Source organism: Leptospira interrogans (assembly GCF_900156205.1).
Classification (GTDB): domain Bacteria; phylum Spirochaetota; class Leptospiria; order Leptospirales; family Leptospiraceae; genus Leptospira; species Leptospira interrogans.
On the sequence record NZ_FTNA01000005.1, the window covers coordinates 57,672 to 115,342 of the forward strand.

The 57,671-nt window shown below is 35.1% G+C and carries 46 protein-coding genes, 1 tRNA gene and 1 pseudogene (2 of these 48 cut by a window edge); 12 read left to right on the forward strand and 36 right to left on the reverse strand.

The annotated features are described in order from the left end of the window. Positions 1 to 1,162: the 5' portion of a replication-associated recombination protein A gene (locus BW942_RS05845; protein ID WP_001281336.1), read on the reverse strand. It extends 110 nt beyond the left edge of the window; 1,162 of the gene's 1,272 nt are visible here — the first part of the coding sequence; the start codon lies at positions 1,160 to 1,162; the stop codon falls past the left edge of the window. Next, entirely contained in the window at positions 1,159 to 1,386 is a 228-nt protein-coding gene (locus BW942_RS05850) for a hypothetical protein (RefSeq protein ID WP_000449692.1), read from the reverse strand. Before BW942_RS05850 ends, BW942_RS05845 begins: the two co-directional genes overlap by 4 nt. Before the next feature lie 203 nt (positions 1,387 to 1,589). Between BW942_RS05850 and BW942_RS05855 the strand changes: the two genes are divergently transcribed. After that, a complete protein-coding gene (locus BW942_RS05855; protein ID WP_000700001.1) occupies positions 1,590 to 1,958 on the forward strand; it encodes a leucine-rich repeat domain-containing protein in 369 nt (122 codons plus the stop codon). 122 nt (positions 1,959 to 2,080) lie between these two features. On the opposite strand, the gene BW942_RS05860 is transcribed toward BW942_RS05855, so the two are convergent. From BW942_RS05860 to BW942_RS05875, 4 genes and pseudogenes are all read right to left on the reverse strand, one after another. Next, positions 2,081 to 2,701 carry a YqaA family protein gene (locus tag BW942_RS05860; RefSeq protein WP_000200976.1) on the reverse strand — a complete coding sequence of 207 codons (621 nt, stop codon included), beginning with the start codon at positions 2,699 to 2,701 and terminating at the stop codon, positions 2,081 to 2,083. Continuing rightward, positions 2,670 to 4,452 (reverse strand): annotated as a pseudogene (gene mutL / locus BW942_RS05865) (DNA mismatch repair endonuclease MutL). Before mutL ends, BW942_RS05860 begins: the two are co-directional and overlap by 32 nt. Before the next feature lie 212 nt (positions 4,453 to 4,664). Further along, entirely contained in the window at positions 4,665 to 5,657 is a 993-nt protein-coding gene (locus BW942_RS05870) for a substrate-binding periplasmic protein (protein WP_001104074.1), read from the reverse strand. A gap of 508 nt (positions 5,658 to 6,165) precedes the next feature. Continuing rightward, positions 6,166 to 8,148 carry an acetoacetate--CoA ligase gene (locus tag BW942_RS05875; protein ID WP_000372281.1) on the reverse strand — a complete coding sequence of 661 codons (1,983 nt, stop codon included), beginning with the start codon at positions 8,146 to 8,148 and terminating at the stop codon, positions 6,166 to 6,168. 132 nt (positions 8,149 to 8,280) lie between these two features. Here BW942_RS05875 and BW942_RS05880 point away from each other — a divergent pair, with 132 nt between their 5' ends. Beyond that, on the forward strand, positions 8,281 to 8,685 hold the full coding sequence (locus BW942_RS05880) for a hypothetical protein (RefSeq protein ID WP_001083857.1): 405 nt from the start codon (positions 8,281 to 8,283) through the stop codon (positions 8,683 to 8,685). Positions 8,686 to 9,753: 1,068 nt separating this feature from the next. Here BW942_RS05880 and BW942_RS05885 read toward each other — a convergent pair. The 6 genes from BW942_RS05885 to BW942_RS05910 all read right to left on the reverse strand — a co-directional run bounded on the left by BW942_RS05885 (position 9,754) and on the right by BW942_RS05910 (position 18,899). After that, positions 9,754 to 10,173, reverse strand: a complete 420-nt coding sequence (locus BW942_RS05885) for a hypothetical protein (RefSeq protein WP_001211327.1) — start codon at positions 10,171 to 10,173, stop codon at positions 9,754 to 9,756. After that, a complete protein-coding gene (locus BW942_RS05890) occupies positions 10,170 to 10,586 on the reverse strand; it encodes a hypothetical protein (RefSeq protein WP_001255223.1) in 417 nt (138 codons plus the stop codon). Before BW942_RS05890 ends, BW942_RS05885 begins: the two co-directional genes overlap by 4 nt. Positions 10,587 to 10,756: 170 nt before the next feature. Further along, positions 10,757 to 11,401: a pyridoxamine 5'-phosphate oxidase gene (gene pdxH, locus BW942_RS05895; protein ID WP_000371278.1), complete on the reverse strand. Its 645-nt coding sequence runs from the start codon at positions 11,399 to 11,401 to the stop codon at positions 10,757 to 10,759. Positions 11,402 to 11,821: 420 nt separating this feature from the next. Continuing rightward, on the reverse strand, positions 11,822 to 17,101 hold the full coding sequence (locus BW942_RS05900; protein ID WP_000027848.1) for a trifunctional serine/threonine-protein kinase/ATP-binding protein/SpoIIE family protein phosphatase: 5,280 nt from the start codon (positions 17,099 to 17,101) through the stop codon (positions 11,822 to 11,824). A gap of 9 nt (positions 17,102 to 17,110) precedes the next feature. After that, positions 17,111 to 17,776: a transmembrane-type terpene cyclase gene (locus BW942_RS05905; RefSeq protein WP_000506007.1), complete on the reverse strand. Its 666-nt coding sequence runs from the start codon at positions 17,774 to 17,776 to the stop codon at positions 17,111 to 17,113. A 4-nt stretch (positions 17,777 to 17,780) separates the two neighbouring features. Continuing rightward, positions 17,781 to 18,899 (reverse strand): oxygenase MpaB family protein, encoded by a 1,119-nt coding sequence (locus BW942_RS05910; protein ID WP_001178919.1) that lies wholly within the window; start codon positions 18,897 to 18,899, stop codon positions 17,781 to 17,783. Between the two features lie 97 nt (positions 18,900 to 18,996). On the opposite strand from BW942_RS05910, the gene BW942_RS05915 reads away from it, so the two are divergent. Next, a complete protein-coding gene (locus BW942_RS05915) occupies positions 18,997 to 20,403 on the forward strand; it encodes an OmpP1/FadL family transporter (RefSeq protein ID WP_001172917.1) in 1,407 nt (468 codons plus the stop codon). Positions 20,404 to 20,644: 241 nt separating this feature from the next. Here the strand turns inward: BW942_RS05915 and BW942_RS21405 are convergent, their stop codons facing one another. Then, a complete protein-coding gene (locus BW942_RS21405; RefSeq protein ID WP_002090428.1) occupies positions 20,645 to 20,833 on the reverse strand; it encodes a hypothetical protein in 189 nt (62 codons plus the stop codon). Between the two features lie 1,206 nt (positions 20,834 to 22,039). Between BW942_RS21405 and BW942_RS05920 the strand changes: the two genes are divergently transcribed. After that, positions 22,040 to 23,248: an Lcl C-terminal domain-containing protein gene (locus BW942_RS05920; RefSeq protein ID WP_001101406.1), complete on the forward strand. Its 1,209-nt coding sequence runs from the start codon at positions 22,040 to 22,042 to the stop codon at positions 23,246 to 23,248. 530 nt (positions 23,249 to 23,778) lie between these two features. Here the strand turns inward: BW942_RS05920 and BW942_RS05925 are convergent. The 4 genes from BW942_RS05925 to BW942_RS05940 are packed head-to-tail and all read right to left on the reverse strand — an operon-like array spanning position 23,779 to position 27,558. After that, positions 23,779 to 24,849: a sulfate/molybdate ABC transporter ATP-binding protein gene (locus tag BW942_RS05925; protein WP_082279635.1), complete on the reverse strand. Its 1,071-nt coding sequence runs from the start codon at positions 24,847 to 24,849 to the stop codon at positions 23,779 to 23,781. A 1-nt stretch (position 24,850) separates the two neighbouring features. Next, positions 24,851 to 25,690, reverse strand: coding sequence for a sulfate ABC transporter permease subunit CysW (cysW, locus tag BW942_RS05930; protein ID WP_000808274.1), 840 nt, complete (start codon positions 25,688 to 25,690; stop codon positions 24,851 to 24,853). Further along, complete coding sequence (cysT, locus tag BW942_RS05935) at positions 25,687 to 26,532, reverse strand: sulfate ABC transporter permease subunit CysT (protein WP_000817966.1); 846 nt, start codon at positions 26,530 to 26,532, stop codon at positions 25,687 to 25,689. Before cysT ends, cysW begins: the two co-directional genes overlap by 4 nt. Positions 26,533 to 26,550: 18 nt before the next feature. After that, a complete protein-coding gene (locus BW942_RS05940; RefSeq protein WP_000842617.1) occupies positions 26,551 to 27,558 on the reverse strand; it encodes a sulfate ABC transporter substrate-binding protein in 1,008 nt (335 codons plus the stop codon). A 1,427-nt stretch (positions 27,559 to 28,985) separates the two neighbouring features. Between BW942_RS05940 and BW942_RS05950 the strand changes: the two genes are divergently transcribed. Next, positions 28,986 to 29,330, forward strand: coding sequence for a hypothetical protein (locus tag BW942_RS05950; RefSeq protein WP_000220512.1), 345 nt, complete (start codon positions 28,986 to 28,988; stop codon positions 29,328 to 29,330). A gap of 210 nt (positions 29,331 to 29,540) precedes the next feature. Here the strand turns inward: BW942_RS05950 and BW942_RS05955 are convergent, their stop codons facing one another. From BW942_RS05955 to BW942_RS06045, 16 genes are all read right to left on the reverse strand, one after another. Next, positions 29,541 to 30,134, reverse strand: coding sequence for an imm11 family protein (locus BW942_RS05955; RefSeq protein ID WP_000291894.1), 594 nt, complete (start codon positions 30,132 to 30,134; stop codon positions 29,541 to 29,543). Between the two features lie 316 nt (positions 30,135 to 30,450). Beyond that, positions 30,451 to 30,768: a hypothetical protein gene (locus BW942_RS05960; RefSeq protein WP_000244248.1), complete on the reverse strand. Its 318-nt coding sequence runs from the start codon at positions 30,766 to 30,768 to the stop codon at positions 30,451 to 30,453. A gap of 1,025 nt (positions 30,769 to 31,793) precedes the next feature. Beyond that, positions 31,794 to 32,999 carry a bifunctional 3,4-dihydroxy-2-butanone-4-phosphate synthase/GTP cyclohydrolase II gene (locus BW942_RS05970; protein ID WP_000615785.1) on the reverse strand — a complete coding sequence of 402 codons (1,206 nt, stop codon included), beginning with the start codon at positions 32,997 to 32,999 and terminating at the stop codon, positions 31,794 to 31,796. Positions 33,000 to 34,642: 1,643 nt separating this feature from the next. Then, the gene (locus BW942_RS05985) at positions 34,643 to 35,245 is read right to left on the reverse strand and encodes a riboflavin synthase (protein WP_000494006.1); all 603 of its coding nucleotides are present in this window, start codon (positions 35,243 to 35,245) and stop codon (positions 34,643 to 34,645) included. Beyond that, positions 35,230 to 36,630, reverse strand: a complete 1,401-nt coding sequence (locus BW942_RS05990; RefSeq protein ID WP_000202680.1) for a bifunctional diaminohydroxyphosphoribosylaminopyrimidine deaminase/5-amino-6-(5-phosphoribosylamino)uracil reductase RibD — start codon at positions 36,628 to 36,630, stop codon at positions 35,230 to 35,232. Before BW942_RS05990 ends, BW942_RS05985 begins: the two co-directional genes overlap by 16 nt. Then, complete coding sequence (gene secF, locus BW942_RS05995) at positions 36,630 to 37,568, reverse strand: protein translocase subunit SecF (RefSeq protein WP_000459252.1); 939 nt, start codon at positions 37,566 to 37,568, stop codon at positions 36,630 to 36,632. Before secF ends, BW942_RS05990 begins: the two co-directional genes overlap by 1 nt. 4 nt (positions 37,569 to 37,572) lie before the next feature. Then, entirely contained in the window at positions 37,573 to 39,501 is a 1,929-nt protein-coding gene (secD, locus tag BW942_RS06000) for a protein translocase subunit SecD (RefSeq protein ID WP_000833715.1), read from the reverse strand. Positions 39,502 to 39,511: 10 nt separating this feature from the next. Further along, positions 39,512 to 40,258 carry an SRP-less Sec system protein gene (locus BW942_RS06005; RefSeq protein ID WP_000723997.1) on the reverse strand — a complete coding sequence of 249 codons (747 nt, stop codon included), beginning with the start codon at positions 40,256 to 40,258 and terminating at the stop codon, positions 39,512 to 39,514. After that, the gene (gene yajC / locus BW942_RS06010; RefSeq protein WP_000141830.1) at positions 40,255 to 40,581 is read right to left on the reverse strand and encodes a preprotein translocase subunit YajC; all 327 of its coding nucleotides are present in this window, start codon (positions 40,579 to 40,581) and stop codon (positions 40,255 to 40,257) included. Before yajC ends, BW942_RS06005 begins: the two co-directional genes overlap by 4 nt. A gap of 55 nt (positions 40,582 to 40,636) precedes the next feature. After that, the gene (gene trpD, locus BW942_RS06015) at positions 40,637 to 41,647 is read right to left on the reverse strand and encodes an anthranilate phosphoribosyltransferase (RefSeq protein ID WP_000433680.1); all 1,011 of its coding nucleotides are present in this window, start codon (positions 41,645 to 41,647) and stop codon (positions 40,637 to 40,639) included. Then, positions 41,622 to 42,368: a CDP-diacylglycerol--glycerol-3-phosphate 3-phosphatidyltransferase gene (gene pgsA / locus BW942_RS06020; RefSeq protein ID WP_001045091.1), complete on the reverse strand. Its 747-nt coding sequence runs from the start codon at positions 42,366 to 42,368 to the stop codon at positions 41,622 to 41,624. Before pgsA ends, trpD begins: the two co-directional genes overlap by 26 nt. Further along, positions 42,365 to 43,678, reverse strand: coding sequence for a 30S ribosomal protein S12 methylthiotransferase RimO (gene rimO, locus BW942_RS06025; protein ID WP_000358325.1), 1,314 nt, complete (start codon positions 43,676 to 43,678; stop codon positions 42,365 to 42,367). Before rimO ends, pgsA begins: the two co-directional genes overlap by 4 nt. 8 nt (positions 43,679 to 43,686) lie before the next feature. After that, positions 43,687 to 44,802, reverse strand: coding sequence for a helix-turn-helix domain-containing protein (locus tag BW942_RS06030; protein ID WP_001072290.1), 1,116 nt, complete (start codon positions 44,800 to 44,802; stop codon positions 43,687 to 43,689). 21 nt (positions 44,803 to 44,823) lie between these two features. Next, on the reverse strand, positions 44,824 to 45,597 hold the full coding sequence (locus tag BW942_RS06035; protein WP_000196651.1) for a LolA family protein: 774 nt from the start codon (positions 45,595 to 45,597) through the stop codon (positions 44,824 to 44,826). Between the two features lie 458 nt (positions 45,598 to 46,055). Next, positions 46,056 to 47,225 carry a DUF1577 domain-containing protein gene (locus BW942_RS06040; RefSeq protein ID WP_000014283.1) on the reverse strand — a complete coding sequence of 390 codons (1,170 nt, stop codon included), beginning with the start codon at positions 47,223 to 47,225 and terminating at the stop codon, positions 46,056 to 46,058. Between the two features lie 1,208 nt (positions 47,226 to 48,433). Further along, positions 48,434 to 48,865 carry an AAA family ATPase gene (locus BW942_RS06045; RefSeq protein WP_001001361.1) on the reverse strand — a complete coding sequence of 144 codons (432 nt, stop codon included), beginning with the start codon at positions 48,863 to 48,865 and terminating at the stop codon, positions 48,434 to 48,436. A gap of 99 nt (positions 48,866 to 48,964) precedes the next feature. Here BW942_RS06045 and BW942_RS06050 point away from each other — a divergent pair, with 99 nt between their 5' ends. Beyond that, entirely contained in the window at positions 48,965 to 49,207 is a 243-nt protein-coding gene (locus BW942_RS06050) for a hypothetical protein (protein WP_000876121.1), read from the forward strand. 14 nt (positions 49,208 to 49,221) lie between these two features. On the opposite strand, the gene BW942_RS06055 is transcribed toward BW942_RS06050, so the two are convergent. Continuing rightward, a tRNA-Phe gene (locus BW942_RS06055) sits at positions 49,222 to 49,294 on the reverse strand. A gap of 91 nt (positions 49,295 to 49,385) precedes the next feature. On the opposite strand from BW942_RS06055, the gene BW942_RS06060 reads away from it, so the two are divergent. Further along, positions 49,386 to 50,051, forward strand: a complete 666-nt coding sequence (locus tag BW942_RS06060) for a protein-L-isoaspartate O-methyltransferase family protein (RefSeq protein WP_000493050.1) — start codon at positions 49,386 to 49,388, stop codon at positions 50,049 to 50,051. A 27-nt stretch (positions 50,052 to 50,078) separates the two neighbouring features. Here BW942_RS06060 and BW942_RS06065 read toward each other — a convergent pair whose 3' ends face one another. After that, positions 50,079 to 50,285, reverse strand: coding sequence for a hypothetical protein (locus tag BW942_RS06065; RefSeq protein ID WP_000971361.1), 207 nt, complete (start codon positions 50,283 to 50,285; stop codon positions 50,079 to 50,081). Between BW942_RS06065 and BW942_RS06070 the strand changes: the two genes are divergently transcribed. From BW942_RS06070 to BW942_RS06080, 3 genes are all read left to right on the forward strand, one after another. Further along, positions 50,221 to 51,921, forward strand: a complete 1,701-nt coding sequence (locus BW942_RS06070; protein WP_000365024.1) for an acyl-CoA dehydrogenase family protein — start codon at positions 50,221 to 50,223, stop codon at positions 51,919 to 51,921. The genes BW942_RS06065 and BW942_RS06070 overlap by 65 nt on opposite strands. Positions 51,922 to 52,061: 140 nt before the next feature. Then, entirely contained in the window at positions 52,062 to 52,781 is a 720-nt protein-coding gene (locus BW942_RS06075) for a DNA alkylation repair protein (protein WP_000377368.1), read from the forward strand. Then, positions 52,759 to 53,661 carry an SPL family radical SAM protein gene (locus tag BW942_RS06080; protein ID WP_000079210.1) on the forward strand — a complete coding sequence of 301 codons (903 nt, stop codon included), beginning with the start codon at positions 52,759 to 52,761 and terminating at the stop codon, positions 53,659 to 53,661. Before BW942_RS06075 ends, BW942_RS06080 begins: the two co-directional genes overlap by 23 nt. A 1,326-nt stretch (positions 53,662 to 54,987) precedes the next feature. Here BW942_RS06080 and BW942_RS06085 read toward each other — a convergent pair. Then, the gene (locus BW942_RS06085; RefSeq protein WP_000421034.1) at positions 54,988 to 56,007 is read right to left on the reverse strand and encodes a 4-phosphoerythronate dehydrogenase; all 1,020 of its coding nucleotides are present in this window, start codon (positions 56,005 to 56,007) and stop codon (positions 54,988 to 54,990) included. A gap of 86 nt (positions 56,008 to 56,093) precedes the next feature. On the opposite strand from BW942_RS06085, the gene BW942_RS06090 reads away from it, so the two are divergent. Further along, positions 56,094 to 57,128, forward strand: coding sequence for a lipase secretion chaperone (locus BW942_RS06090; protein ID WP_000854852.1), 1,035 nt, complete (start codon positions 56,094 to 56,096; stop codon positions 57,126 to 57,128). 6 nt (positions 57,129 to 57,134) lie between these two features. Continuing rightward, a protein-coding gene (locus BW942_RS06100) for an apolipoprotein N-acyltransferase (protein WP_000499626.1) crosses the window boundary here: on the forward strand, positions 57,135 to 57,671 show its 5' end (the start). 1,194 nt of this gene lie beyond the right edge of the window; 537 of the gene's 1,731 nt are visible here — the first part of the coding sequence; its start codon is at positions 57,135 to 57,137; the stop codon falls past the right edge of the window.

Consider the following 57,671-nt stretch of genomic DNA (forward strand, 5'->3'; position numbering starts at 1 on the left):
CAAATTCATCCGGGAAATAATTTTGTTCCTTAAATCCCCCAAAATCGTGAGGATAAATATAATCTTTCGAAGCACCTTCTTTTTTATGCAGAAAGGTAGGAGCGTTTCGAAGTCGGTTCGGAATTTTGATTCCAGTTCCGTACTTTCGAACAAAAGCCAAGGCTGCACCAATTCCCTTATAACTCGCATTCGATTTTGGACAAGAGGCTAAAAATGTAGTCACGTGAGCAAGAATCAACCTTCCCTCCGGCATCCCAATTGCATCTAACGCGTGTAAGCCGGAAACAGCAAGGGGTAATCCATTTACGGAAGCGTTTCCTACGTCCTCACTCGCGAGAATGATCAACCTTCGCATAATAAAAAGTGGATCCTCCCCTCCTTCGAGCAAAACTGCTAAATAATACAATGCCGCATCAGGATCACTTCCTCGCACCGATTTGATAAACGCAGAGATCACGTCGTAATGAGATTCTCCACTTTTATCATATTCGATTACACGACTTTCTAAATATTCTTCCACATCCGATTTAGAGATAGTATGATTTTCAGGAAAACTAAAACTCAAACCTTCTAAGTTAGAAAGTAATTTTCTTCCGTCTCCTCCCGAAAAACGAATTAGAGTTTCCTTTGCATCTTGATTTAGATTTATAGAATATTCTATATTTTGAATTCCTCTTTCTAAAAGAGAAGACTGTTCCTCTAAACTCAAAGGTTCTATTTTAAGAATCTGACATCTGGACAATAGAGGTCTTGTGATTCGAAACGCTGGATTTTCGGTTGTAGCGCCGATCAATATCAAATGCCCGGTTTCCACTCCTTTTAAAAGACTATCTTGTTGAGACGCACTAAAACGATGAATTTCATCCAAAAACAGTAGGATGGTTCCTTCGCGTTCTGCCCTTTCCAATAATTTTTTGATCTCTGCCACTCCAGTAGAAACTGCATTGTATTCGACAAATGGAAGGTTCCATTTTCTGCATAGAATTCCGGCTAACGTTGATTTTCCAGTTCCAGGTGGCCCGTATAAGATAATAGAAACCGGAAATCGATAATTGGCGAGTTGTTTTGTCGCTTTAGACTGTCCGATTACTTCTTCAAAACTGGAAGGTCGTATTTTATGGGCGAGGGGTGGGATCGGTTTTTTGGTAAAAAGATCGCTCACAAAAGTTCCAATTCATTTTTGATCTTACGAAAACAAGTTCGTATAGTCGCGTTACATACGTCACAAGCGCTATGACAACAGACTAAAGATTGTTCTCTAATATTTCCCTGCAGTATGTTTTCAATCAATGCCTGAATACGAATCGGAAGATCAAACAAATCCAGGTTTTCTCTTATGATTTCCTCTTTCGTTTTTGGAAATAGATTGGGTTGATTAGTTTCCAATTGAGATCTGCCTTTGAGTACAGAATATTCTTTTCTTTTGTTTCCGAAAACTCAAATTTTTTAATCTCGAATTCAAATTCAAACTTTTGATTTTTGTAAAGGACCGTTACTTTAGAAAAAGTACACTATAACAAAATAGAAAAGACGATTGAACAATACGCGGATGACAAAAAAGAAAAGATTTTTTTAATGACTCAAAAATTATGAAAATCATGAATTTACAAAAAATAGGAACCTTAATCTTTCTTTGTTTTTTGAGCCAACTCAAAGCCGAAGAGAAAGGTCACTATCAAAATCTAACCAAGGCTCTTAAAAATCCAACGGATGTCCAAACTTTAGATTTAAGTAATAATAAGCTAATAACTCTTCCAAAAGAAATTGGACAATTGAAAGAGTTAGAATGGCTAAGTTTAAGCAAGAATCAACTCAAAACTCTTCCTAAAGAAATCGAAACTTTGAAAAAGTTAGAAGAATTATTTTTAGATGATATACCCGTTTTAAAGTCTCAAGAAAAAAAGATTCAGAAATTACTTCCCAAGGCGCAAATTGACTTTATCGAAATAAAAAAGTAATGACCTAACGAATTACATCTGCTATTTTATGAATGTGTTTTATTATTAAAGACCTGATCGTGAAGTTTTGGACAAACTCTGCGTGTTTTTTTAAATTTAGAATATTATGTTATGAAAATATTTTACATTCCTCCGCTTACCCATCCAAATTGAATTAGATAATAAAATACGATAAAACGCGGAATTCTAAATAGACACCCTTTAAAAAACAAAGAATATTTCATTTTCATCGCCCCAGCCGCAAGTGATACCCAAGAATATGGAAGCGGGGTCAAAGCAGCCAAAACAACCGCCCAAAATCCGTATCGATGCAGATAGTGTTCCAACTTCTGCTCATGTCTTTTTACAAAGGTAGAAATTCTTTCCATCTTCGGCAAAAGAATCCTTCCCGTTAAATAAGAAACACTCCCTCCGATTAAACTTCCAATCGAAGCCGATACGATTACAAGTACTGAATTGAGTTTTCCGGCCACTGCAAACATTAAAAATACGTCTGGTGGTATAAATACGTGCAGAGAATCTGCAAGCATAATTCCCACTCCTACCCCAAACACTCCCGTAATTTCTATAAACTTCTGGGATACAACAAGCACAGGTTCCGGAAATACTCTTGCAAGAAAAACTACTCCTAATACGAGAATCACAATTCCGACTAACGTTTGTCGAAATAATTTTCTTACAACTCTATCCGGTTCTTTTCCGGTAACTTCTTCATTTTCTGTGGAACATTCTTTCGAGGTCATCTCTGCTCAACTTTACTAGGGTAGGCCTTCCGTGTGGACAACGGGATGGATTTTCGCAATAACTCAGTCTATTTAAAATTTCCGCCAAGATAGGATCGGAAAGTTGATCCCCTTTTTTAATCGCGGATCTACAAGCCACACATTTGGCCATAAGGTCGTATAATTCCGGTTCGCTGGTTTCTTTTCCTTCGGTTCTATTTAAAAAGTCAAGTACAATTTCTTTTTCTTGTCCTGGCTCCATATAAGCAGGAATTTCTCTTAAAACTATACTGTCTTCTCCTAAAGGATCTAAGAATATTCCAACTTCCTCATATTCTTTTTTTCGATTTAAAATGTCTTCTTGTTCCTGTTTAGATACGTCGATCCGAATTGGAGTCAATAATGGTTGAATTCCGTAATTTCTTTTTTCTAGTTTTCTTAAAACTTCTTCGTATCGTATTCTTTCGTGTGCGGTATGTTGATCTATAATATAAAATCCGTCCTCGGCTTCTGCAAGTATAAACGTTTCAAACAATACTCCGAAATGTTTTTTAGGTACAAAGGAAGAATGTTTTACCCTCTCATCCGTCAGTTCAGATAAAGAAACTCCTGGCCCCATTCGATCCAATTCAAATCCCTCCTGTTTGGAAACTCCGGAAAAGAGTTCACGACCTAACAAAGGATTTTTTCCAGAAGAACGAGCTTGGTAAAAAGAAGTAGTAGAATGAGTTTCAGGAGCCGGTTTTAAGAGTCGTTTTTTCAACTCTAAAAAACTGACCGGAGTGCTAGATCTAAGTTCCTTTTGAATCAGTGCGAGAAAAAATCCGTTAAATCCATCCTCATCTAAAAAACGAATTTCTCTTTTTGCGGGATGTACGTTTACATCTACTCTGGACGGATCAATTTCAAAAAATAAAAAACAATAGGGATGTCCGTTTGGAGGTAATAATTCATCATAAGCTTTTTTTAATAGAACAGAACTATATTTGATCTCAATCGGCCTTCCATTGATAAATATAAATTGTCCGGTTCGATTAGACTTGTAGAAGTCAGGATCACTAATATAACCCGTGGCTTGGATTCCTCCCCGTTCTAGACTTACTTCTAATAGATGATCTCTAAAATTCTCACCGAATAAATCTATAATTCTTTCTTTTTTATTTTCTCTAGTTGGAAGAACAAATACTTCTTTTCCATCTTGAAAAAGTCGAAAACGAACGTCCTCTCTTGCAAGCGCTTGGGTGGTAACTCGGTCTCTGATCTTTTTATCTTCGGAGCGAATGGATTTTAAAAATTTTCTTCGAACGGGAGTATTAAAGAATAATTCTTCTACAAGTATTTTAGTTCCGATAAATCCAGGGATTTCTTCTTTTTCGGAGATCTTTCCAGCAACAGAACGAGTCTTCCAGGCTGTTTTCTGTTCCTTTGTGCCGCTCTCTAACGTTAGTCGAGATACCGAAGCGATCGAAGCTAAGGCTTCTCCTCTAAATCCATAACTCAATACACTTTCTAGGTCTTTATTAATCTTGAATCTTACTCGTAGCATGTCTTTTTAGAGCGGGCTCTAAATCTTCTGGTTCAATTCCGGTTCCGTTATCTGTAATTCTTAAAAGCGAAAGTCCTCCGTCCTTGGACTCTACATCCACCTGAGTGGCACTCGCATCCATAGAATTTTCCATTAGTTCTTTGACTACAGAATGAGCAGATTCTATGACTTCTCCGGCCGCAATTTGATTGATTAGTTCCGGGCTCAGTTCTTGAATTTTTCCCATGGATGTTTCCAATGTCGGAACTATTCTCAAACCTGTCAAGAACGGGATCTATCAATTCTATTAAAATAAAATTGTTTCAACTTGATCAATCAGTAACAGGTTCAAAACAAAACTTTAAAAAAGTTTTTTAGATTCGGAAATAATTGTATTTTTTAGTTTTTATTTAAAGAAGGCTCTATAAAATGAATTTTTTACTTAATAGTAATGAATACTTATGGTGCAAGAACCCATTCCGATTTATTAAAATACTTATCTTCCATTTCCCTAAGAATTCCAGTCCGACTCAACTCTTGTAAAAAGAATTCAAAATTTCTAATAAACAAAATGTCCCCCTGAGGAAAAGCCGCACTAATATCTTCTCTTTGCACCGGTTCCAAAAGTGGCCTAAAATTAGAAGCGATCGATTTGTCCTTAAGGATAAGACTTTTGATATAAAATGAATCTGCGACTAAACAATTTGCGGTTCCGTTTTTGACTGCTTCCCAAGCGGAAGATGTGTCTACATAGGTAAAAATTCGATTGTTTTTGAACTTCTTTAAAAGATACTCGTGACGATTGGAAAAAGATCGAACTGCAAATGTAACTCCACTCAAATCAGACAAATCGAGAATACTTCTGAAACTTTGAGTCGTAATAATGTTCCCTTCCGGAGGTGGTGGTAAAGCGGATTTTCGAATCAAAGCAGCCGGAGTTGCTACTAAATAAGCCCCACTAAATTTTAGTTTTTTAGATCTTTCTAAATTACTAGAAATTCCGGATAATGCAATATCCGCTTCTTTATTTTTAATTGCTTCTGCAAACTCGTTGAACTCCGGATAAGAAACAAACTTATACTTTACTCCTAAAAAATCTGCGTAGGCTTTTCCTAATTCGTAATCAAACCCCGGATACCCTTCTTTTGAATTTGGGATATAAAACGGTTCATAAGAAGGATCTCCTGCAACTTTAAGTTCTCCTTTTTCCAAAATTTCTTTGAGTCTAGAAGAATTATAATATTTGAATGTATTTTCTTCTGCTTGTAAGCAAAAATATCCGTATAAAATGCAAAACGAGCCTATCAAAACAAGTCTTTTCCAAATTCCATTTTTCAGATTGATTTGAAAACGGTTTAAAACGTAGAATGGTGAATAAAACTTACTAGATAAATTCTTTTCTAAAGTATATTGTATATTTTTTTTAATGAGAAACAAATGTTTCCAATTCATTTCGGCTCCTCCTGTTTATTCGTTTTCTTTTTTTACTCAAGAATTATAAAATAAAATACTCAGTATTTTGCGTTGAAACAGTGTTTTGCAATAAAAAATTATGGTATTCAATTTAATAGAGATCACTGGGATTTTTTTTAAATTCAACTAAAATAGACATTTTATATTCACACAATAGATTCTATTTCCAATATTATATTTGAAAAGTATTTTTGGATTTTGATTTTTCAATCTTAGATGATTACGTCGTTTTAAAACGACAACGATACTATAAATAGAGTTGTTGAAAAATTAATTCTCCATTTGTGTCCGTTGCATTGAAATGGATCATTGAAACAGTTTTGCTAATATCTATTATAGAATTTTTCAACAACTCTATTTTACTAAAAAAGACCAATCGTTAAGAATCTATCCCAGTTTTGGGACAGAGAATTCTAAGTTCTTTCTCTAAAAAACTCAAAAATAAATACAATTTCATGTGTCTTCATATAAAATACATAACTTATTTCTAATCCTCTTTTAATTCCAAAATATTTTTATAATATTCTAAACTTTCCGGGTTACTCAAGGCTTCTTTGTTTGTGACCGGTTCCCCTTGTATTGTTTTTTTGACAGCGATCTCTACTTTTTTCATATTGATCGTATAAGGAATGTCTGCGACCTCAAGTATTTTAGAAGGGACGTGTTTCGGAGAAATTTTTTCTTTAATTTCTCTTTTTAAAGTTTGAACGAGAGAATCTTCCAATTTTTTTCCAGGAATCATTTTCAAAAATAATACGATTCTTACGTCCTCTTTCCAATCTTGACCGATGATGACAGAGTCCGCGATTTCTGTAAAAGTTTCAATCAGACCGTAAATATCCGAGGTTCCGATTCTTACACCTCCCGGATTGAGAGTTGCATCAGATCTTCCATAAACCACAAGCCCGCCGGACTTTTTTAATTCCGCAAAATCTCCGTGACACCAAACCGATGGATACGATTCAAAATAAGCAGACTTATATTTTTTTCCTTCTGGATCTTTCCAAAAATAAAGAGGCATAGAAGGAAAAGGTTGTTTGCATACGAGTTCCCCTTTTTGTTCTATTACGGATTTTGCAGATTCGTTCCAGATCTCTACGTCCATTCCAAGACCTCTGCATTGAATTTCTCCTTCATAAACTGGCAAGATCGGATTCCCCAAGGCAAAACATCCGTTTAAATCCGTTCCTCCCGAAATAGAGGAAAGTTGAAGATCCTTTTTCCAATGTTGATATACGTATCTAAAACCGGACGTAGTAAGAGGAGAACCCGTAGACAACACGGTTCTTATAGTGGAAAGATCAAAATCCTTGGGTTGAAATTTAGATTTTTCTAATGTAAGAATATACTTGGCACCTACTCCAAACACGTTGATTTTTTCTTCGGAAGCGATCTGAAACAAAATTTCCTGTGTGGGAAAAAAAGGATTTCCATCAAACAACACTAAGGTGGCCCCAATCGACAAGGAACTTACGAGCCAATTCCACATCATCCAACCACACGTAGTATAATAAAAAATTCTTTCTCCTGGTTTTAAATCGCAGTGAAGCGCCAATTCTTTCCAATGATTGAGAAATACTCCAACTCCTTGAACCATACATTTAGGAAGACCAGTCGTTCCAGAAGAATACATGATATAAACCGGATGATCAAAATTTGTCTGATAAAAATTAGGGGAGGCTCCTTCATTTTCAAAAAGAACAGTTTCAAAAAGATGAATATTTTTTTGAGGATAGTTTTCAGGCAGAACCGTTTTTGTACGATTCTTAAAATGTAAAATTCCATTTTTATAATCAGATACGATGACCGCTTCAATAGACGGTATAGATTTAAGAATCTGAGTCAAATTTTCGGCAAGAGATAAGTCCTTACCTTTGAAAGAATATAAATTCGTAGTAAATAAAATCTTAGGTTCAATTTGACCAAATCGATCTAAAACACCTTTTACTCCAAAATCGGGAGAACAAGAACTCCAAATCGCCCCGATAGAAGTAGTAGCCAACATTGCAATTACAGTTTCAGGCACGTTAGGCATCAGACCTACTACCCTATCTCCTGGAACCACTCCTCTTTTTTTCAGATCCGTTGCAACCGCACCTACGTAAGAATATAATTCCGCATAACTTACTTCTCTTTTAGAGCCGTCCTCACCTCTATAAATTAACGCAGGAAAAGAATCGGTTCTACGAAGTAGATTTTCCGCAAAATTCAGTTTCGCTCCTGGAAAAAATTTGGAATCTGTAAAATTCGATCCACTTTGATACACAAGATCATATTTTTGACTATGGACAACTTCTGAAAATTCCCAGATACTTTCCCAAAATGATCCGATCTCATTTACCGACCAAACTCTGAGTTCTTCAAACGTAGAAAGAGAAAGATTCTTTTTTTCTTTGAGAAATTTTATATATCGAACCAGATTAGAAGACTCAATTCGATCGGAGGAAGGTGTCCATAACTTTTGATCCATGTAAAACTCGATTTCGTTTTTTAGCTCTCTATATCATTTTTTTAGAAAGCTAGGGTCAACATGAATTTTGATTGAGGAACGAACCGCTCCGTTTATGTTTTGAAAAAACAGATCTGAACAAGAGAAATTCAATTGAACTCATTCGAACATATCCATTTTGCCGAAGTCATTTTAATTGTATCTGGAATTATTTATACACTACACGGATTGATCCATCAATTGATCGTAGGAGCCGCCGTAGGTTTTTTTCAATATCCGGAAGAAAGACAATCCAGATTGATCCTAATGATGTGGATCACTACAGGAGCGTTTATGAGTTTTTTAGGATTTCTTCCAGCAATTCTAATTTTATTTTTTGGACCACAACCACCAGTCATTGCAACTTTAATAGCGGAAACGATCGCGGTTGGATTTTTATCACTTCATATATTTCTTTCTGGATATAAAACCCATACACAACCCATCAAGATCGGATTCTTTTTAAGTTTAGGTTATACGATCATCTTGGCCGCTTATCTTTTGAATTTTTGGATCTAGATAAACTTTTAAATTTTGGCGCTCCTGCGCCCAGTAAAACAAAAAATAAAAAAGGCGCAGGCCGGGCTTGTTACGCGCTTCGGCTAACGCCTACGGTCGCCTTTTGCGACTGCTTCGCACGCTCCACATCCCTAGCGCTTGTGACAGATAAAATTTGATCTGATATACAATTAAAATGAGTTATTTCAAAAAACTGTAACCACTAAAAAAATCTATCTACAAATTTGAATAATACATAGATACATTCAAAAAAATTAATTTAATGTTAGCTTGATGTAAGAAACCCATGATTCTGAAAAAAATTGGAATGGGAACTCTACAGATTGATTTTTTCAATGTAAGAACTACCACTCATTTCCATTTAGAATTTAGACAATTCTCTCTCGCCTGAGTTTGAGAAATCACATAGATTATCCAAAACAATTTTAGAACGTGGAAGTATTACAAAAATCAAATTCTAAAAAAGATAAACGATTTCTGTGGGAACTACTATAAAATTTAAGTTTGTCTGTAAAACAATGTGGGAACTACCACAAATCACGATTTTACGAACCAATTCTAAAATTGTGGGAACTCATACTTTTAGAAAAGTTTTTCTTAAGCCGAACTCACGTTAAAATTGGATTTAAATTTTGATGATGGACGTAAAACTGCAAAAATCTATTGTACGATGATTCTTTTTATATTAGAGTTGTTGAAAAATTCCATAGCAACAATTAACAAAACGCCTCAATCGACCGTTTTCATAAAATAGAAATCAATGGAAAATTAATTTTTCAACAATTCTATTTTATAGTAGTTCCCACAATTTTTAAAGATTAACTGTAAATTCACGATTTGTGAGAGTTCCCACACTTATTTTTACGAAAAAAAATTGACGATAATTAATTAGAGTTGTTGAAAAATTCCCTAGTTCCGATTAACAAAACTGCTTTAATTGCCCGTTTCCATAAAATAGAAACAGATGGAGAATTAATTTTTCAACAATTCTATTTTATAGAAATCAGCAGAACAAATCGATAAAACTATTTTGTTAATCGTAGATATGGATTTTTCCAACAAATCGAATCATCTATTATTGTAAAAAAATCCTCTCAGTTGATTTTTACAATAATCTTCTGCGGCCTTAGAAGTATAAGTATCGTTATAAAACGTCAATCGTAAATTATCTAGATAACAATCTCCAACTGAATTTTGATCAGAACAGACGTCATTTAAACGGATTTCAGCATTAGACATTTTGCATAAAATTGAAAACGAATCGGAATGAAAACTTTCGTAACATACAGAATCCGTAATACTATGACAGGACGTTTTATCAGAGTTAGTTGTTAAAAATAAGAGAGAACTAATCAACGTTTCTCCCCGAGTTGGTTCACAGGAACAAGCATCTAAACCAAAAGAACACGGAAGGATTGTATATGCTATCAGAGTTGTGCTCAAAAAAACGATCATACAAGAAAAAAATAATCTCGATTTGAATCTCATAAAAATACTCCTCCACTACTTTCACAATTTGTTTTTGCAGTTGAATAGTTCCAATTTTGAGGAACCGTTGCGTAATAAAATTTTATCTGAATGGACTTTGTAGATTGAGATTCAAAAGAACACTGACCTACTTTATTTGTTTGAACACAAGATTGATCTATTTCGAAAATACCTCCCATATTTTTACAAAAAACTGCAATTGTACCTTCGTATTGAATTTTTGAAAACTCAAGACAATAACTTTTAGATGAAGATACACATCTTCCATTAAAAGTAGGTGGATTTAAAAGATATGTTGCAAATAAAACTGCAATCCCATCTTCACTATCATTATCCGGGCAATTGCAGGGTCTCAAACAATGGAATAAAAATAACGTTGAAAATAGAAACGGTAAATATTTTACACGTCGCATAACAAAATAGATCTCCAAATTTTTTATATATTACTCAAAGGGATATAAAAAGTATCTGACATTCTAAATTCAAACAGTATTTTACAATAAAATTTCACGGTATTTAATTTTATAGCTACGAGTAGTTAGGGAAAATCAAACAAAAGGAATATTCTAAAATTTAAATATAGTCATGGAGCAATTCTAAATTTTTCCCAAGAGGAAGACGTATCTCTTTCAAACACGATTCTATCGTGTAAACGGCTGGAACGACCTTGCCAAAATTCGATTCGACAAGGGTAAACCGCATAACCTCCCCAATGATTCGGAAGATCCACTTCTTTATTTTGATATTGATTGGTAAATTTCTGAAAACGTCCTTCTAAAAATTTACGATCAGGAATTTTTTGACTTTGCGGTGAGGCTAACGCACCGATCTGAGACTCTCTAGGCCTTGAATGAAAATATTCTTTAGAAACTTCCCTAGAAACTTTAGTTACGTTTCCTTCGATACGAACCTGACGTTCTAATTCAGGCCAAAAGAAAACGAGACAAACGTTTGGGTTCGTTTCTAATTCTGTTCCTTTTCTACTTTCGTAATTGGTATAAAACAAAAACGATTCCTTCAAAATTCCTTTTAATAGAACGATTCTAGCGTCTGGTTTTCCATCTTGAGTGACAGTTGCAAGTGTCATCGCATTGACTTCCAACACTTCCGACTGAACGGCTTCCTCAAACCATTTTTGAAAAAATAAAACCGGATCGCTTCCGGCGTCTTCTATCTCTAAAGAAGATAGTGTATAACTCTTTCTAATTTCTGAAATTTTAGGATCCATAGAAATTGATTTTAAAAAATAAACGTCATTTTGTAAGTAAAAGAAAATTTCTCAAACAAAGTCTCTGAAAGTAGTTCCCACAGAATTCATTATTTTCAAATCTTATTCTTTTACCAGATGTAAAAGTTCCCACAAAACCATCATATCGTATGATTATCGTTTTTTAGCACTCTTTTGTTATTCTAATTTCTGTATGAGTTCCCACATTTTTGTGAAACGAAAGCGTCTCGTTTCTTGAACTAATGCATCACTTCCTGAATGCCGATCCTTAGAGAGATTCGCTGAGTTTTCTGGGGCGCTCTAAAAACTCAGCAAAACGCTTGCCTGAACTCAAATCTCGCTGCCGACAGATCGCAAAATAGTCGTTCGAAGTAACTCAGCGTCTCGCTTCTATGGTCGCTCGACAGATCTTGGGTAAACTTAAAACACTTCAATTGCGATCAAAGTAAAATCATCTTGAATCGGTGCCCCTTGTAAAAACAAATTTAAATCTTTTTGCATTTTAGAAATTTGCTCTTCAGGATTCAATAAACTAGAAGAATGAATAGAATCCAAAAATCGCTCCTCTCCAAATTCGTTTTTATTTGAGTTAAATTGTTCGTAAACCCCATCCGTAAAAAGAAAAATTCTATCTTCCGGTTTTAATTCCACGTTTTCAGAATAATATATAAAATCTTTTTTCAGACCTAAAATCGCGCCGGTTTTATGTAAAAAGTCCGCCTTACCATTCCTCCAAAGGACTTGAGGAGGATGTCCCGCAGAAGAATATTCCAGAGTATAATCGTTTACATTAATATCCGCAACGACACAAGTAAGATACAAAGTTTTGAACTTTTCTAAAATTACTACATTCAATTCTTTTAATATATTAGAAGGATTTTTTTCGGTCTTTTTTAGGTGTTCATACTCACTTTTGATCGCCATAGTAATCAGGGCAGCCTGGACTCCATGTCCAGTAGCATCCGCTACAAAAAATCTATAAACACCCGGACGAATTTCAAATAGATCGTAAAAATCACCTCCTACCTCGTCCATAGGTTGATAAGAAACCGCATAAAGAATTCCTGGAAGATTTGGATGATCCGGAAGAATACTACGCTGAATTTTTTTGGAATATAAAAGATCTTTTCGTATGATTTTAAGAGATTGCATTAACTCCTGAGTACGAAGTTCCACCTTTCTTTCCAATTCCGCGTTCAAACTAGTAATATCCTCATATAGTTTAGCGTTTTCTAATGAAATCGCAGCTTGAGAAGAAAGAATTTCTAAAATTTCTAATCTATGCTCGTCAAATACGTCGTAGGTGAGGCGGTTTTCGAGATAAAGTACACTCAAAATTTTTCCCTGTTTTGTAATTGGAAAACAAAGAAGAGATTTTGGTTGTTTTTCGATTACATACGGATTTAAAGAATGGAGAGAATCCTTGGAAGAAGTATTGTTCAATAATATTTTTTGCCCAGATCGATAACAATAATATACAATCTCTACCGGTAACAATTCGGATGCAGAATCTAAAATCAAGGATTTTGGTAGAATATTTTCATCTTCGATATCTTGTCCGGTTTCCACATAAAATCCGCTTTTTCTAGGAAGAATCAAAAATCCTCTCGTAGCCCCTGCATTCTCCATAATTGTTCGCATTAATTTTTTTAATAATTCGTCTTGTTCTATACTCTCCGAAATGGATTGAGAAGATTTTAATACACTTCTTAAATCTAAATTTTCTGCGGACTTAAGGATCGTATCTAAAAGAGCTTCTTCTCTCGTATGTAAAAAAATTCCTGCGTCTTCATCGGGTTGTCTGATCGTTTGGATACGATTCGCTTTTGCAGAAGCTCCCCAAGTTCGATACTGTTTTTCTGCAATTTTTAAAAGATAATTGGAGTATTGTTTTCTTCCCCTTCCAAACTCCCACATTCCCGCGTGTTCATAAACGATCGCTTTTCTCAAATTGTTATCATTTTTTTGAAGAGAAAACAAGGCCAATTCGAAAAAAATCTCAGCCTTTGTAAAGTTCTTCTTATATTTATTATATTCTGCTTTTAGAATATACCAATACGATTTAAAATTATCCGGAAAGGTTTCAGACCAGGTTTTAAATAAAGAAATAGACCGTTTGATAAAATATAAATCCGAAAAACTTATTTTTTTTCCCACTTCGTTCAAACGGATCAAGTGAAGAGATTTGAAAAATCTGTATTCGGAATAAATAAAAATCGTTCTAGATCTTTCCAAATCATTTGCAAATTGCGAAAAAATTTTTAAACCTTCTTCCCATTCTCCACGTAGATAAGTTTCCTTTCCTCTCAAAACGGCATACCAAGTATTTGCGGTTCCATTTGCATTCGGAATCAATATTTCCCGCTCAAAAGTTTCCACGGACATTTCCCGATCCTTGTAAATTACGTTTGGCCGGAAAGGATTTCCCAGACTTCGGATTAAAAAATCAGAACTGGCTGCGATCACGTAAACGGTTTCGTAACCTAATTGTTCCGCTCTTTTTACATCTTTAATAAGAATTTCATAATATGATTCTGCATTATCCGAAGAATAAAACTGATAAATAGAATGTGCAATCAAAGAAAACGCTGCCCAAAGATAATCTCCATACTGAATACACTTTTCATACGCTTCTTCCGAAAATAATGCTAATTTGGAAAAAGGTACTCTATAAAAATCGAGCAGCATATTCTTTCCAAATAAATATCTTCCTTTCACTCGATCCGCATTAAAAATCTGAATGACGTATTCTCCTAAATCCCAATATCTAAGTGCAGTATGTAAATTTCCAGTCATCGCAAAAAGAAGAGAACCAAAACCAGCATAACCAAAAAAACTGACTGGAGAATTTCCTTCCTTAAGAGTAATATTCATCAGTTTCAAAAAAAGGAATACAAATAGCTTACTATCCGAATGTTTTCCATAGTTCAACATGTTCGTAAGTATGTTGATGGTTTCTATCTTATAAGGGTCCTGATTTTTTTTCGCCTCCTTTAAACGCTCCGGACTTCTTCCTCTTTGATAATAAATCATCTTTAAAAATTCCAGAGTCAGAATCCAAATTCCAGGCTTTTCGGGAAATTGTACGTTTAAAGATTTAAGCGCTTTTAATCCGACTTTATATGCACCGTCCAAATCGTTTTTCGCATTCATCACTTCCAATTGCATCAAATAAACGTCAGCAATTTCAATTCGATCGTGAAGTTTAGAAAGTAAAACCTGAACCGTATCCTCTGCTTCGAAAGTTTTAGAAAGAAAATAAGCGGACTCTGCAAACGATTTGTAGATTTGAATACATTGATCTTTTCTTTCCGTCCAAGATTCTTCCGTAATTTTTTTCTTAAGAAGAGAGAAAAGGTTATAAGCCGTGTTAAACGCAGCAGAAAGTTTTGCTAAATTTCCGGCCAGAACAAGATAACGATTGAAAACTTCTAAGTCTTCTTTAGAGTTTATAATCTTTTGAGATTTAACAAGATGATTTGCAATTTCTTGAATCCTCTCCTGTTTGGAAGAAACTAGATCCGATTCTACCAAAAACCAAGCTAAATTTTTATGAATTTCAGCCCTTTGCTCCGAAAAGATTGATTCCACGATCACTTGATTGATTTTATCGTGAGAAAAACGGAACATGATTCCTTCAAAAAGTTTATTCTTGTCTAATCCTTCTGCATTCTCTTTTTTTAATATTTGTAAAACAGGATAAAGACTTACCTGAGATTCTTGATAAATCACAATTCCTTGTTTGATACATTCTCTAATTCCAGTTTCTATAATCTCTGGAGAATTTTGAAAATATCTATATAAAATCCCAAGATCAAAAAGGTTTCCTACACAGGCGGCTACCTTTAAAAGTTTTTGTGTATTTTCCGGAAGTCTAGTGATCTCCTCCGTAAGAAGATCCAATACGTTTTCGGTTACCGTTTTCTTAATAATCTGATCCCAATCTAAACTCCAAATCCCTGAACTCTTTTGGTATTGTATATAGGATTCTGTATAAAGATTGTTGAAAAACTGATTGAGAAAAAAAGGATTTCCGTTTGTTTTTTGATAAAGAATTTCTGTAAGTTTTTTAGTATCTTCCTCTTGCAGATCCAAACTGTCGGTCACATAATTTCGGATCATCATAGGGTCTAATGGATTTAGAGAAATTTCCTGAAGTAGTATTTCCGAATTTAAAATTCTCTCCCTAAAAGAGTTTAGAAAATCAGAATGTTCTTCTTCGTTTCTACAAATAAAAACGAACAACATACCTTCCCATTCGGTTTGTCTAGATATAAACTCAATCAGAGAAAGAGACGCCGAATCGGCCCACTGAACATCGTCTAATATAAGTAAGGCGGGATTATGCCGGTTGAAACAGGAGGATAAAAATCTTAAAATGACTACAAATAAAAATTGATCGTCTTTTTGACTCTGATAATCGGACGAAACAGAATGAACTTCGAGTAAATTAACTATTTCCGGTATAAATTGGGTCAAAAGATGAATGTTGTCCCCTAGTTTCTCCCGAATTTCTCTTCGAAAAGATCGTATTTCGTATTCAGATTGAGTTAGTAGATGATTGCATAACTCGACTAAAATTTGTCTAAGAGCGAAATAAGGAATTTCTTTTTTATCTTCTTCAAACTTACCTTTAAAACTTCGTAATGTGTTTAATTCTTTGGAAAGAATCGTATCTTGAATCAAAGAAGTTTTTCCAGTTCCGGATTTTCCCTTAATAAGTATGGCGGCCTTAACTCCAGAATAAACCGCAGAAATTGCCTCTTCTATAATTTCTTTTTCTTTTTCCCTTCCATATAATTTTTCCGAAATTCTAAACTTATCTTTTTTTTCCGTAAAACCAGGAATAAATTCTAAAACACTTTTTCGGGAACGAATCGAATCGTTTAACATCCTAAGATCATGTAATAAGGTTTCGAGAGAAAAATATCTTTCCTCAGGCATCTTGGAAAGAAGTTTCATTACCAAACTCGAAATCGGAATTGGTATTTCTTTTCTTTTTTCGGAAATCGCAACCGGAACTCTGGCGACATGGGCATGGATAATCTCCAAAGGATCATCCGATTCAAAAGGAGGTTTTCCGGTTAAAAATTGATAAAATAAAATTCCAATCGAATAACCATCCGAACGAAAATCAACGGAACGATTGAGCCTACCTGTCCTTTCTGGAGAACAATAAGCGAGTAACGTAGGAGAAATTTGTAGGGGAGCTAAATTTCCTTTTTCTCCTAAAAGTAAAGAAGAAGAACCAAGCCAAGCAAGAACAGAAGTTTTAGTATCCGTATCATAAAAAAAGGAGCTAGGACCAATTTGATTATGAAGAACTCCTTGCGAATGTAGATGAACCAGATTTCCGGTAATAGAGATGGCTACTTGAAGAAATTCTTCGATCGATAGCTGACCTACCTTAGAAATATAATTCGACAGAAGAGAACTTTCTAAATTTTCATAGATGAGACAGTACCGATCTTGAATCTTTATCAAACGTTCCGGTTTCAGAATATGATCGTCTGAAATCAGTTTACCGATTTCATATTCATTCAAAAAATAAAATGAATCCTCGTCTCGAGTTCTTTCCTTTTGTATCCTAAGAATTTTAGTTTCAGATTCACCTTTTAAAATCCCTCTGTAAATCGTAGAAACGTGATCCTCCAATAGGATTTCCTTTTTATGAAAAGAAGTCTCGGTTCTAATTGACATTTTTATAAATTACTTTCTGGTTTTTGCAAATAGATAAACGTAATAAGCGTCGGCTATAAAAACCAATATTCCAAGACACAAAACGAAATACTCTTTGGGAAAATAGAGAAACAAAAATACGGTAAAGAATACGGTTCCCCAAAATTTACACCACGCAATCGGATAAGAAAATAATCGATTGTCGTTCATAGATAAAAACAAAACCGGATACATAGCGGAAATGAATAAATTGAGTATATAAGCAGAATTGGAACCAGTAAAAAGGTCGTATCGATTGACGTAATAAGTATAAATCAGAGCCCCCCAAGACAATAACAATACTAAAAGTAAAATTCTATATTCTAATGTACTAATTGATATTTTGAATTGTTTTTGTCCGTATCTAAATACATTGTAAAAAATTACTACGTCCAAAAGAAACGCAAGTTTATAACCCCAATTTAAAACAATTCCCATGTCTTCTTGGATGACAAATCCCCAAAGAAATTCCCAGACGATGTTTCCACAGGCGATAAACACGGGCATTTCCACAAATTGTTTACGGTTTGAATCCACGATTAACGCAAAGTAGACGTATGCCCAAAAAACTACTCCAATCAGTAAAAATACGTTTTCAAGAAGTGTGAATTTTCCCAAATAATAAGGGTCCGTTAAAATTCTTTCCAAAAATCCCATAAATTTATACTCCCCAGTTTCCTTTTAAAGAAGGTGGAATTTCAAACTTAGCCTTCTTACCTTTGTAATAGAAATTATCCATTCCTAAGATCAGTTTGGATGAAAAATGCGCGGCAAGTTTCTGGAAATGATCATTCTCGCTTAACGTCTCATCAAAACCAGTGATAACCTTTTCTAGAATTTCTCCTAGAATTTCTTTTTCTTCCCAAGGAAGTTCTAAAATTTCACAATTTTCTTTACCTAAATATTTCTGAAGAAAATACAAAGGTACTCCGTCCAACAAATTTCCTGGAACCATATATTCCATAAAATCTAACAGAGATTTTGCGAGAATCTTTCCCGCCTCGGATTTCCTTCTTTGATCTTGAAAAATGGAAAGCCCGAGAGCATAAGCATCCTCATACGTATCAGGTGATAATTCAGGAAGTACTCCTAGGATATGACCTGTAACTTTCCAAAGATGTATGTAAGAATCTTTTTCCTCTTCGTCTAACGTAATTCCGGAGAAAGCCAATCCTTCTAAAATCAGACTGGAAAAGGATTGTAAGGTCCCAGCCATGTCCTGTTGATTGATTGGTTTGCCCCACTCTTCTTTCCATTGATTCGATTCAAATATAAAATGACGAATCGAAGCGTGCATCAGCCTTACCTTTTGTGCGGCTCTGATTCCTTCTCCTCCCTGAGAAAGACCTCCCTCTTTCAAAACAGAAACTACAAATTGTGTAGTTTCCATCAGTCTTCTAAATACTTTTTGTGTAGAGCCGTTTTCTTCCACCAGCCTTCCTGTATATACAAGTACCTCTGCTCCGTTGCCACAGGTATAAGCCATAGGAAGAGATTTACAACATAGAATCATGAGTATTTGCGGTCCATATGTAGCGAATACACGTTCCGCAATTTGAATTTTTTTAAGATCAGCCCACTCAGGAAGAACACTAGTTTTTTCAAAGTATTCCTTAAAGTAAGAAGGAAGTTCCGTTGGTATAGGTCCGAAATTCTGTGTTAGAATATTGAATAAAGCTAAACTTCTCAATTTATCTTTTTTATCAGATTGAAAATAGTCCTGTATCACCTGATCCGCATAAACGTCTGTTATGGATCTATATTTTATAAAATTCTGCATTCAATTTTCCTCATTGGAGTCACAAACTTTATGAAACCTCCGAAATGTGAAAAGAAAAATAACTTTTCAGAAATTCAAATCTTATAAAGTGTTACACATGCAAAAAACGAAAATCGCATTTCGATTCTATTTTAAAATTTTATTTTTTATCTGTATCGGGTCTATATCCGTAAATTCGTTGTTCGGCGTGGGAGTATTTCAACCTTCTCATAACGCTCGATATGCGGGTATGGCAGGGGTCAATCTTGCCATCGGAGGTTCTCCAATGGATATTGCAACCAATCCCGCAAATTTAGTTCTCAATTCCAAAGGTGGGCTTGAGTTTGGAATCGGGCTACCATACATTCGTTCTCAATATAAGGATCGTCTCTCAGATACCAATCCAGAAACCGAGTATCATAATTCTCAAAATTATAATATTCTTGCGCCCTTACCCTACTTCGGTTTGACACTCCCGCTTACAGATCGATTGAGCTATGGAGTTGGAATTTATGTTCCGGGAGGAGGAAGTGGCCAGGTAAATGGAATACTCAGATTAACTCCCAACGCTCAATCCCTGAGAGATTGGTCGGGGGTGGACATTCCAGGACCAATTGGAGATTCAAAAAAAATTAAAGAAGATTTATCCACTACATTTTATGTAGTAAAAGCTACCAACGCTTTAGCGTATCGATTTGGAAATCTTTCCGTCGGTATGGGAATCGAAATGATTTATTCCAAACAAATCGCCAATCAAAAATTTTATGATATTACCCATACCTTGGAAATCCCGGGTCAGGGTTTTGATTATAGAAGTAAAAACGCGTATTCTATGGGAGGAATATTCGGATTTTCTTATGCGTTTACAGAACTATTTAGGATCGCATATTCTTACCAAACTAGAAGTATCCTTCCTTTGGACGGTGGAATGCAAATAGGAATTGGAGACGTCAATAACTACAGAAGAACCGGAGTTTCTGCCACTTTTAATCTTCCCGAAAAACACGGATTAGGTTTTTCTTTTGGAAACGAATCTCTAAAAATCGGTTTGGATTTTTTATATTACAATTACAACTCTTATGATCAAACTTTTAAACAGAGATTAGAAGATCCTTGGTTTCCAACTTTTTTAGGTAAAACCAATACAATCACTCAAAACATAGCGTATCACGACGCTTGGGCGGGAGCAATAGGAATCGAATACAAATTAGATTCTTTTGTTTATAGAGGTGGTTATCGTTATAATACAGGAGTAGTACGTTCAGAAGGAATCAGCGCTTTACAAGCAGGGATTATGGTCCAACAACTGGCAACCCTAGGATTGAGTTTTCTTTCCGGGAAATGGAGTTTTGATCTTGCAATCAATTATTTATTCGCTAAAAAAGTCACCGCGGATCCAGGAAACAACTGGGCGGTATTACATTCCGCGTTTGGTCCAAATGACATTCGAATATTAAATTACTCTCAATCTCTACAATCAGACGTACCTGTAATTTTATTTGGCGCTTCTTATAAATTTGATTGAGTAAAAAATTTTACCCTGGTTTCAAAAAATCGACTTTTCTGATTTTTATAATTTAGAGTTGTTAAAAAATTAATCCTCTTTCGTTTTTTTCATGAAAACGAATAGGGAAAACCGTTTGTAGATATGTTTTTTTTCAACAACTCTAATTTAGTATCATAAGTTTTGATAGAAAACTTTGTTCAGTGTAAGATTAACTGCTGTTCTTTTATATAATCTAAGATCAACACAAATATTAAGAATTCTAAACACAGACCTGCAGAGAGCGACCATAGAAACGATGTATTGAGTTTAAGGAAGTGTTTGCTGAGTTATTTCGAAGCCCATAAAAACGAGACGCTGAATTACTTCTAGCACCTAAAACGTGACCAGCGTTTTGCTGAGTTTGAACGCGACCCGTAAACTCAAGCAAAGCCTCTCTAAGGATCGGCATTTAGGAAGTAAAATCGAGTTTCACAAAAATGTGGGAACTACTACAAAAATTTAATAACATTAGATCTGCTAGAAAGTTTGCAAATTACCAAATACGACCTGCAGAGCGACCATAGAAGCGATGCATTGAGTTTCACAAAAATGTAGGAACTATTATATTTTAACGTGAGTTCGGTATACGAATGCGAAAGCGATTGTAGCGAAAATTCCGAAGGAATTGCAGCATTATGTTGCGACAGCAAGGAGCAACATTGAGTTCAAGCGCGGTCGCGAGCCATTGTATACCATAAAATTTGCGAGCGATTCGCCCAAATATTCTTACGTCGAACTCACGTTATTTTATTAAAAATTTCTTAAGAATTACGTGAATTCGCCGTAATGATTCGTTTTATAAAAACCTGATTTTTCCATAAAAAATAAATGTTTAAAAATTTGTAATGTGACTCAATCTGTGGGAACTCTCACAAATCGTGAATTTACAGTTAAACTTTGAAAATTGTGGGAACTACTATAAGATACAAAAAGAATCGTCGTCCAATCAAATTTTTGTACAAAACCGTTGTTTTACGCCCATCATTAAAATTTAAATCCCACTTTAGCATGAGTTTGGTTTAAGAAAAACTTTTCTAAAAGTATGAGTTCCTACAATTTTAGAATTTGATTGTAAAATCGTGATTTGCAGTAGTTCTCACATTGATCTATAAAGCTCAGATTTTAACTTTTTTCAGAATCATGAGTTTCTACCCCGAACTCACATTAAAAATCATTGTGTAAAATTCTTTTGAGGTATTGGGACAAACTCTAAGTTATTTTTTATTTTTGGAATATTTAAAAAATATAATTTGCCCCAAAGTTATCCTATAAATACAAGGCCAAGATGATTTTTACAGAATAGAATATCTAGACAAACTGGCTCCTATGGTTTTAAATTCAATTCCTGGATGTATAGTTTTGTTTGAGTGAATTACCATAAAACAAACTCATAATATCATATGATAAATATATACAAATCATTAAAAATCGGTTTAGAGATTTTACGGAGCAAAACGATTATTACAAAACCAGTCGTTTTGAATCTGAATACAAATTTATCATTTAATCCGTCCTATTCGATAAAATGAGTTGTTTTATAAAAATTCACAAGTTAGAATTGCGACTTCTAGATTTTATATAGTTTAGGTCCGATTTACTTTTAAATAAAATTTTTATGAATGTAAAGTCCGCATTTTTATTCTTTTCCATAGTAGCTACTAGCTGTATAGTAAGTCCTCCGGACAAACCAGAACCTCCATTTGCAATCCTTCGGTATTTTTTAAGTCCCAGTACAAATGAAAGTGAAGAACCTCAGGTAACTATTTCCAACAATACACCAATTCCTGTCGTCACACCACCACCTAACTTTAATTTAAGCGCTGTTAGTGATACGGGACAAACTCAATGCTGGACATCTGGCGGAGTAGCAACTGCGTGTTTAAACAGCGGCCAAGACGGAGAATTTATAAACACTCCAAATTCTCGTTCTTTTACAGGTCCCACACAACATCCACAATATGGGACGGATTATACAACCTTAGATAATATACGAGGACTCGTCTGGAAAAGTTGTCCTGAAGGTCAAAACGGACCTACTTGTGCTTTAGGAGCCGCAACAGCGATGGATTGGGATACGGCGACTAACGTTGGAGGACCCGGCAGTTGTTCCGACCTAAATAACCAAAACGGAGGAAACGGTTATGCAGGCAGAACCAATTGGAGGATTCCAGAATTCAAAGAATTTATGAGTCTTTATCGTTATTCTACAAATCCAGCTCATCCCGAAAACGTACAATTTCCAAATGCAGATATGACCAATCTCTATATGACGAATACTACTTATCCACTCAACGTTGCGGAGATTTGGGCTGTTGATTTTTTAACGTTAGGACTTCCGATTCAGCCATTTGTAAAAGTAGGTGCGAACGTATTTTTACGCTGTGTTTCTGGAAATCCGTTACCCGTCTTTTCGTTCTTAGACAACGGAAACGGAACCGTCACAGATCAAAATACAAAACTACTCTGGTCAAAATGTGCATTAGGAAAATCGAATGTAAATTGCACAGCGGGAGTTTTATTTTCGGGAAACAGACAGTCAGCATTCAATGGGTGTAATAACTTAAATGTCGCAGTATTTGCAGGAAGAAACAACTGGAGACTACCTAACGCAAATGAACTCTTAAGTATTATAGATCATTCCGGCGCGGGAAATCCTACTATTCCAGCCGCTTTTCCAAACTTTCCCCCAAACACCACATTCTGGACTTCTACAACCAACGAAACAACTCTAACCGAAAGTTTAGTGATTAATTTTAATGGAGGCGTTTTATCGAGTTTAACAAAAACTTTGGCAGCAAGTGGAATCTGCGTTACAAATCTTTAATATAGATAGATCTTCATAGAACCAGAAATTCATTTAGAGGAGTTCTCTTTACTGATAATTTCTATAAAATTGATTACCATAAATTTTTATTACAAAACCCTGTTTCATCGCAAAATACTATACACTGATTGTATAGATCTGAGTAACAAAAAACAATCATCTAAAAAAGTAATTCCCACAGAAACCGTCGCTTAGATAAATTTACAGGTTTTAAACGAACTTGATTCTAACGTGAGTTTGACGTAAGGAATCCATAATTTTTTTCTAAAAAAGTTGTGACTTCGACTCCAAAATGTAGAAACTACCGCAAATCACGATTTTACGAACAAATTCTAAAATTGTAGGAACTCATACTTTTAGAGACTCTTTCTCGCTTTCTTATGTCGAACTCACGTTAAATAAAGTATCATCCCAAAAGAAAGATTAAAAAATAATATTCTATTTTTATAAAATTAAAAAAATACGCACATCACAAAAATAAAAAACTATTTTATAAATGTTCCCCAGAACAGCTTAAACCAATGGATCAATTAAATTGTATAATCCTCAACATAAACCTTTATTTTTTTGAAACGGATATGAACGGTTTCACCAGGAAGTAGATTGAGAGATTGAAACTCGGAAGAATTGAGCTGTGACTCCAAAATAGTTCCGGTATCTAAACGTTTAAGATCAATCTTTACGTTTCTACCAGTTGAATGTATATATTGAATTTCTGCTGGGATCGTCTGTGCTTCAATCGGTTCTCTTAAAATTTCTACGTCATAAGGACGAACGTAACCAACGGCGGAAGCGTTTTCAATTTCGGAATGTTCGGGAGTATCTACTTTAATTTCACCAAGTTGGGTTTGTCCACCTTGAACTCTTCCATGAAACAAATTTACGTCGCCCAAAAAATGAAACACAAACGAATTTTTAGGATGATTATAAACCTCGTCTGGAGTTCCGACCTGCTCTATTTTACCAGATCTAAGAATGACCACCTTGTCCGAAACCTCAAGTGCTTCCTCTTGATCGTGAGTCACAAAAACGCTCGTAATATGAATCTCATCGTGAAGACGTCTAAGCCAGTTTCTCAATTCCTTTCTAACCTTCGCGTCCAAGGCACCAAAAGGTTCGTCTAACAGTAAAAAACGAGGCTCAATAGCAAGAGCCCTAGCGAGGGCAATCCGTTGTCTTTGACCTCCGGAAAGTTCGGAAGGATAGCGATTATAAAAATTCTCAAGTTGAACAAGTTTTAAAAGACTCATAACCTTGTCTCGAATCGTATCCTTACTCGGTCTTTCGGATCTTTTTCCAACTTCAAGACCAAATGCGATATTTTCAAAAATCGTCATGTGTCTAAATAACGCATAATGTTGAAATACGAAACCCACACCTCTATCTTTGGCGTTTTTTTTACCTACTTCTCTACCCTCAAAAATCACCTGGCCTTTGTCCGCGTCCTCGAGACCGGCGATGATTCTAAGTAAGGTAGTTTTACCGGAACCGGAAGGACCTAAAAGAGCGACTAACTCTCCAGAAGGAACATCTAAAGAAAGATCGTCGATGGCAGTAAAATTTCCAAAACGTTTTACAAGATTCTTAACTTCAATTCCCACGTTATACCTCCTCTTGGAGAAATTCCTCTTTTTTTACGATTTTGATTTTTCTTTCCAAGATCTGTTTTGCGACGAGAGTGATTAAGGATAAAAATACAAGAAGAGAAGCCGCCGAGAAAGCTGCCACAGAATTATATTCATTATAAAGTACTTCAATTTGTAACGGCAACGTATTCGTTTGGCCTCGGATATGTCCGGAAAGAACAGAGACTGCACCAAATTCTCCCATAGCTCTCGCGTTACAAAGTATAATTCCGTATAACAGTCCGTATTTGATACCTGGTGCAACAATTTTCAAAAACACTTTGATCGGAGAAGCGCCTAAAAGAAGTCCCGCTTCTTCCTCTTCCATCCCGGTAGCGTCCAATACAGGAATCAGTTCTCTTGCCACAAAAGGAAGAGTAATAAAAACCGTAGCGATCACAAGCCCTGGAGTGTTGAATACAATTTTGAAGTCTAATTTTTCTAACCAAGGACCAAACCACCCCTGTCTTCCAAAAAGAAGAATAAAAATCAAACCGGAGATCACAGGTGAAACCGAAAATGGAGAATCTATGATCGTGAGTATCCAGCTTTTGCCCGGAAATTCAAAACGAGTCAATGAGAAAGCAGCAAAAATTCCGAAAATAGTATTCAAAGGAACGGCGATTCCGATTACTAAAAGAGTCAATTTGAAAGCGGAAACGGTATCGGGTTCCCGAATCCCTTCCCAGTAAGCACCAAAACCTTTGGAGAATGCTTCTTGAAAGACGGTATAAATAGGAAGAATCAAAATCAAAACGGTGAGAAAAAAAACGACACCGATAAGAAAACTTCTAACGATTAACGATTCTTGTTTCATTCGCTTTTCCTAGCAGCGATGTTCTGAATAACATTAATACATAATAATATACTAAATGAAATTACAAGCATAATAAACGCAATTCCGGTCGCTTCTTCGTATTCGTATTGTTCCAATTTTGTGACGATCAACAACGGAAGAATTTCCGTTTTACCGGGAAGGTTCCCAGATATAAACACTACAGAACCGTATTCTCCAATTCCTCTTGCAAATGCCATTGCGGCTCCAGTAACCAGAGGAGAGATAAGTTCTGGAAAAATTACTCTTCTAAATATCTGCCAGCGGTTTGCTCCTAAACAATAGGCAGATTCTTCCAATTCTTTAGGAAACTCTTCTAAAACCGGTTGAACGGTTCTGACTACAAACGGGAAACCTATAAACACGAGAGCAATAACGATTCCAATTGGAGTATATGCAATTTTGATTCCAAATGGTTCGAAAAATTTTCCAATGATTCCGTTTGGAGTATAAATTGTAGTAAGAGCAATTCCGGCAACTGCAGTCGGCAAAGTAAACGGAAGATCTACTAGAGAATCAAGTAAAGACTTTCCAGGAAAATTATAACGTACTAATACCCAAGCAAATAAAAAACCAATAAACAAATTGAGAATTGCCGCAGTCGCCCCAGCTCCAAAACTTAAATAGAGAGCAGCTAAAATCCTTTCGTGGGTAAGTAACTTCCAAAAACCTTCCCAGCCAATTCCAGTACTTTTTAGAAAAAGAGCACCTAACGGAATGATAACGATTAAACTTAGATAAGTTACTGTTACGCCTAATGTAATCCCAAAGGCAGTTTTTCCGTAAGGTTTTGTCCTAAAAGTGGCCACGTTTTCTCTTTTCAAATCTAAGAATTTTTTTATTCATTGTTTTGAAGTAATCTGATCAAAAATGGCTCCGTCAGAAAAATGTTTTTCCTGAGCATTTTTCCAAGAACCAGCTACGTCTCTAATCGTAAATAGTTTCAAATTTTTGAATGTATTTTTATATTTGGACGCCACTTTTTTATCCGTCGGACGGTAGTAGTTTTTTGCAATCGTTTCTTGACCCTCCGGAGAATATAAAAACTTCAGATAATTCTCGGCAACTTTTAAAGTATTATGTTTTTCAGCGTTTTTAGTGACAACCGCAACAGAAGGCTCAGCCAAAATACTTACGGATGGAAATACAATTTCCACGTTCTGATTTTTCGCTGTTTCTTGAAGAGCCAAATGCGCCTCGTTTTCCCAGGAAATCAAAACGTCTCCAATTCCTCTTTGAACGAAAGTAGTCAAAGAACCTCTCGCGCCCGAATCTAATACAAGAACATTTGAATATAAGCTTTTCATAAATATCTTTGCCTTTTCTTCGGATTTGTATTTTTCTTTTGCATAACCCCAGGCCGCTAAATAATTCCAGCGCGCTCCTCCTCCAGTTTTAGGATTCGGGGTAATTACTCCTATTCCTGGTTTTACAAGATCGTCCCAATCCTTAATTCCTTTTGGATTGCCTTTTCGAACTAAAAATACAATCGTAGAGGTGTAAGGAGAACTTTGATATGGAAGTAACTTTTCCCAATCGGTAGAAAGAAGTTTCGTTTTTTCAGCGATCGTCTCGATGTCGTGTGCAAGCGCCAAAGTGACTACATCCGCTTCCAATCCATCGATGACTGCTCTTGCTTGTTTACCGGAGCCTCCGTGGGATTGATGAATGACTAAATCTTCTCCAGTTTGTTTTTTCCAGTGCGTTATAAATAATTTATTGATTTGCGAATACAATTCTCGAGTTGGATCGTAGGAAACATTCAAAAGTTTGGTTTCGGAAAACAAAGAAAATGAAACTACAAAACATAGAATCGATGAAAATATTTCTAAAGATTTGGATGATTTCATTTGGTTCTTCCTGTAGAAAACTTACAACAAAACGAAAAAAAAATCTAATTTATTAGATAATTTGATCCAATATCTTAGGTTATTGTCTAAAAGTAAAGAATTTTGTTGAGTTTTTGATAATCCTCGGTAAACCCTAAAGAATCAACCTGGTAGAATTTCTTTTTGAAAAAACTAAGAGTTTGTTCTAAAAAACCTCAAAGAATTTTACGCGATCATTCTTTAGAAATTTTTAATCAAATGCAGTAGTTCCTACATTTTTGTGAAACTCAATGCATCGCTTCTATGGTCGCTCTGCAGGTCGTATTTGGCAATTTACAAACTTTCGAGCAACTCTAATCTTGTTAAATTTTCGTAGTAGTTCCCGCATTGGACGGTTTTGGAAAAAACTCAAAACTAAAAAAATAGCTTAGAAAGAACATATAAATAAATTAGAATATTTGAAAATAAACTAAGAATCGATTCTGTCGATAAACTGAAACGTAGTAATTCCCATTAATTATATCGTATTCTATTTTTTTGAAGGTTTTTATAACTCTAAAAATTTTGTAAGTTCTAATATGAGGCCTATTTTATAACCTTGAAAGGGATCTCATTTTTGGAAGAAGCTCATAGTATTTTGCACATGATTATTTTTCTATAGATAATGATATTGTTGGGACATTACCAATCGTTTAAACTCGTTAAAATTATTTGTATAAATTGATTAAATAATAGAATTGTTGAAAAATTAATTCTCTATGGGTTTTCGTTGTATGGAAACGGTCGATTGAAGCGTTTTGTTAATTGTTGCTATGGAATTTTTCAACAACTCTAATGTGAGTTGAGCATAAAAAGCCCATGATTCTGAAAAAAGTTAGAATCTGAATTTTACAGATCAATTCTTTAAATGTGGGAACTACCACAATTGATAAAATAGCAGTTTATAATAATTGAATTTTGTCATACTTAGGTGTAGGAACTACCACAAATCTTAAGTTTATCTGCAAAATGATGTAGGAACTACTGCAAATCACAATTTTACGAACAAATTCTAAAATAGTAAGAACTCATACTTTTAGAAAATTTTTTCAACCACCGAACTCACGTTAAAATGGGATTTACTACTCGGACGCATAAAAATAGTACCAAGTTATTAACGGCCTAATTTACGAAAAATAGTGGTACTTAAAAAATACCGCAAATTCGGAATTTACGGCATTTTAAAGCAAGACCAAAATATTCAAATTTTTGAAACAATCTAACACAAGTATTCTATTCATGCGTCCGAGTAGTAAATGTTGATGATGGTCGCCAAACAGAGGTTTTGTGCAAAAATCTGATTAGATGATGATTCTTTTGGTATTTCGTAGTAGTTCCCACAATTTTCAAAGTTTAACTGGTAAATCCACGATTTGTAAGAGTTCCCACATCTATTTTTTACTAAAAAATTGACCTATGATAAAACGAAAACGGATTTCTTACGTCCTGCTCAAGTTAATTTACTCTTTCGTTTATACCTTTGTTTTAGAACACGTCTCAAAATCCTTTTAAGTGTGGGAATTACTATTACAAAAGACCATTTCAAAACAGGTAAACTATCGAATGAGGCCAAATTTGTGGGAACTCCCTCATTTTGGTTCAACTTTACCAACAGATTTCTATTTTGGTTTTGGGACACTTTATTAGTTCAAAACGCGAAGCTCGCGCGTTTCGATCCCTTTGTCTATTTAGGAAATTTATTCAAATCTTCGGAGAGAAAACCAAGAGCTCTTTTTTTTCTGGATTTTCAGTAACTAAGTGACGGCTACTCGATTTATTAGGTGCTTATGTTTGGAAACGGTCGATCTAGAGTTTTTCGCCGATTTTTAATATGTCGAAAGTTTCAGATTATATCTTCTTTCGGTCGACCAGACCTTGAATCATTTCCAATAGTATTCATCTTCTTTTGTCATCTATGAAATACCATCAACACAATGGCGAGCTAGGATAAGGCGTTTCAAATTCTATAACTGGATCCAATTTTTCGGTTCAACGAAAGCGAACGAATTAATTCCCGCTGCATGAATCGCATTTTTGATACGTTCGTGTACTAATACGGTCATTACGTTCTCCTCCAATCGAAAAATAGAAGGAAGGTTCTGTATTTTATGCTCATCCGCTGCAAAACCTCGTATACTAGAGTCACTGGAATAATTTCCATCATAACTTTCTATATTAGATTTTTTAAAATCGATAACAGATGCTTTATTTGTAATATTGAAAGCGTAATGTTTGAGCCGTGCACCGGAATCCGTGTATATTAAAACGACTTCATAAAGATCTAAATTGTTTACCCCGTTGTCTTGTAAAATTTTAGCAAGTCTTGGAGATAAGAGACTAATCGAGCCGTCAAAAAAATCAGGAGGTGGTCCATCATAATCAAAACGCGGGGAAACAGGAACTTCGATAGGAACTGTTACGTCAGTATCGAAACGTTTCCCCATATGCCAATTTATTGGCTCCGGTCTTTTGACAAGCTCCTCATGAATTTCCAAAAATGGACCGTCGTCGTCATCTTCAACGGATGGATTGGTTAAGTAATCAATTACGTAATACATATCATGTCTTGAGTAATTCAAAATTTGAAAAACGACTGAGGTCAAGTTTTTTTCAGAATACCCTTCCTTTTGTAGATGTGAACAAGACAACAATCAGCATAGTACTCTCATCAGGGTTATTTAAGCGCAAATGGTTTTGGATATCACTCGATCGTAATCGTTCACTATACCATACTGATTCAGCTTGTTATTCGAAAACGATTCGGGAAAACCACATCAGTTTGGCAAAGCACTAATATCAGTCGGAGAATCGAGTAGGTCATAGCCGCAAAACTCATATTCTTTGGATTGATTTTGTGCCGATATCGACGCAACATTAAAGGTCGTCATAATGAAGTTGAGCCACGGTTCGGTGGAAATATGTCGTAGTAGAATCCATATATAAGTTTGTCAAAACGCCGCCAATCACAACCTCTACATCGTAGTTTTCCTGAGAATCATAAGCAATCGTGACAATTCTCGGATACAAAATAGAGTCAAGCGAAACTATCTCCCTGACGACATGTAAAAAAAACAAGAATTCTAAGTATTTTTTCCAATTCTCTCTACAAGACAGATCAAACGTTGCTCTAACGGTAATAGCCAATTCAATCGATTCTCCTGCCAGCGCGCAAAGAAACTCTCTCAAAACCAAATATATCCCCCTGAGCGTTCATGTAAGTTGTAAGTAACATTGAATGCAAAGACGAAGTAACTAAAATCCTCTCAGCTTGATCTTTCTGATAAAGTAAAATTAAGTTTTGGATACGGGGTTAAATTATTTTATAAATATAACAAAAAATTCTAATATTCATTTTCGAAATATGTAGCCGCATCTGAAGAAGGTTCAAATAGAGAATAATGCAAATAAAATGGTTTTTATGAGAGAAATGTAAAAAATAAAATCACCGGAAAACATAAAAAACGTGGCGAAAATGAAACCAGAAGAAAACTCAAAACAAAAAAATCAAGGTAATTTATTTCGCAATCGATTAGACCAAATCCTGAATCACAGACATCCATTCTTTCAAATATCGAAGAAGATTGACTGAGAAAAATTTGAAAAAGAATTTTCCACAAGTATGAGTTTCTATAATTTTAGAATTTATTTACAAAATCATGATTTGCAGTAGTTCCCACATTTTAGAAATCAATCTGTAAAGATTAGATCCCAATTCTTTTTCAGAAAATGAAACTGATATTCAGTAACGCGAGTTTGGTATTATAACGCAAAAGGGATCGCGTTGAACTCAGCAAAACGCTTCTCTATCATCACCTTACCACAAGTTGAATAGGATTTTAGAATCGAAAGCTCAAAAAGGCACATTTTTCAAGTGTTCCGACAAGAATGAGTCTTTTTACTTGCAAAAAGTATGTTTTTCTGATAGAGAAAAATTTTCCGAACCTTACCGCCCACCCAAAAATAGGAAAAACTCAACACAACGCTCTCTATGAATCGCGTTGTGGAGTGGGAACTAAGTTTTACAGAGGATTTGTCGTAATTCCGACAGATTTATATTGAGATCAAATACTTGTGGGTAAGGTTATGGCTCTCTATGAATCGCGTTCGCACTGATTTGATTACGTCCTGCTCACATCAAGTAAATAAGTACAAAATAAACTATTAAAACAAAAGGTAATATAATAATCTTTTAAAAAAGAACGAACTAAAAACGAGATTCAACCAAGACCTAACATATGACCAAGCTTTAATTTTTTAGTCATCAAATAATCATGGTTGTCGGAACCGGGTTGAATTTCGATCGGAACTCTTTCTACCACTTCTAAACCGTAACCATCTAAACCTACGATCTTACGAGGATTATTCGTTAAAATCTTCATTTTACCTACACCTATTTCTCTCAAAATTTGGGCTCCAATTCCATAATCTCTAAGATCCGGTGCAAAGCCTAATTTTTCATTGGCTTCGACCGTATCATATCCCTTATCTTGAATATTATAAGCTTTTAATTTATTGATCAGACCAATTCCTCTTCCTTCCTGTCTCATATAAAGAAGAACCCCCCTCCCTTCTTTAGAAATCATTTCCAAAGCGGCATGAAGCTGTGGTCCACAATCACAACGATTACTCGAAAAAATATCTCCAGTCAAACATTCGCTATGCACCCGAACCATTATAGTTTCTTCTTTTTTAATATCTCCTTTGATCAAGGCGATATGAATCTTATCGTCTATCAGAGTAGAATACGCTCGGATGGTAAACTCTCCGTATTCAGTCGGTAGTTTAGATTCTACTTCTAAACGAATTAAATTTTCTTTGGCTCTTCGATAACGGATCAAATCTTCGATCGTATAAATATTCAGTCCGTGTTTCTCTGCAAATTTTTCTAAATCGGGCAAACGGGCCATAGTCCCATCGTCGTTCATAATTTCGCAAATTACACCCGCCGGATACAAACCAGCAAGTTTTGACAGATCTACAGCAGCTTCGGTATGCCCAGCCCTTCTTAAAACTCCACCGGGTACCGCTTGTAGAGGAAATAAATGACCAGGACGCATCAAATCGGCAGAAACGGTTTTATCATCTAAAAGGACTTGGACCGTAACCGCCCTATCCTGTGCAGAAATTCCGGTCGAAGTTCCGTGTTTGGCGTCCACTGAAACAGTAAACGCAGTTCCGTGTTTGTCTCCTAGGGAATAATCGTCTACCATCCGATTCAGTCCTAATTTTTTAAGACGTTCTACTTCCATAGGTATACAAATCAGACCACGCCCAAAAGCAGCCATAAAGTTGATTTTTTCTTTATCCGCAAATTCGGCCGCAACTACAAGGTCTCCTTCGTTTTCCCGGTCTTCCGAATCCACAAGTATAATCATTTTACCGGACTTAATTTCTTCGATTGCATTTTCAATGGGTTGAATCATAGATCTATTCTTACCATCTCTTCTATTGGACTAAAATTTGGCTACAGAAACTTAAATATTAAGTTTACCATTTACTTCTCAAAAACAATATAACGTTTAGACTTTATTTTCACGAAAACAAAATTTCCAAATTCGGGTGTTCACAAATACAAAAACTTTTAAACTATCGAAAGGAGACGTAATCTGTTGTGGTTTTGTAAAATTTCAGCACTTGTTTTCTTTTACTTAGAACTACACAATAAAGCACCTATTTAATAGTTTATACTTTAATCATGTGAATTCAGAGAATGAAAATCTAGGCAAATAAAAACTCAGCTGCAACGACTCCCCTGAACTCAATAAAACCTTTCTATGGATCGTGTTTTGAACCATAGCAGCAGCCTCGCTAATTTTATAGCTAAAAAGCGCGACTGCACTTTTGATCCAATTACTTACAATTTAGCTTTCTAAACTCAGCAAAATGCTCCCTATAGTTCGCGTTTTAGGTTTAACACAAAAATCGCTTTCACATTGGATTCTATCGAGCTTACGAGAAACGGCACTTTATGATAGACATTTAGGTACTCAATTTTATAGAGATCAGTCAGATCTGGGCACATGAAAATAATACAGGATGAGCTTACTTCGAAAAAGATAGAATCTAAGATCTCCTTCAAAAAAACGAATAATTCCAGGGCAGATAATCTTGAAAACTTCTGCATCTTGAATGCTATTTTTATAGGTTCAACTAGTAAGACCTAAAATACTACTCGGACGCATGAAAATAGTACCAAGTTATTAACGGCCTAATTTACGAAAAACTAGTGGTATTTAAAAAATACCGCAAATTCGGGATTTACGGCATTTTAAAGCAAGACCAAAATATTCAAATTTTTGAAACAATCTAACACAAGTATTCTATTCATGCGTCCGAGTAGTAAGTCTCTAAAAAAACTACAATTTTATAAAACAGAAATTTACAATTTTCTAAAATTCTAAATTTGAATTGCGTAATACCTACTCAGAACTATATAGTAGGGTACTAAATTTTCAATCAAACAGACTTGCGATAAAATTGTAAGCTTTCTCTCAAAAAAGGCCATAACTTCCAGATTAAATTCTAATTTGTGAAAATTCTACATCTTCACAAAATGACCGTTCACTTTCAGTATCACTTTTATGAGTCTTAATACTATGCCGTAGCTCCTACATTTTAGTAAAGTTCAAGATAATGCAGTACTATAAATAGGCCGTTACTACTCAGAGATACATAAGAAGAATACTATGATGAGCTTTACTTTAGTTAAAGTGAATTTGGCGTAAGAAATTCATGATTCTGAAAAAAGTTGGAATCTGAACTTTATAGATCGATTCTTTAAATGTGGGAGCTACCACAATTGATAAAATAGAAGTTTATAACACTTGAATCTGTTGTATTTCAAGTGTGGGAACTCTCACAAAACTTAGGTTTGTCTGTAAAATGATGTAGGAACTACTGTAAACCACGATTTTACGAACAAATTCTAAAATTGTAGGAACCCCACATTTTTAACGTGGGTTCGATAAAAAATCCATTTAAAGATTTATTTCACAGTGGAAAACGTGGGAACTCTTACAAAATCTCAATTTTACGGATAAACTCTGAAAATGTAGGAACTATTACTTTACTGAAACTTAAGAAGTTGTTCCAAATAGCGAGCTACAAGATCTATCTCTAAATTTAAAACCGAGTCTGAATTCCAAGATTTAGCATTCGTTTTTTTAAGAGTTTCTGGAATCAAAACCAAATCAAACGTATCAGAATGGGAATTAACCACGGTCAACGAAATTCCATCCACAGTAATACTTCCTCTCGGAGCGATGTATTTCGAAAGAGAAGAATCATTTCGGACCGTATAACAAATCACATTTCCATCTTCTCTTTCTTCTTTGTTCAGAATTTTTCCAACCCCATCCACATGACCACTTACAAGATGCCCACCTAAACGAGTTGTAGGAAGTACACTCCGCTCTAAATTTACTTCTTCTCCTACTTTAAAAAACTTAAAATTAGTTAATTCTAAAGTTTTAAAACTAGCATAAAATCGGAAACGATCCCCCTCTTCGTAAAACGAAGTAACGGTCTGGCAACAACCATTCACTGCAATCGAGTCACCTAACTTGAGATCCGGACGCACCCACTTTGTCTCCACTAAAAAACTTCTTCCCTCAGTCGTTTCTTGAATTTCAGAAATTCTTCCAGTGGTTTCGACTAAACCGGTAAACATCCGTGCACCTCCCAAATATCTTTCCCGACACTTGTTTTCCAGATTAAGGTTTCAGAATTTGTAATCAACTTGGGTTTTATACCTTCCGGTATGGTAAAAGTAGATCGAATTTTTAAAATCAAATCGTCATCTCTCATTTTAGAAGAAAAAGTTTCATACATTAGATTTCCACCTTCAACTAGTATGAGATTAGCTCCTATCGAAGATAAAACATTTAAACATTCCTCTGCCATCGTTTCCGGATCAAATGTATAAATTTTATTATCCGTTAAGGACTTAAGTAACTCTCTAATTTTTTCGCTGAAAGATTCGTTTCGTTTTAGAAAAAAAATACATTTTTTAGAATTATTTTTTTTATTGATTCTTCTTTGTTTTTCGACCCAACTTTCGGGTATATTTTTTTCTTCGAATATAATAAAAACGCGATATGGTTGATAATTCTCTTGATCCTTACGATGAATTTCCGAAATTTCCGGATTAAAACCGTATTTTAAAATATTCTTTAAAAATCGAGAAGTCCCTTCTGAGTTCTTAATTTCAGAACCTACTCCCAAATTTTTTTCTAAATCCTTAATTTCATCCCCTCTCTCAAAATAAGCCCCATGCTCAAATTTTAAAACTCCTGCCCGTTCCAAATCAACTCCTGCTTCAAACCAGCGGCTTATATCAAATCCATTACTTTCCCCAAAAATATTTTCCTGAATGGTTCCCAAATCGGTAGCCCAATTGCCTCCAATCCTAAAATCTAAACCAGGTAGATCTTGGAATAAGGTTCTAGGACCAATAAGTACAGCGTCGCATTTTGCTCGCAAAATAGAAGTTAGGCGATCTGATAAATTTCCAGAAAGACGAACCGTAGCCTTATCCTTAGTGGTAAAAAAACCTTCTTTAGAAACCGCCGATTTGATAATCATAGAAGGTTTTTGTTTTTCAATTCTAGAAATAAATCCAAATAAACTTTCTTCTGCAATTTCTTTTAAACCAAAATCTGAAACAACTTGAATTCCAGCATTCCTACAAATTTCTAAACCTTCGTTTTTACGAACGAGAGGATTAGGATCTTTTAAACCGTAGTATAGCGTTTTCGGTTTATGTTCTAAAATTAAATCTAAACAAGGAGGGGTTTTACCATGATGTGTACAAGGCTCAAAAGTCACCCACACGTTATGCGGTTTTGATAAAAGCCCATTATTAATAAATTCATAATATGCATTTCTTTCCGCATGTGGTCCACCGGTAGGTGAAGTTCTACCTTTGGCAAATATTCGTTTGTTTTCAACATCCGTAATGAGACAAGAAACAGGGGGGTTCGGCGAACTTTCCCCCATGGATAAAAAGGAAAGTTTGCGCAATTCCTCCCGAAATTTTTCCGGGAGGGAAGTCATCAGTCGCGAGCCTTTCGTATAACTTGGTCGTAAATATCTACAAGAGGGGCTGCAATAAAAATCGAAGAATACGTTCCAATCACAATTCCAAACGTAAGAACGTAAGCAAAATCGAATAGTTCGGTTGCTCCACCGATGATAATTGCTACGATAGAAATCAAAGTCGCAAAAGAAGTGTTAAACGTTCTTCCCAAAGTCTGATTAATCGCAGAATTGATCGTCTGTCCGAAAGTTTGATTCAAATTTCCTGCGGAATTTTCTCGGATTCTATCAAATACTACGATCGTATCATTGATCGAATACCCAAGTAATGTCAATAAGGCGGCAATAATAGGAACACTTGGTTTAATTTGAAAAAATCCTATAAACGCAACCGTCAAAATGAGGTCGTGCGTCAAAGCCAAAATGGCTCCCAAAGCAAACTTAAATTGAAATCGAAAACTAATATATGCGAGTATAATCGCCATCGTAAGTCCAAGCAAAGTAGTTCCAGTAGAAGAAAGCTCTCCTCCTACAATCGCACCTACTTGATTAGCGCTGAGTATATTACTTTTATCAATTCTAAAATCCGCGATTAAAATCGAAATCAAAGCATCGATTCCAGAAAGTTCTACCTTATCCGTAGGTTTTAATCCGTTTTTCTCTCTGTATTTTAGTAAAATTGAATCTACTGAGCCTAGACCTATATCGATTTGATAGTGATGTTTTTCTTTATCTAAAAGCAAAAGCACTGCTTCGATCTTATTTTCCGCAAAGTAATTTTCCAACTTTTTACGATCCATATTTTGATCGAACTCGACTACAGTTCTAAGACCACCGTTAAAATCCAAAGAGTTGGCAAAACCTCCGTGAACTGCATACGTATAACTAAAACCGAATACGATTAGAGCCAGAGAAATACAAATTGAAACGTATTTATATTTTATAAAATCAAACATTCTTTTAGGACTCCAATTTTTTAAAGCCAAGCTGGAGTTTCTGAACCCCTAAACGATTGACCAAAAGATCCATCACTAAACGACTTAAGAACAAGGATGTAAAAAGAGAAGTGATAATTCCCCAACACAGAGTGATCGCAAAACCTTTAATCGGACCGTTTCCAAGACGAATCATCAAAATCCCAGAAATCAAAGTAGTTACGTTACTATCTATAATCGTCCAAAATGCGTTGTCAAATCCTTGTGCCACAGCAACAGTTGCAGACTTACCCGCACGCAATTCTTCCTTGATCCTTTCATAGATAATCACGTTAGCGTCCACCGCCATACCTACCGTCAAAATGATCCCGGCAAAACCAGGTAAAGTCAAAGTAAATCCCATCAAAGAAAGAAGGGCACTTAAAATTACTATATTCGCAAAAAGTGCGGCGTTCGCTACCAGACCCGAAAGACGATAAATTAAAATCATATAGAACATGACTAAAACAAATCCGATCAAAACCGCTTTCATACCCACTTCGATAGATTCAATTCCAAGAGTAGGGCCGATAAATCTCATTTCCAAAACTCTCAAAGGAATCGGAAGCGCACCTTCACTGATCACGTTCGCAAGATCAACCGCCTCTTCCTTTGTAAAAGAACCGTCTATCTGAGCCACACCACCCGCGATAGCACTTCGAATCGTTGGGGCAGATACAACCTTATCCCCCCAAACAATAGCTAAATTTCTACCTTTGTTTTGGGAAGTAATCTCAAAGAATTTTTCAGCCCCGCTGCTAGTCAGAGTAAAAGAAACGATATACCCAAAAGAATTATTTTCAAAGGAAGGTCTTGCGTCCCTCATATCCCTTCCATCCAAAGCGATCGCTTTTTCCAAAACGACAAACTTTCTAGGAAGTAAGGTAGAATTTTGATGATTTCCCCTGGCCCAATATGCAAAAACCCTGTATCTATCCCTAGGGATTTTATACTTTTCTTCTAAACCTTGTAGAAACTTATCTTGTTCTGCCTTTCCAAGTTTCTGTTTTATAATATTCTGATATTGTACTATATCCGTTTCTTCCCTTCTTTTCAATTCGAGAAGCCTATTTTCTTCCTGTTGAATGATAGAAGCGTATGTCAAACCATTTCCTGCAGAATTTTCCGGCTCTTCTAAACGATACTCCACGGTTTCGGTATTTTGAATGATTTCCAAAATTTGGGAAGAATTGGTTACACCTGGAAGTGAAACTTCTATGGAATCCTGATCCTTTTGAATCCGTACCTGAGGTTCAGTCAAATTTTGGCTCGTTAGACGATTATCTATGATCAGTTTTGCTTTTTCTAATTCTAAAAGTTTTCGACTCGGAGAAAGTTCAAAGTAACTTTCAATTTCACTCAAACGATCCTTGGCTTTTTTCTTTTCCTTTTCGTCTGCAGAAGGATCCGTCACGGTTTTGTTTAAATTTTCAATTTCTTTAATATAACTTTCTCGGAGTTTAGAAGCGTAGTCTTCAAAATCTCCCTTCATCGCTACTCTCATTCCACCCTGCAAATCCAAACCGAGTTTAATCGTCAAAGGACGTCCCTTTGTAATCCACTCTTCCACTAAAGTAGGGCGAAGTTTATTCTTGGCTTCTAAGATCAGTTCTGGATTTTCCTGAGAGATTTGATTGATCTTTGCCGAAGTAATAAATCTTCCTTTTACCAACAAGAAAGATTCATCCTTAAGTTCGGAAGGAGAAGGAGAAATGACCCAATCGGATTGTTTATATTCTCGATTCCAACGTTCTTCAAAACGGGAAAGGATCGCCTTTTTTTGTTCTGGAGAAATAGAAATAAATTCTTTTCTGACCGCAAGTTCCAACTCTCTAGTCGCGAAGTTGGGATAAAGTATCACCGTGGCCGCCAAAATAATCAAGAGCGGCAAAAAAATCCATGTCGCAGATTTCAAAAGAAAACTCCTAATCTCTTCTCATTTTATTGATCGTAACCGGGGATTTGCGGCTGGAACTTCCGCGTGATTTACCCGCTTTCAATCGGTATAAAGCAAATAATAAAATAAATACTATAATGATAATAGGCTTTTTATACTCAGAAATAAATCCAGTAAAGGAGCCTGATTTTTGTACTTCCTGAACTTTCTTTTTGTTCTCTTCCTTTTTTTTGTCTTCACCTAACTTGAGTATTTCGGAAAGTCCACTTCCAAAAGAGGAGCCTTGTTCCGATTTTTGAGAAACCGTATAACCCGGCAAATTGTTAGGATGAATTTGAACTTCTTCGTTAACCCAATACGGTTTAGGTAAATCTCTAAGATCCATCTTAGAAGCGCTCACGCGTTGTTCATCTACATTTCCGGATTCAAGTGTATTAGAAGAACCTGAATTGCTCCCATTCAAATTAGAATTATTATTTCCAGAAGAAGTTTCGTTAGTATTAGGTATTACATTTTTCTTTTGGGTTTCTTCCAGATTGTTTGGAATGGAAGAAGAAGATTTTTTAGATCTTTTCTTTTTGGATCTTTTCTTTTCCTTTTTTTTAGGAGTGGATGTCCCCGAAGAAGCGCCCGCCGTATTAGAAGATTTTTTACTTACTGTTTTTTTAGGCTCCGTGACCTTTTCTAAAAAGTCGATCTCTTCCCCATCCTGAGAGAATAGCGCCAAATTCCCTAAAAATAAAAAGATTAGAATTAAGATCGAAATTTTTTTCATTTGTCCGCTTGTTGTTTCTTTTTTAGAACCGTACTCGCGGTAAAGGATACGTTGGTATCTTTAGCGATATTCAGAACAACTACTTCGTTATTGTCTTTGATCTCTACAACCTTTCCGTGAATTCCAGAAGAAGTGACTACCTCGTCTCCTTTTTTCAAACTATCTATCATTTCCTTACGTTTTTTTTCTTCGTTCCTTTGAGGACGAATGACCAGGAAATACATGATCACGAGCATAATTGGAATGAGAAGCAAAGTAGAAAAAGGAGATTTGTCTCCTTCTCCGGCGGCCTGAGCCAATTGTAGTAAAATATCAAATGTCATCGTTTACTTTCCTGTTCGGTTCTTTTCGTCAAATTCTTACCAGTATTTTTCTCGTTTACTCTTTGGAAATTAAATCTTCGAAATACTTTTTTGTTTTTCCGGAAAGAATGGCCTCTTTGGCGATTTGATACCCTTGTTCAATTGTATCTATCTTCCCCATTACAAAAAGTCCAGCTCCCGCATTCAATGCCACCGCGTGTGTCCCCGCAATCGATTCCGAATTCAAAACCTTTCTCGCCAAAACCTCTGCATGGTCGCTGGAAGAAGCATATACTTCTTCTTTGTTTAAAGAAGAAAGTCCTAAAATTTTAGGATCAAACGAATGGCGGCTAATTACACCATTTTCTAAAAAAGTATAATCCGTAATCTGAAAGATTGAAAATTCGTCCAAACCATCCCTCGAATGACATACCAAAGCCCTCTTCAAACCTAAAGATTGTAATACTTTGATAAACAGTTCCATCAATTCTGGTTGATACACACCTATAATTTGAAACTGAGGAGAAAACGGATTGGAAAGTGGGCCAATCATATTGAAGACGGTTCTAAATCCCAGTTCTTTCCGAACCGGACCAGCGTGTTTCATAGATGGATGCCACATAGGAGCAAATAAAAATGTAAATCCTCTATTTACAAGATGAGCTTCCACTTCTTCTTGAGTTGTCTCGGTTTGATAACCTAACCGAGTTAATATATCGCTAGAACCTGTATGAGAAGAAACGGATCGGTTTCCATGTTTAGCCACCTTAATCCCTAAAGAAGCTAAAACGATCGCAGAGAGAGTGCTGATATTGATCGTTCCTTGTCCATCTCCTCCTGTTCCACAGGTATCCAATAAATCAAATGGAAAAACGGTTTTAGGTCGAAGAGCGTTTTTACGAAGCGCCAATGTACAACCTAACACTTCTTCTACGGATTCCCCATTGAAACGCATTGCGGTCAAAAAAGAAGAAAGTAAAATTTCAGAAACCTCTCCTTTCATTACATGGTTCATAAAAGATTCCGCTTCTAAAGCGGTTAAATGTTTATGTTCGATGAGTTTAAGAACGGCTGCTCTTGGTTCCATTTTTTTGAAACATCCCTTTGAGATTAGAAGGATAAAGAACTTTACTATTGGAAACTAAATAACGGATTCCGGAAATCACAGTAATTGTGGTAGTGACCAACATTCCCCAATAAGGGACAAACGTTCCTAAACCAAAAACCACGTCTCCTAGTCCGTTATTTTGGTCCAAATTTCGGAAAAACTGAATTGCGTTATTGGTCGCAAATTCAAATACGGTGAGACCATTCGCTTTTCCGGTTGCGTATGCTTGGTTGATCAAAATCCTCTTTTTGCTAGAAATCAAAATAAAAAATACAAGGATCAAAACGATGGCCCCCATTTGAAAGACAGTCTTTACCTTTCCAAGCATCGTAGTACGGATCGACTGTCCTTGGCGAATCGCAAGATAACGAAGAGAAGTGATCAGCATATCTCTTCCAATAATTAAACAAACCATCCAAAATTCGATCTGTTCTTGTAAAAATATAAACGTAATAAAACAACCAGTAACGATGATCTTATCCGCAAGAGGATCTAAAAATTTACCGAACTCCGTTTCCTGGTTCCACTTTCGAGCCAGATAACCGTCTATCAAATCAGTTAAAGAAGCCACTGAAAAAAGGATCAGAGCCGCGATATGATATTCCAATTCCTTTTGAAATAAAAACCATACGAAAAAAGGCACCGCAGCAACTCTTAACATAGTAAGAATATTAGGAATATTGAAAATAACCTTGTTCATACCCAAGTTCCATTCATGTCGTATTCGTAAAAGGAATCGATCCGCACTTTTCCGATCCTACCCGGAAGGAGAGAAACATCGTCCACGTAGACTACTTCATCCATTTCCGGAGCGTCTTGAAATCTACGAACCACCGCCTGTCCGTCTTCTATCCCGTCCACAATCGCATCGTAGGTCCGACCAATTCTAGATTCGTGTATCTCTTCTAAGATCTCCAGATGAGAATCACGGATCAGATTGATTCGTTTCGATTTTTCCTTTTCGGAAACGGTTTGTTTGAGTTGGGCACCTTTGGTTCCTTCTTGAGGGGAATAAGAAAATAAATTTACTTTTTCCGGTCTGGTATCTTCGATAAAACGTAAAATCTGATCCACGTCTTCGGGTTCTTCTCCCGGATAACCGATGATAAACGAAGTACGAATTTCTAAACCTGGTTTGACTTCTCTGGCAAGAGAGAATAGATCCTTAAAATAGGAACTTTCTCCGGTCCGGTTCATCACCTTTAGAATTTTAGAAGATACGTGTTGTAGAGGGGATTCCAAATACGGAGCAATCTTAGAAGTTTCTCCCATCAAACGAATCAACTTTTCGGTTTTTTTATCCGGATACAAATACAATAATCTTAGAATTTCGAGAGAATCAATCTCTGCAACTTTACGAACCATATCCAAAAGTATTTCGGAGTCTCTTCCGTAATAGACCGTATCTTGAGAAACCAAACAGATTTCTTTGGCACCCGCGCGTATCGCTCTATTTGTATCTCTTAAAATATCGTCTAACGGAGATTCTGCGAATTTTCCTCGAAAGGAAGGAATGATACAAAAAGAACAACCCCGATTACAACCGTCAGAAACTTTTACATAAGCATACGGTTTAGAATAGTTTTCGATTTTAGAAGATAATTTCCATCTTTCTAATAAACTATCGTTAAATTCCAGTTGAGAAGGAGAAAGTTCCGGAAATTTTTCGCGTAAAATTTTTCCTGCTTGTGAGTATTTGCCAGTTCCAAAAAACAAATCCACTTCCGGAATTTCAGAATGAATATTGTCCGGATAACGTTCTGCAAAACAACCTACTACAACTAACTTTTGGTGATTCTGTTTTTTTACCTGAGCCGCAGACAAAATGGTCTGAATCGTTTCTTCCGTAGCTGATTGAATAAACGTACAGGTATTGATAAAATGGAAATCGGATTCTTCAGGCAAAGAAGCGGGAGTAAACCCTTCTTCCAGAAGAGAATGATGCATACTCATAGAGTCCGCAATATTTTTAGGACAACCGAGTGTGGTGATGTAGAACTTCTTATCCAAAAAAATTCCTATTCTCCCAACTCCTTGATGATGGACTGTGTGCTATCATAAGGATTTTGAGTTTTCACAAAAATTTTCTTCACTAGTTTACCAGGGCGTCCCAAAGTGATTTTAGGTTTACCGTTTTGAATCATCTCCACCGCAGAACCGTCTCCTACTTTTAGTTCCAGACGATCCTTAGCTTCTAAACTTCTGGTTTCTCCCGTTTGTACAAGACCTCTAAATCCCATCTGACCGTCTATGATGAACTCAGCATAACTAGGTTTATTAAAAAATAGAGTTACTTGAATCGGAACATCGCCTAACGTTTTTGTGTTATCAACTGAGTTATTATTTTCCTGTTTTTGTTCTTCGTCGCTCAACGTGACTAAAACCTTTGCCGAATTTTCAGTCACCGCCTGGGAGATAATTCTAACATTCCTCCTAAGACTGGAAATTTCCGGAATTGTATAACTGAGTATTTTTTCCTGTCCTTCACTCAAACGAAATTTATATACCGTAAGTTCTGGATAAACGTTAAACGCAAGTACAGCGGTGTTGACAGCGCCTCCTTTTTCCACAGAATCTATAAATAGTTTACACTGTTGATTGCTTACCGAAAAACTGACTCCTTTATCCGGAGTAAGAATGAAGGATTCACTTCTGCTTTCCGGAATGGATCTAGAAAGAAAATCTATGTTTTCTGGAATATCTAGTTTTTTACCGGATTCTTCCACTGAGTCTTCATCGGAAGAAGGACCGATAAAACTATCAATGATAAGATACGCGGATATAAGAATGATCAATACAGACGCGATCGTAAAAATTTTATTTTTATCCACGTTAATTTTCGTATAATACGAAGCGGTAGGACGAGTCAGTTCTTCGAGAGGCGCTTGGGATTCTTCTATCTTTTCTCCTCTGTATAAATTGATCAACTGTCCTGTATCTAATTTTAGATAACCTCCGTAGTTTTTCAAAAATCCCATGGTAAAGGTTTCTCCCGGAAACTGAGAATAGTCTTCGGTTTCTAAAGCCAAAATGTATTTTACGGAAATATTAGTTTCTCTAGCAACGTCCTTGACACTTAGTTTTTTTTCTTCTCTCGCCTCACGGAGAATCTGCCCAACTCTTTTTTGATTCAACGTTTCTCTCCTTTTCGGGACCTATTGTTCCGACACAAGCGGGTTATTTATAATTTTTGCGTTTCCACCGATATGAAAGTTAAATTGTCCGTCTTCCAAATCCGGATTAATTTCTAAATTAGAGAATTCGATTGTAGTTTCCTTCCCTCTCCCATCACTCGCTACCGCTTTCTGAATAAAATACGTCTGTGCATCCACATAAAGTAACATCGTTTCAAAACCACCGATTTTTTCTCTTTGTTCCAAATTGAGCACAAAGTATTTACGTCCGTCTTTAGAAGAGGTTTGGGGTTGTTCTATAGAATCGAACTTATAATGATATTTCCTAAAAATTCGAGAAAGACCTTCGTCTGTAAAATTAGAAAAAATCGGTCCGGATTTATTTGATTTATTTAATGTAAGATCTTGTTTACCCACCGCGTTCAAGCGAGCTATATATATATATAAAGTTTTTCCGTCCGAAACGATTTCGTCTCCGGAAGGTTCGTTAAATTGATACCGGATTCTTCCGCCTTTTTTATAAAGACAGACACCTTTCATATTTTTGCTCTTTTTATTGGAAACCGTCTGAATTTGAAAATCGGCCTTATAAGAATTCAAATCACTGAACTTCTTCTTTACCTGCTTGACTACTTCGGAAGGAGAATTCCAGTTATGCGCGGGTTGAGCCAGCAAAGAGGGTTCTAAGGCTAAAAATAGAATAAAAAAAGAAAGAATGATTGTTTTTTTCATGAGAAAGACCGGATCTCCCGGGATTTTTTTTACTAAGATCAAATGCCTTGGAAACCTTGTCACTTTTTAAATTCCGAGAGATGGAGATAGGACGAATTTTGGGTTCAAGACAGCGACTAAAAAGACAGATACTCGGGTCCTCTTTGATTTTTAGACAAAATTGTAAATCGATGTCTTAGAATATAACAACCGGACCTCTATATCACGCCGATCTAAATCGTTTTCCCAAAAAAGACTCTGCGGAAAGCTTTACTGGTCCAAGCCTTTCTTTGAAACCGCCAGATTTCCAGTTCTGACCTATAAAATGTATTTTTACACGTGATTCCTACAGATTTAGGCTAAAATACGGAGTAGCCCAGATAAAAAGTTTTATAGAACGGATTTGTGTTGTTAAGGTATTTTCCATTTCGGCTTTACTAACGTAAAATTGAAAAATTAAATTACCTTCAAAACAGACATCGATTCAAATTTATATTTAAAGAAAAGATTCAAAAATTATACTATACTTAAGTAAATAAAAATCAAATCGCGTGCGTTTTTAAACCGGTAAATTTTCCTTGGCCTAAAAGTTCTACATTTCTATGAAATTTTTCTCTTTCTCCTGGAAAAGAAGACTTAGCAACTAACTCCATTCCTAAAATTAGGCTACCTACCTCGTCGTAAGAAAGCCAACGGATTGCTCCAAAAACTTTGAAATAACCTTGCATACGAATGTAAATGTCAAACACAAATCCTGTGTGTTTAGGAAGGGTCTGAATTAAATGAGGTTCCGTAATTTTAATACAAATACCGTTATTGGAAATATCAATAATCGGAAATTTTTCAGTGGTTAAAACCGTGTTGGATTCTTTAATTCTAGCCACCATCTCTTTAGAAAGTTCGGCCAGTTTTTCGATGGTATTATTACCGAGAGTTTTTTCCTTGTTTCGAACCCAGATATATCCGAGGGGGATGGACTGTCTAGAATGATTGATATAGATGATCGGATAAATAATTTCTGAAACGATTTTTTCGTCCTTATATTTCCTCATCAAAGAAGGAATTTCTTCGTGAATCTCATCTTCTACATCCACTTGGTTTTCAGACTTAGATTTATAGGATTCTTCCAGAGAAGTATTTTCGATATGGATGTATTTTTTAGTTCGTTTAATCAATTCAAACTTTTCATCTTGATCCGACCTAAAAACATCTATTTCAACTAAACCCAATTGATCCGGTTTTAATTTTGTTTTATAATCTTCAAAACTTACCTTTACCAAAGTAGGAATGTTAAATAAAGAAGCATCTATGACAGTTTTAGAAGAATTGATATTGGTTACGTGAGCCGCATCCTCCGCGACAGAATAACGTGGAAAAGCGCGATTGGATTTTGCGATGGATACTTTATTTACAGAGAACTCCGCGACTCCTGGTCTAGTTTTTCTTATAAAACTACATTCTAATTGTACATACTTGGCGAGTATCTTATATAATACGATCTCATCGTTTTCAGAAAAGTGGGTTTCATCTGAAATACCTGCGATGATTTTTTCTCCGGAATCAACGTATCTTTGAATTGTAATCGTTTCCCTATTTAGATCCCCTTTGATGCGTAAACTCTGATTGAGTAAATGTTTTTCGATAATATGTTTTCTTTGTTCCGGAGAATTGATAACATCTAAATCTCGCTCTTTCAATTTTATTCCACTCATCGTCAAATCCTTAACTCAAAACAAAATATAAACGTCCTGCGTAGAATGAAATTAGTTGCGAATTCGGTAAATATAAAATTTATCGCTTAAATTCTCAAATTATAGAATCGCCTTTTTGATATGTATAAATTGAAATTTTAGAAAAAACAGGTTTTAAATTTTAAGTTGAATTTCAAAATCTTACTTATGTCTACGTTATTCTATCTTATCATTTAAAGACAAAAATTTAGGATCTACTTTTTAAATAAAATAAATGAGATAAACTTTCTTTCGTTTTCAACTTTTAAAAATTCTCTATTGTCTAACTTGGTTTTTAGGTAAGTATTTTAATTTTTACATATCTGGATTTTACAGATAAAATTCTAAGATGTCGGAACTTACTGAGTTTTTTAATTTCATATCAAAATCTTGATCGTTTTAAGAGACGTAATTCTGTGGGAACTACTGCATTTTTTAATTTCATATCAAAATCTTGATCGTTCTAAGAGGCGTAATTCTGTGGGAACTACTACGAAAATTTAACGAGATTAACGTGAGTTCGACATAAGAAAACGAGAAAGAATTTTCTAAAAGTATGAGTTCCTACAATTAGAGTTGTTAAAAAATTAATTCTCCATCGATTTCCGTTGTATGGAAACTGTCGATTGAAGTAGTTTTGTTAAACTCCACTATAGAATTTTTCAATAACTCTATTTTAGAATTGGCTCGTAAAATCGTGATTGGTGGGAGTTCCCACATTTTAGAAACCAAGATCACAACTTTTTTTAGAAAAATCAAGCATGGATTTCCTCACGTCAAACTGACTGATTATTAGAACTAATCGAAAGTTAGTAAATTGTCAATACAACCTAATTTGTGAGAACTACTACATTTGATTAAAAATTTTTAAAGAATGATCGTGTAAAATTCTTTGAGGTTTTGGGTAAACTTCGAATGAAAGTCGTCATACTACGATTTGGCGGAAACTTTAATTTTATTCAGAACTATATGCTTAAAATATTCATCATAAAAGCAGATTTGAGTACAAGATATCAAGTATTCCTGTATATAGCATTAGTAAAATTATAAAATTCGAATTTATATAGAAGATCATTAATAGAATTATTGAAAAATTAATTCTCTATGGGTTTTCGTTGTATGGAAACGGTCGATTGAAACGTTTTGTTAATTGTTGCTATGAAATTTTTCAACAACTCTAATGTAAATATTTATTCCGAAAGTATTTCAGGTAAAAGACGAATCTTATATTTTGAAGCCATTTTTTTTAAGGATTCATCATCGATAGAATGAACATTTTTTCCGTTATGATAATTCTCTACTGTGATTACAAAAATTGTATATTCGAATTCGGATGCAATTTGAAAGTAAGGCTCCATCTCCCAAGAAAGTGTAAACGTGTTGTCCGAAAAAATCTTAGAGGTTCCACGTTCCGCTTCTTTTCGAACACAGTCTTCGCAGTGTTTATATGCAAGATGATTTTTTTTATAATCAAAATTATATTCTTGAGTTTTAGAATCCGTAAAATAGTCATCCACGCTAAAAACCGGATACTTTCCGTTTTCAGATAAAAGTTTAGCGAGTCTGCTTTTACCTGCACCTGGCAAACCTCGCAAAAGAATCAGTGACTTTTCTTCATTCATTCTTTTACTTTACAAATACGTTGAATTTGATTAACCTATAAGAAACATCCAGCAAGAAATTTTTTTGTATTGAATAGCTGGAAACGCTAAGGGTTTAGGATGAAATATTTAGAAACAGAACAAATCATTCCTTCCAAAGGAATGTCTTATACAATGTATGAAGTGGAAGGGGAGGATCAGATTCAGAAAATGATGACTTATATTCCCAACACGGACGAAATTCATATTTATCCCAAACCTCCGGTCAAAAAATTATATAAACCCGAACTCTGTAAGGTGATCGACGAAGTTGTTTTTTCGGAACTCTGGAAATTAGGGGAAGAAAGAAAAGCAGCCAAATAAAAGGAAACGAGTTTTGGCCTCGGAGAGAATCGAACTCCCGACACAAGGATTTTCAGTCCTCTGCTCTACCGACTGAGCTACAAGGCCAAACTCATGGACAGAATAGAAAGACGATCGACACTGTCAACGAAAAAGATCGAAGCCGCTCTTCTCAAATCCTGTTTAGTGGAGAGACATTATGTTTTCTTCGTCTAAAGTCTGTAATCCGATTCTTCGTGAACAAGAAAGAAAAAATATGGTCGATCTTCAAATCGCCTCTCGAGGAATTAGAGATAAAAAAATTCTCTCTGCAATGCTTTCGATTCCAAGAGAATGTTTTGTTCCGAATTCCCATATTTTGCAAGCATACGAAGATAAACCACTTCCAATCGGTTGTAATCAAACCATCTCTCAGCCGTTTATGGTAGCATGGATGTCTTTACTTCTTGAAGTTCGAAAAGGAGACCGTATCTTTGAAATTGGAACCGGCTCGGGTTATCAAAGCGCCGTTTTAATTTTTTTAGAAGCCACGTTATACTCCGTTGAATTCTTTGACTCTCTTTCTAAAACCGCTACTCAAAATTTAGAATGTTGGAATCCAGGCTGTACTCAAACGAATCGTTTTATGATCGGAAGTGCGACTGAAATTCTAAAACCGGAACTTCAATTTGATAAGATGATTTCTTGCGCTGCACTTCCGAATCTTCCAGATACAAAAAGCTCCTACTTTCAATCTCTTATACCGGGAGGAATTTTTATCTTCCCAATGGGAAAACGAGATCAATATTTGATCTTCGCAAAAAGAAATCTCAACGACTGGTCCTTTGAATCCAAAGGTGGGGTTCGATTTGTTCCTTTACTTTAACTTGTATCCACGTCTTTATGGATTATTTTAAAAATACTTTTGAATATTCGCTTTTGCAAGATAAAGTATTTTTGAAATTGTTGATAGAATTCTTTTAATCTTTTTTAAATATTTTTCTATCTTGGAAAAACTGCAAGTTGAAACACTATCTACTTTAGGATGAACGACTATGGATCTATTGAACCCTAAAAAAACCGAATTTAAACATCTGGACGAAAAATCTAGAAACATCATGAAACGTACCATTGCCTTTTTTGAAAAGAAAGGAAAGAATAAACTAAAAGAAGACGACAGAAATCAAACCTGGTATGCGGACTTTTTAGAATTTCAAAAGAGCGAAAAAATTTTCGCCACTTTAATGACTCCTTCCGGTTACGGCGAAAATGATTCTAGATGGGATACAACTCGAATCTGCGACTTTAACGAAATCGCTGGTTTTTACGGTCTTTGTTATTGGTATACTTGGCAGGTTTCTATGTTAGGACTTGGTCCAATCTGGAACAGTAAAAATGAAGAGATCAAACACAAAACCGCAAAACTATTGTTAGATGGTGAAATATTCGCTTTTGGTCTTTCCGAAAAAGAACACGGTGCAGATTTAATTTCTAGCGATATGTCCTTAGAAAATAAAGGTAACGGCAACTACATCGCCAACGGAAGAAAATACTATATCGGAAATTCAAATAAGGCCGCGATCGTATCCACTTTCGGTAAGATGAAGGATACCGGAAATTACGTTTTTTTTGCGGTCAACTCCGGTCATAAAAACTACGAACTGATTCAGAACGTAGTCAACTCTCAGAGTTACGTAGGAGAATATGCTCTAAAAGATTATCCTATTTCCGAAAAGGAAATCCTTTCTAAAGACAGAGAAGCTTGGGATGCGTCTCTCAGTACAATCGCAGTTTGTAAATACAATCTAGGTTGGGCTTCTATTGGGATTTGTACTCATTCTTTTTACGAAGCTCTCAATCACGCTTCCAAAAGAAAATTATTTAATCGTAATGTAACAGATTTTTCTCAAATCAAACAGATGTTTGTGGATGCCTATTGTAGACTTTTTTCCATGAAACTTTTTGCGGCAAGGGCTAAGGATTATATGAGATCTGCCTCTGCAACAGACAGACGTTATCTTTTATTCAATCCAATGGTAAAGATGAAAGTTACCATGCAAGGCGAAGAAGTGATCAATCTTCTTTGGGACGTTATCGCTGCTAAAGGTTTTGAAAAAAATATGTATTTTGAAATGGCGGCCAAGGATATTCGAGGACTTCCAAAATTGGAAGGTACTGCACACGTAAACATGGCTTTAATCATCAAGTTCATGAATAATTATTTTTTCGAACCAAATTCTTCCCTTCCGGTTGTTCCTAAAATCGACGATTTTAAAAACGATGATTTTCTTTTTAATCAGGGAACTACTTCTAAAGGTTTTGAAAAAATTACATTCAGAGATTATAATGAAGTGTATTCAAACATAGATCTTCCAAACGTTCAAATTTTCAGAAAACAAATTGCGGTTTTAAAAGAATTCTTAAAATCCACTCCTCCCGATTCTAAACAATCTAAAGATTTAGACTTTATGCTAATTCTTGGAGAATTGTTTACGTTAGTCGCTTATGGTCAGCTTTTAATTGAAAATGCTGCCATTGAAAAAGTAGATAACGATCTTTTAGATCAAATTTTCGATTTTATGGTGCGCGATTGTTCCAAATACGCTCTTCAACTTTATTCCAAAAGAAGCAGCACAAAAGAACAAATGGAAAAATGTCTGGCTATGATTTTTAAACCCGCTGAAAACGAAGAACTTTTTAATCGTGTTTGTGCAAAGGTTTACTCTTATAAGGACGCTTATGAAATGGCTCCTTAAACTTCGTTCGTTTTTGTATGTATGATTATTTTTTTATAATATAAGGGTTTTATTTTATGTTGAAGTTCAACTAAAAAAAACCGAAATCTTCCATTTTTGAAAAAATTTCATACTTTAAACCGTAAGTTAAAATCAATTTCATGGATTCTATTCGTTCTAAAAAAGAAATCAAATTGATTCTTTCAAAACTTTCCGATTCCGATGAATCCCTCTGGATTTTCATCATTGAATCGGAGCTTTTGAAGAAAAAAATAAAGTTCCCACTACTTGAGTTTGTTGGAAAAGAACTCTATTTTAAAATTCCTGAAATGAATCAGATCTATTTTACAGATCAAATTATAAAGCTTGGACATATGGGAAGTTACGTCATCTCTGCAATTATCCTTCAGCTTCGTATGGAAAAACATTTCGAACAATCTTTAAATAAGGCTGTTGAATACATCCTTTTAGGAAACGAATGGTACGTATGTGACATCATCGGAGAAAGAATTATGGGCTATTTTCTTCTCAAAGAGCCCGAAAAAACCCTTCCAATTTTAAAAAATTACATCAACGATAAAAACGGTTGGATCGTTCGTTCGGTGGGAGTCGCTTCTCATTATGCAGTCAAAAAAGGTCTCGGAAAAAAATACGTGGAAGTTACGTTTTATCTTCTTTTATCTAAAACGGATACAAAAGACTTTCATACTAAAAAAGGAATTGGTTGGGCTCTTAAAACCATTTCTAAATTTTATCCGGATATCATTCAAAAATTTGAATCTAATTTACTAGCAAACCCTTCTATTCAACCGTTTTTTAGAAAAAAAATAGAAATTGGCCTAAGTAGATCTTCAAAGTATGGCTCAAAGTATTCGGATTAAAAATATTCTCAATAAAACGAAACGAAGAGATCCTTGGTTTTTAGACGACTATACAATCAATCCGTATAGCGGTTGTTCTTTTCGTTGTTTATATTGTTACGTAAAAGGTAGTAAATACGGCCTAAACGTTGAAGATAAACTTTCTATTAAAGAAAACGCTGTTGAAATTCTAGACAAACAATTATCTAACCTTGCTAAAAAGAATCGACACGGTATTATCGTTCTTTCCTCTGCTACTGATCCTTATTTACAACTTGAAAAAGAACGCGGTCTTACCAGAGAATTACTTAAGATAATTTTAAAGTATAAATTTCCAGTTCATATACTTACTAAATCAGATTTAATTTTACGAGACCTAGATTTGTTAAGCGAAATTGAAAAAAACGCAATTCTTCCAGTAGATTTGCAAAACCAATTAAGCCGTAAATCGTTTATTACGTTTTCATTTTCTATTCTGGATGATTCTATTGCTAAAATTTTTGAACCAGGTGCAACCTCTCCTAGTTTACGCATCTCTGCACTTAAAGAAACTTTAAAAGAAGGTTTTTTTTCCGGAGTAAGTTTGATGCCCTTACTTCCTCATATTTCAGACACAGGGGAAAATTTAGAATTTATGTTTCAAACGTTTCAAGAGATCGGAATCCGATATATCTTCCCTGCGAGTTTGACTCTTTTTGGAGGAAACGATCCTTTGGATCATAAAAATCTAATTTTTAAAGCGATCGAAAATCACTTTCCTCATCTACTTTCCAAATATCAAAAATTTTTTTCCAAAAATTTCAGAATGCCCAATTTCTATCAAAACGCTCTTTACCACAAAACTTCCGAGTTATGTTCTAAATACGGTTTACAAAAAGGAATTTTGACAACTGAATTCTAAGTCTGTCATTCCAAACCTAAAGACTATATAAATTTGATAATGGAGAAGAATTACTGGAAAGGATCAAGGTTTTTGTGGTAGTATTATAGTTTATTATAAATTTCTAATGAATCGTCGTTTATTTTTTTGAGACTCTAAATCAAATTATATATACTGGCAGATCAGTAATTCTTTACTTAACATGAGTTCGGCGTAAGAACCCATGATTCTGAAAAAAGTTGAAATCTGAACTTTATAGATCGATTCCTTACTACTCGTGCTCACAAAAATAGCACCAAGTTATTACTGATTTCTAGAAAATTTAGTACCGTTAATTTTATCACAAAACACTGATTCTATGTAAAATATTAGGTACATATTATATAGTTATGAGTAATGGCTGAATTGCGAAAAAAAATAGCTGCGTTTAAAAAATATCACAAATTCGGGATTTACGATATTTTAGAGCAGGGTCAAAACATTCAAATTTTTGAAACAATTTAACCCAAGTATTCTCTTTATGCGTCCGAGTAGTAAATTACTGCAAACCACGATTTTACAGACAAATCCTAAAATTGTGGGAACTCATACTTTTAGAAAAGTCTTTCTCAGTCGAACTTATGCTTAAATGGGATTTTAATTTTAATGATGGCGTAAAACTGCAAAAATCTGATTGGATGATGATTCTTTTTGTATTTTATAATAGTTCCTACAATTTTTAAAGTTTAACTGGTAAATCCACAATCTGTGAGAGTTCCCACATTTTAGAAAAAGGAGATTCTGACTTTGCGAGAGTTCCCACAAATTAGTCACATTACAAATTTTTAAACATTTATTTTTTATGGAAAAATCAGGTTTTTATAAAACGAATTTACTAAGCCAACTCACGCTAATCAGAAACAGGACGATACTTGATTCGTAACAGTTCCCACATTTTCCAGTCTTAGAATAAATTTATTTTTATACCTAATTCACATTTAATAAATTCTAAAATTAGAGTTGTTAAAAAATTCCATAGCAGTGATCAACAAAACTACTTCAATCGACCATTTCATGAAACAGAAACAAGATGGAGAATTCATTGTTTAACAACTCTAATGTAGAAATTCAAACCAACTTTTTACTTTGAAAATCACTTAGTAGAAACTGTCGTATTTATCAATTTTTAATTGAATTTTTATAAAATGATTTTTACTAATACCGTATAACGAAGTGCATAATATTTTGCACTCAAACAAACCCTTACGATAAAGATTCATTTTACTTTATTATATAACTCTAAATAACATAAATTCACGAGAAAAATTTTTTAAAAGTAAACTCGCCTTTGATCGTTAAACGAACTTTCTAAAAATCCCAATCGAGTCTTATTGGATAAGTATTTCTTCTTTTTTCAAAATAATTTGTATCTCCATTTCTCCAGGCTTCTCTCAAAAGACGATCCTCTTCCTTTAAAAAAGTAGAAGTTTTAAATTCTCCGGATGTTTGTAAAAAAAAATTTAAAGGTGGCAAAGGTTTGTCCTGGTATAAAATTGATAACTTTTCCGCAACTCGGTAAGTTCCGCCAATTCTGCCCAGCTGACTGTAACCCGCAACATGAGGAGTCAAAATAGAATGTTTTACTTCTGAAAGTTTTCTTCCCATTTCCAACGTAGGTGGCTCCGGATCAAATACATCTAAAATTTTGAATATATCATTTCTTGCAATCAATCGATTAAACGCTTCTCGAGAAAGTATTTCTCCGCGACTCGTATTGATAAAAATCGTACCCGACTTTAAAGAATCAATTAAAGACGTGCTCACAAATCGAAACGTGGGCTCCGGTCCGTCTTTGGTCAGTGGAACGTGAAAACTCAGAACGGAAGCATCTAAAACTTCACTCAAAGGTCTGGATTCTGTCTTATAAAACGGGTCATAAAATATACAGTTTACTCCCTTAGATATTAGAATTTTATAAAATTCTTTTCCTGTATGACCGTGTCCTACCAAGCCGATTTTTAATCCCTTAAGTTCGGATTCTTTAAACCGATTTAAAAGCCCCGCAAAACAATATTCTGCGACAGAACCGGCATTACAACCGGGAGCGTTTAGAAAAATTTTTTTGAATTCCTTAAGTGCATTAAAATCTACGTGATCCGTTCCAGAACTAACAGTAGCAAAAATTTTTACCGTAGGAAAGTTTTGTATATTATCTCGGTTTACTTGAAACCTAGTGTTTGCGATTAAAATCGTGGGTTCGTCTCTTGAAATCTCTCTGATTTGATCGTTAGGATAAGATCTTACTTCCAGCTTTTCGAAACTTGAAAAAATTTCCTTAGCCCCGATGGTTCCTTCAGGATAATATAAAATCGGTTTTTTTAGCTCCACTACTTTGTCATCTCATCCCAACCTCTTTTTTAGAAAAAACAAAAAAGGTTTGCTTTGAAAAAGATTTTTTAAAAAAATCACGGCCTATGAAAACTCTTCAGCAAAAAATCACATTTCCAATATTAGTAGGTTTGATCTCCGTGACTTTAATCATGTTGATTTGGTTCGTATTTTTCAGCGGAAGTAAAATTACTACAAGTTCTTCAGCAAGTTTAGATCCAGAATCCAGTTCCGGATCCGAAGGATGGATCTTAAATCAAGCGATCATAAATACTTCGCGTAAAATCTTCGACGAAAATGGAAACTGGCTTTCTTTTGATGAATTGATACAATATGCGTCAAATGGAGAAATCAATCTAATCTCCGAACTCTCAGACTTGAGAAGACAATGTCCCGAAAACATACATTATGAACAATGTAACGAAATTATTCGCGCGTTTATTGCAGATCATTATTTTGGAAAAGATGCAGAATATCTAATGAAGTTATTTTCCAGTTATTTAAAATACGAAACAAAAATGAAAGAGTTAGAAATATCATATAAATTAAGTAGAGCGGAAAAATATGAACTTATCAAAAAGCAAAGAAGGGAATTTTTCTCTGATAAAGATACGAAACTTATCTTTGGTTTAGAAGAAGCGGAAGAAACTTATCTGGATTCCTTGGGAGGTTTTTTAAAAGACACAGAAACATTAAGCGGGGAACAAAGAATGCAAAAATACGAAGAGTTCAGAAAAAATGTCTACGGGCAATACTACAATACGATCAAAAAAAGAGAACCGAAATACAATACCTATGAGACAGAGATGTTTTTGAGAGAAAAAGAATTGGAAAGAATGAGTTCCTCCGAACGAAACAGTAAAACCAGACACATTCGAGAAAAATATTTTGGTAAGGATGGAGCCGATCGTATGGAAACAGTTTACCAAGAAAGTGAAGAAAAAGAAAAAAAGGAAAAACAGACAGCACAAGAAGAATCTGATTGGATCAGAAAAAATCCTAACGTCAAAGTAGAAACCAAGGAAAAAGCTCTAATGGAAATTCGGATCAAAAATCTAGGAAAGGAAGAAGCAGAAGAATATTCAAGAAGGCTTAAATATGAAGAGGAAATAAAAAAATAAAAACAGATGTTTTACAATTTTATTTCCAAAGATTCGATTTTGTACCGACTTATACTGTGTTTTGGAATTGGAATCGGAACCGTGTTCGGACTTTCTCCGTTTTCGTTTTTTTCGGCGGGTGTATTTGCGTCTATCTCTTGTATTTTTTTGTTTTTTTCCCTCAATAGAACTTCTATTTGGAAAGCTTTCTTGTGGCTTTTGATACTTTCTCAAATTTTAAACTTCACTGCTTTTTATTGGATTCCAGGAGCAATTTCTAGAATTTCTGGTGCAAACACTTTTGTTTCCATACTTTTCTTTTTTTTATACGGACTAATCTCTCATTTAAAGTTTTTTTTGTTTTATACTCTATTCCGCTTTTCTAAAATAGATTCTGCTTCAAAAACTTATATATTACTTATATTTCCCGCCGCTGGAACACTCTCCGATATGATAACGTTTCAAATTTTCCCCTGGTATTGGGGAAACTTAATCTCAGGTTCCATCGTATTTGAACAATTCGCTTCCATTTGCGGAGTATACGGATTGAGTTTTCTTTTACTA

Excerpts from the sequence above, each read along its gene's own strand:
- BW942_RS06045 (WP_001001361.1), bottom strand. The coding sequence starts at position 48,865 with ATGAATGAAGAAAAGTCACTGATTCTTTTGCGAGGTTTGCCAGGTGCA.
- BW942_RS05915 (WP_001172917.1), top strand. The coding sequence starts at position 18,997 with ATGCAAAAAACGAAAATCGCATTTCGATTCTATTTTAAAATTTTATTT.
- BW942_RS05940 (WP_000842617.1), bottom strand. The coding sequence starts at position 27,558 with ATGAAATCATCCAAATCTTTAGAAATATTTTCATCGATTCTATGTTTT.
- BW942_RS05970 (WP_000615785.1), bottom strand. The coding sequence starts at position 32,999 with ATGATTCAACCCATTGAAAATGCAATCGAAGAAATTAAGTCCGGTAAA.
- BW942_RS06070 (WP_000365024.1), top strand. The coding sequence starts at position 50,221 with ATGGATCTATTGAACCCTAAAAAAACCGAATTTAAACATCTGGACGAA.
- BW942_RS06065 (WP_000971361.1), bottom strand. The coding sequence starts at position 50,285 with ATGATGTTTCTAGATTTTTCGTCCAGATGTTTAAATTCGGTTTTTTTA.
- BW942_RS05990 (WP_000202680.1), bottom strand. The coding sequence starts at position 36,630 with ATGACTTCCCTCCCGGAAAAATTTCGGGAGGAATTGCGCAAACTTTCC.
- cysW (WP_000808274.1), bottom strand. The coding sequence starts at position 25,690 with ATGAAACAAGAATCGTTAATCGTTAGAAGTTTTCTTATCGGTGTCGTT.
- BW942_RS05900 (WP_000027848.1), bottom strand. The coding sequence starts at position 17,101 with ATGTCAATTAGAACCGAGACTTCTTTTCATAAAAAGGAAATCCTATTG.
- BW942_RS05885 (WP_001211327.1), bottom strand. The coding sequence starts at position 10,173 with ATGAGATTCAAATCGAGATTATTTTTTTCTTGTATGATCGTTTTTTTG.
- BW942_RS05920 (WP_001101406.1), top strand. The coding sequence starts at position 22,040 with ATGAATGTAAAGTCCGCATTTTTATTCTTTTCCATAGTAGCTACTAGC.
- BW942_RS06080 (WP_000079210.1), top strand. The coding sequence starts at position 52,759 with ATGGCTCAAAGTATTCGGATTAAAAATATTCTCAATAAAACGAAACGA.
- BW942_RS05870 (WP_001104074.1), bottom strand. The coding sequence starts at position 5,657 with ATGAATTGGAAACATTTGTTTCTCATTAAAAAAAATATACAATATACT.
- BW942_RS06050 (WP_000876121.1), top strand. The coding sequence starts at position 48,965 with ATGAAATATTTAGAAACAGAACAAATCATTCCTTCCAAAGGAATGTCT.
- BW942_RS05855 (WP_000700001.1), top strand. The coding sequence starts at position 1,590 with ATGAAAATCATGAATTTACAAAAAATAGGAACCTTAATCTTTCTTTGT.
- BW942_RS05955 (WP_000291894.1), bottom strand. The coding sequence starts at position 30,134 with ATGTATTACGTAATTGATTACTTAACCAATCCATCCGTTGAAGATGAC.
- pgsA (WP_001045091.1), bottom strand. The coding sequence starts at position 42,368 with ATGAACAAGGTTATTTTCAATATTCCTAATATTCTTACTATGTTAAGA.
- yajC (WP_000141830.1), bottom strand. The coding sequence starts at position 40,581 with ATGACATTTGATATTTTACTACAATTGGCTCAGGCCGCCGGAGAAGGA.
- BW942_RS05860 (WP_000200976.1), bottom strand. The coding sequence starts at position 2,701 with ATGACCTCGAAAGAATGTTCCACAGAAAATGAAGAAGTTACCGGAAAA.
- BW942_RS21405 (WP_002090428.1), bottom strand. The coding sequence starts at position 20,833 with ATGCCGATCCTTAGAGAGGCTTTGCTTGAGTTTACGGGTCGCGTTCAA.
- BW942_RS06090 (WP_000854852.1), top strand. The coding sequence starts at position 56,094 with ATGAAAACTCTTCAGCAAAAAATCACATTTCCAATATTAGTAGGTTTG.
- BW942_RS05875 (WP_000372281.1), bottom strand. The coding sequence starts at position 8,148 with ATGGATCAAAAGTTATGGACACCTTCCTCCGATCGAATTGAGTCTTCT.
- BW942_RS06005 (WP_000723997.1), bottom strand. The coding sequence starts at position 40,258 with ATGAAAAAAATTTCGATCTTAATTCTAATCTTTTTATTTTTAGGGAAT.
- BW942_RS05890 (WP_001255223.1), bottom strand. The coding sequence starts at position 10,586 with ATGCGACGTGTAAAATATTTACCGTTTCTATTTTCAACGTTATTTTTA.
- trpD (WP_000433680.1), bottom strand. The coding sequence starts at position 41,647 with ATGGAACCAAGAGCAGCCGTTCTTAAACTCATCGAACATAAACATTTA.
- BW942_RS05910 (WP_001178919.1), bottom strand. The coding sequence starts at position 18,899 with ATGCAGAATTTTATAAAATATAGATCCATAACAGACGTTTATGCGGAT.
- BW942_RS05985 (WP_000494006.1), bottom strand. The coding sequence starts at position 35,245 with ATGTTTACCGGTTTAGTCGAAACCACTGGAAGAATTTCTGAAATTCAA.
- pdxH (WP_000371278.1), bottom strand. The coding sequence starts at position 11,401 with ATGGATCCTAAAATTTCAGAAATTAGAAAGAGTTATACACTATCTTCT.
- BW942_RS05905 (WP_000506007.1), bottom strand. The coding sequence starts at position 17,776 with ATGGGATTTTTGGAAAGAATTTTAACGGACCCTTATTATTTGGGAAAA.
- BW942_RS06060 (WP_000493050.1), top strand. The coding sequence starts at position 49,386 with ATGTTTTCTTCGTCTAAAGTCTGTAATCCGATTCTTCGTGAACAAGAA.
- secF (WP_000459252.1), bottom strand. The coding sequence starts at position 37,568 with ATGTTTGATTTTATAAAATATAAATACGTTTCAATTTGTATTTCTCTG.
- BW942_RS06075 (WP_000377368.1), top strand. The coding sequence starts at position 52,062 with ATGGATTCTATTCGTTCTAAAAAAGAAATCAAATTGATTCTTTCAAAA.
- BW942_RS06040 (WP_000014283.1), bottom strand. The coding sequence starts at position 47,225 with ATGAGTGGAATAAAATTGAAAGAGCGAGATTTAGATGTTATCAATTCT.